The organism is Actinacidiphila cocklensis (assembly GCF_907177275.1).
Lineage (GTDB): Bacteria > Actinomycetota > Actinomycetes > Streptomycetales > Streptomycetaceae > Actinacidiphila > Actinacidiphila cocklensis.
This window is the reverse complement of the sequence record NZ_CAJSLV010000078.1, coordinates 1-51,722: the sequence shown is the minus strand read 5'-3', so window position 1 is coordinate 51,722 and position 51,722 is coordinate 1. Positions and strand designations below refer to the sequence as shown.

General features: G+C 71.3%; 46 protein-coding genes. 31 read left to right on the top strand and 15 right to left on the bottom strand.

Features of this window, described 5'->3' with window-relative positions; all coding sequences use genetic code 11:
• Nucleotides 1–36: 36 nt before the first annotated feature.
• The gene (locus tag NFU81_RS28570; protein ID WP_251495931.1) at nucleotides 37–1,017 is read right to left on the bottom strand and encodes an aldo/keto reductase; all 981 of its coding nucleotides are present in this window, start codon (nucleotides 1,015–1,017) and stop codon (nucleotides 37–39) included.
• A 129-nt stretch (nucleotides 1,018–1,146) separates the two neighbouring features.
• On the opposite strand from NFU81_RS28570, the gene NFU81_RS28565 reads away from it, so the two are divergent.
• Nucleotides 1,147–2,196 (top strand): LLM class F420-dependent oxidoreductase, encoded by a 1,050-nt coding sequence (locus tag NFU81_RS28565; RefSeq protein ID WP_251495929.1) that lies wholly within the window; start codon nucleotides 1,147–1,149, stop codon nucleotides 2,194–2,196.
• An 18-nt stretch (nucleotides 2,197–2,214) separates the two neighbouring features.
• On the opposite strand, the gene NFU81_RS28560 is transcribed toward NFU81_RS28565, so the two are convergent.
• A complete protein-coding gene (locus NFU81_RS28560) occupies nucleotides 2,215–2,826 on the bottom strand; it encodes a hypothetical protein (RefSeq protein WP_251495937.1) in 612 nt (203 codons plus the stop codon).
• A 225-nt stretch (nucleotides 2,827–3,051) separates the two neighbouring features.
• On the opposite strand from NFU81_RS28560, the gene NFU81_RS28555 reads away from it, so the two are divergent.
• The 4 genes from NFU81_RS28555 (at nucleotide 3,052) to mshC (ending at nucleotide 6,561) form a co-directional block, all read left to right on the top strand.
• Nucleotides 3,052–3,753, top strand: a complete 702-nt coding sequence (locus NFU81_RS28555; RefSeq protein ID WP_251495926.1) for a histidine phosphatase family protein — start codon at nucleotides 3,052–3,054, stop codon at nucleotides 3,751–3,753.
• Between the two features lie 109 nt (nucleotides 3,754–3,862).
• Nucleotides 3,863–4,453, top strand: a complete 591-nt coding sequence (locus NFU81_RS28550) for a DUF3090 domain-containing protein (protein ID WP_251495923.1) — start codon at nucleotides 3,863–3,865, stop codon at nucleotides 4,451–4,453.
• Entirely contained in the window at nucleotides 4,417–5,235 is an 819-nt protein-coding gene (locus NFU81_RS28545; RefSeq protein ID WP_251495920.1) for an SCO1664 family protein, read from the top strand. Before NFU81_RS28550 ends, NFU81_RS28545 begins: the two co-directional genes overlap by 37 nt.
• A gap of 96 nt (nucleotides 5,236–5,331) precedes the next feature.
• The gene (gene mshC / locus NFU81_RS28540) at nucleotides 5,332–6,561 is read left to right on the top strand and encodes a cysteine--1-D-myo-inosityl 2-amino-2-deoxy-alpha-D-glucopyranoside ligase (protein WP_251495917.1); all 1,230 of its coding nucleotides are present in this window, start codon (nucleotides 5,332–5,334) and stop codon (nucleotides 6,559–6,561) included.
• Between the two features lie 150 nt (nucleotides 6,562–6,711).
• On the opposite strand, the gene NFU81_RS28535 is transcribed toward mshC, so the two are convergent.
• Nucleotides 6,712–6,972: a helix-turn-helix domain-containing protein gene (locus tag NFU81_RS28535; protein ID WP_251495914.1), complete on the bottom strand. Its 261-nt coding sequence runs from the start codon at nucleotides 6,970–6,972 to the stop codon at nucleotides 6,712–6,714.
• A 333-nt stretch (nucleotides 6,973–7,305) separates the two neighbouring features.
• On the opposite strand from NFU81_RS28535, the gene NFU81_RS28530 reads away from it, so the two are divergent.
• Entirely contained in the window at nucleotides 7,306–8,382 is a 1,077-nt protein-coding gene (locus NFU81_RS28530) for an AraC-like ligand-binding domain-containing protein (RefSeq protein ID WP_251495911.1), read from the top strand.
• On the opposite strand, the gene NFU81_RS28525 is transcribed toward NFU81_RS28530, so the two are convergent.
• Complete coding sequence (locus NFU81_RS28525) at nucleotides 8,379–9,377, bottom strand: PAC2 family protein (protein ID WP_251495908.1); 999 nt, start codon at nucleotides 9,375–9,377, stop codon at nucleotides 8,379–8,381. The two genes, NFU81_RS28530 and NFU81_RS28525, sit on opposite strands and share 4 nt — an antisense overlap.
• Before the next feature lie 81 nt (nucleotides 9,378–9,458).
• Nucleotides 9,459–10,433 carry a glycoside hydrolase family 18 protein gene (locus NFU81_RS28520; RefSeq protein ID WP_308208330.1) on the bottom strand — a complete coding sequence of 325 codons (975 nt, stop codon included), beginning with the start codon at nucleotides 10,431–10,433 and terminating at the stop codon, nucleotides 9,459–9,461.
• Nucleotides 10,434–10,604: 171 nt separating this feature from the next.
• Between NFU81_RS28520 and NFU81_RS28515 the strand changes: the two genes are divergently transcribed.
• From NFU81_RS28515 to NFU81_RS28485, 7 genes are all read left to right on the top strand, one after another.
• Nucleotides 10,605–11,921 (top strand): L-fuconate dehydratase, encoded by a 1,317-nt coding sequence (locus NFU81_RS28515; RefSeq protein WP_251495900.1) that lies wholly within the window; start codon nucleotides 10,605–10,607, stop codon nucleotides 11,919–11,921.
• Nucleotides 11,918–12,712, top strand: coding sequence for an SDR family NAD(P)-dependent oxidoreductase (locus NFU81_RS28510; RefSeq protein ID WP_251495897.1), 795 nt, complete (start codon nucleotides 11,918–11,920; stop codon nucleotides 12,710–12,712). The genes NFU81_RS28515 and NFU81_RS28510 overlap by 4 nt, the downstream gene beginning before the upstream one ends.
• Before the next feature lie 103 nt (nucleotides 12,713–12,815).
• Complete coding sequence (locus NFU81_RS28505) at nucleotides 12,816–13,853, top strand: sugar ABC transporter substrate-binding protein (RefSeq protein WP_251495894.1); 1,038 nt, start codon at nucleotides 12,816–12,818, stop codon at nucleotides 13,851–13,853.
• Nucleotides 13,854–13,859: 6 nt separating this feature from the next.
• A complete protein-coding gene (locus NFU81_RS28500; protein WP_251495891.1) occupies nucleotides 13,860–15,419 on the top strand; it encodes a sugar ABC transporter ATP-binding protein in 1,560 nt (519 codons plus the stop codon).
• Complete coding sequence (locus NFU81_RS28495; protein ID WP_251495888.1) at nucleotides 15,416–16,453, top strand: ABC transporter permease; 1,038 nt, start codon at nucleotides 15,416–15,418, stop codon at nucleotides 16,451–16,453. Before NFU81_RS28500 ends, NFU81_RS28495 begins: the two co-directional genes overlap by 4 nt.
• Before the next feature lie 96 nt (nucleotides 16,454–16,549).
• Nucleotides 16,550–17,539: an aldo/keto reductase gene (locus NFU81_RS28490; RefSeq protein WP_251495885.1), complete on the top strand. Its 990-nt coding sequence runs from the start codon at nucleotides 16,550–16,552 to the stop codon at nucleotides 17,537–17,539.
• 2 nt (nucleotides 17,540–17,541) lie between these two features.
• Nucleotides 17,542–18,372: an amidohydrolase family protein gene (locus tag NFU81_RS28485; protein WP_251495882.1), complete on the top strand. Its 831-nt coding sequence runs from the start codon at nucleotides 17,542–17,544 to the stop codon at nucleotides 18,370–18,372.
• A 391-nt stretch (nucleotides 18,373–18,763) separates the two neighbouring features.
• On the opposite strand, the gene NFU81_RS28480 is transcribed toward NFU81_RS28485, so the two are convergent.
• Entirely contained in the window at nucleotides 18,764–19,435 is a 672-nt protein-coding gene (locus NFU81_RS28480; protein WP_251495879.1) for a FadR/GntR family transcriptional regulator, read from the bottom strand.
• Nucleotides 19,436–19,534: 99 nt separating this feature from the next.
• Nucleotides 19,535–20,332 carry an AraC family transcriptional regulator gene (locus NFU81_RS28475; protein WP_251495877.1) on the bottom strand — a complete coding sequence of 266 codons (798 nt, stop codon included), beginning with the start codon at nucleotides 20,330–20,332 and terminating at the stop codon, nucleotides 19,535–19,537.
• A 67-nt stretch (nucleotides 20,333–20,399) separates the two neighbouring features.
• On the opposite strand from NFU81_RS28475, the gene NFU81_RS28470 reads away from it, so the two are divergent.
• Together NFU81_RS28470 and NFU81_RS28465 are read left to right on the top strand one after the other, a co-directional pair.
• A complete protein-coding gene (locus NFU81_RS28470) occupies nucleotides 20,400–20,963 on the top strand; it encodes a TIGR03086 family metal-binding protein (RefSeq protein WP_251495874.1) in 564 nt (187 codons plus the stop codon).
• Nucleotides 20,960–21,733, top strand: coding sequence for a hypothetical protein (locus NFU81_RS28465; RefSeq protein WP_251495872.1), 774 nt, complete (start codon nucleotides 20,960–20,962; stop codon nucleotides 21,731–21,733). The genes NFU81_RS28470 and NFU81_RS28465 overlap by 4 nt, the downstream gene beginning before the upstream one ends.
• A 6-nt stretch (nucleotides 21,734–21,739) precedes the next feature.
• Here the strand turns inward: NFU81_RS28465 and NFU81_RS28460 are convergent, their stop codons facing one another.
• The 4 genes from NFU81_RS28460 to NFU81_RS28445 all read right to left on the bottom strand — a co-directional run bounded on the left by NFU81_RS28460 (nucleotide 21,740) and on the right by NFU81_RS28445 (nucleotide 26,878).
• A complete protein-coding gene (locus NFU81_RS28460; RefSeq protein ID WP_251495869.1) occupies nucleotides 21,740–23,350 on the bottom strand; it encodes a glycerol-3-phosphate dehydrogenase/oxidase in 1,611 nt (536 codons plus the stop codon).
• 195 nt (nucleotides 23,351–23,545) lie between these two features.
• On the bottom strand, nucleotides 23,546–25,102 hold the full coding sequence (glpK, locus tag NFU81_RS28455; protein WP_251495867.1) for a glycerol kinase GlpK: 1,557 nt from the start codon (nucleotides 25,100–25,102) through the stop codon (nucleotides 23,546–23,548).
• A 62-nt stretch (nucleotides 25,103–25,164) separates the two neighbouring features.
• Nucleotides 25,165–25,953: an MIP/aquaporin family protein gene (locus tag NFU81_RS28450; protein WP_251495864.1), complete on the bottom strand. Its 789-nt coding sequence runs from the start codon at nucleotides 25,951–25,953 to the stop codon at nucleotides 25,165–25,167.
• A 160-nt stretch (nucleotides 25,954–26,113) separates the two neighbouring features.
• Nucleotides 26,114–26,878, bottom strand: coding sequence for an IclR family transcriptional regulator (locus tag NFU81_RS28445; protein WP_251495862.1), 765 nt, complete (start codon nucleotides 26,876–26,878; stop codon nucleotides 26,114–26,116).
• A 239-nt stretch (nucleotides 26,879–27,117) separates the two neighbouring features.
• Here NFU81_RS28445 and metH point away from each other — a divergent pair, with 239 nt between their 5' ends.
• From metH to NFU81_RS28405, 8 genes are all read left to right on the top strand, one after another.
• On the top strand, nucleotides 27,118–30,636 hold the full coding sequence (metH, locus tag NFU81_RS28440; RefSeq protein ID WP_251495859.1) for a methionine synthase: 3,519 nt from the start codon (nucleotides 27,118–27,120) through the stop codon (nucleotides 30,634–30,636).
• 211 nt (nucleotides 30,637–30,847) lie between these two features.
• Complete coding sequence (locus tag NFU81_RS28435) at nucleotides 30,848–31,564, top strand: HAD family hydrolase (RefSeq protein WP_251495856.1); 717 nt, start codon at nucleotides 30,848–30,850, stop codon at nucleotides 31,562–31,564.
• 315 nt (nucleotides 31,565–31,879) lie between these two features.
• Nucleotides 31,880–33,460: an ABC transporter substrate-binding protein gene (locus NFU81_RS28430; RefSeq protein ID WP_251495853.1), complete on the top strand. Its 1,581-nt coding sequence runs from the start codon at nucleotides 31,880–31,882 to the stop codon at nucleotides 33,458–33,460.
• A gap of 120 nt (nucleotides 33,461–33,580) precedes the next feature.
• Nucleotides 33,581–34,600 (top strand): ABC transporter permease, encoded by a 1,020-nt coding sequence (locus NFU81_RS28425; protein ID WP_251495850.1) that lies wholly within the window; start codon nucleotides 33,581–33,583, stop codon nucleotides 34,598–34,600.
• The gene (locus NFU81_RS28420; RefSeq protein ID WP_251495847.1) at nucleotides 34,600–35,643 is read left to right on the top strand and encodes an ABC transporter permease; all 1,044 of its coding nucleotides are present in this window, start codon (nucleotides 34,600–34,602) and stop codon (nucleotides 35,641–35,643) included. Before NFU81_RS28425 ends, NFU81_RS28420 begins: the two co-directional genes overlap by 1 nt.
• A complete protein-coding gene (locus NFU81_RS28415) occupies nucleotides 35,640–36,701 on the top strand; it encodes an ABC transporter ATP-binding protein (protein ID WP_251495844.1) in 1,062 nt (353 codons plus the stop codon). Before NFU81_RS28420 ends, NFU81_RS28415 begins: the two co-directional genes overlap by 4 nt.
• Nucleotides 36,685–38,040, top strand: coding sequence for an oligopeptide/dipeptide ABC transporter ATP-binding protein (locus NFU81_RS28410; protein WP_251495841.1), 1,356 nt, complete (start codon nucleotides 36,685–36,687; stop codon nucleotides 38,038–38,040). Before NFU81_RS28415 ends, NFU81_RS28410 begins: the two co-directional genes overlap by 17 nt.
• A 26-nt stretch (nucleotides 38,041–38,066) precedes the next feature.
• Nucleotides 38,067–39,659, top strand: coding sequence for an ABC transporter substrate-binding protein (locus tag NFU81_RS28405; protein ID WP_251495838.1), 1,593 nt, complete (start codon nucleotides 38,067–38,069; stop codon nucleotides 39,657–39,659).
• A gap of 68 nt (nucleotides 39,660–39,727) precedes the next feature.
• Here NFU81_RS28405 and NFU81_RS28400 read toward each other — a convergent pair whose 3' ends face one another.
• Both NFU81_RS28400 and NFU81_RS28395 read right to left on the bottom strand, forming a co-directional pair.
• Entirely contained in the window at nucleotides 39,728–40,399 is a 672-nt protein-coding gene (locus NFU81_RS28400) for a response regulator (RefSeq protein ID WP_251495835.1), read from the bottom strand.
• A 19-nt stretch (nucleotides 40,400–40,418) separates the two neighbouring features.
• Nucleotides 40,419–41,291 (bottom strand): RecB family exonuclease, encoded by an 873-nt coding sequence (locus NFU81_RS28395; protein ID WP_251495832.1) that lies wholly within the window; start codon nucleotides 41,289–41,291, stop codon nucleotides 40,419–40,421.
• Between the two features lie 126 nt (nucleotides 41,292–41,417).
• Here NFU81_RS28395 and NFU81_RS28390 point away from each other — a divergent pair, with 126 nt between their 5' ends.
• From NFU81_RS28390 to NFU81_RS28380, 3 genes are all read left to right on the top strand, one after another.
• Nucleotides 41,418–42,635 (top strand): site-2 protease family protein, encoded by a 1,218-nt coding sequence (locus NFU81_RS28390; RefSeq protein ID WP_251495829.1) that lies wholly within the window; start codon nucleotides 41,418–41,420, stop codon nucleotides 42,633–42,635.
• 146 nt (nucleotides 42,636–42,781) lie between these two features.
• The gene (locus NFU81_RS28385) at nucleotides 42,782–43,693 is read left to right on the top strand and encodes a tRNA (adenine-N1)-methyltransferase (protein ID WP_251495827.1); all 912 of its coding nucleotides are present in this window, start codon (nucleotides 42,782–42,784) and stop codon (nucleotides 43,691–43,693) included.
• 246 nt (nucleotides 43,694–43,939) lie between these two features.
• Nucleotides 43,940–44,521 carry a hypothetical protein gene (locus NFU81_RS28380; RefSeq protein WP_251495824.1) on the top strand — a complete coding sequence of 194 codons (582 nt, stop codon included), beginning with the start codon at nucleotides 43,940–43,942 and terminating at the stop codon, nucleotides 44,519–44,521.
• Nucleotides 44,522–44,548: 27 nt separating this feature from the next.
• Here the strand turns inward: NFU81_RS28380 and NFU81_RS28375 are convergent, their stop codons facing one another.
• Nucleotides 44,549–44,839, bottom strand: a complete 291-nt coding sequence (locus NFU81_RS28375) for a ferredoxin (protein WP_251495821.1) — start codon at nucleotides 44,837–44,839, stop codon at nucleotides 44,549–44,551.
• 241 nt (nucleotides 44,840–45,080) lie between these two features.
• Here NFU81_RS28375 and arc point away from each other — a divergent pair, with 241 nt between their 5' ends.
• The 5 genes from arc to prcA all read left to right on the top strand — a co-directional run bounded on the left by arc (nucleotide 45,081) and on the right by prcA (nucleotide 50,555).
• Nucleotides 45,081–46,847 carry a proteasome ATPase gene (arc, locus tag NFU81_RS28370; RefSeq protein ID WP_251495818.1) on the top strand — a complete coding sequence of 589 codons (1,767 nt, stop codon included), beginning with the start codon at nucleotides 45,081–45,083 and terminating at the stop codon, nucleotides 46,845–46,847.
• Between the two features lie 93 nt (nucleotides 46,848–46,940).
• Nucleotides 46,941–48,452 (top strand): depupylase/deamidase Dop, encoded by a 1,512-nt coding sequence (gene dop / locus NFU81_RS28365; RefSeq protein ID WP_251495802.1) that lies wholly within the window; start codon nucleotides 46,941–46,943, stop codon nucleotides 48,450–48,452.
• 122 nt (nucleotides 48,453–48,574) lie between these two features.
• Nucleotides 48,575–48,793, top strand: a complete 219-nt coding sequence (locus NFU81_RS28360) for a ubiquitin-like protein Pup (RefSeq protein WP_251495799.1) — start codon at nucleotides 48,575–48,577, stop codon at nucleotides 48,791–48,793.
• A gap of 107 nt (nucleotides 48,794–48,900) precedes the next feature.
• Nucleotides 48,901–49,746 (top strand): proteasome subunit beta, encoded by an 846-nt coding sequence (prcB, locus tag NFU81_RS28355; protein WP_251495796.1) that lies wholly within the window; start codon nucleotides 48,901–48,903, stop codon nucleotides 49,744–49,746.
• Nucleotides 49,747–49,811: 65 nt separating this feature from the next.
• A complete protein-coding gene (gene prcA, locus NFU81_RS28350; protein WP_251495794.1) occupies nucleotides 49,812–50,555 on the top strand; it encodes a proteasome subunit alpha in 744 nt (247 codons plus the stop codon).
• A 125-nt stretch (nucleotides 50,556–50,680) separates the two neighbouring features.
• Here the strand turns inward: prcA and NFU81_RS28345 are convergent.
• A partial coding sequence (locus NFU81_RS28345; protein WP_422665309.1) for a LacI family DNA-binding transcriptional regulator occupies nucleotides 50,681–51,722 on the bottom strand: 1,042 nt, incomplete at its 5' end.

Genomic DNA, 51,722 nt, shown 5'->3' with positions numbered 1-51,722 from the left:
GGTCCTGGCGGCCGGACGCGGGAGGCGGGCTGGCGTTCAGAGCGTGCTCCAGTCGTGGTCCGGGTAGCGGTGCAGTGGCGCCGACACGTCGTCCAGCGCCTGGCAGATCTCATCCGGAAGCGTAAGCGCCTCCACTGACAGCGCCGCCGTGAGCTGCTGCGCGTTGCGCGCGCCGAGCAGCGGTGCGGTCACGCCGGGCCGGTCGCGTACCCAGGCGAGGGCCACGTGCAGCGGGGAGACCGCGAGGCCGTCCGCCGCTATGGTCAGCGCGTCCACGATCAGCGCGGCCGCGTCGTCGAGGTAGGGCGCGACGAAGGGCGCCATGTCCTCGGAGCCGCCCCGGGACTCCTGCGGCGTCCCGCCGCGGTACTTGCCGGTGAGGACGCCGCGGCCCAGCGGCGAGGAGGGCAGCAGCCCCAGCCCGAGGTCCATCGCGGCCGGCAGCACCTCGCGCTCGACGCCGCGCTGGAGCAGCGAGTACTCCATCTGCGTGCTGGCCAGCGCCGTGCGCCCGGCGGCCGCGAGCTGCCAGGTCGCGGCCTTGGCGAGCTGCCAGCCGCAGAAGTTGGACACCCCGACGTAGCGTGCCCGGCCCGAGGCGACGGCGATGTCCAGCGCCTGCAGCGTCTCGTCGAGCGGCGTCCCCGGGTCGAAGGCGTGCACCTGCCACAGGTCGACGTAGTCCGTGCCGAGCCGCTGCAAGGACGCGTCCAGCGCCGCCAGCAGGTGCCCGCGCGAGGTGTCGAACCGCCGGTCGGGGTCGGGCACGCTGCCCGCCTTCGTGGCGATGACCAGGTCGGAGCGCGGCACCAGGTCCTCGATCAGCCGCCCGAGCAGGTACTCGGCGCCGCCGTCCGCGTAGACGTCCGCGGTGTCGACCAGCGAACCCCCCGCGTTCCAGAAGGTCTTGAGCTGGTCGGCGGCGTCGCGTTCGCCGGTGTTGCGGCCCCAGGTGAGCGTGCCGAGCCCGAGCCGGGACACGCGCAACCCGGTGCGGCCGAGGTGCCTATGCTCCATGGGCGCTGAGATTACTGCCCGCACCGGCCGAATGGGCGGCAGTGACGTACCCGACAGGCACCCGTGCCGCCGCCGCGCGCTACAGTCCGGGGGAACACCGACGTTACTGACCAGTACAAGGGGAGCGCGATGAAGCTCGGGATCAACCTCGGCTACTGGGGTGCCGGCATGGACTCGGACAACCTCGCCGTCGCCCAGGAAGCGGACCGGCTCGGCTACTCCGTCTGCTGGGCCGCCGAGGCCTACGGTTCCGACGGCCCCACCGTACTGTCCTGGGTGGCCGCCCAGACCGAGCGGATCGACGTCGGCTCGGCCATCTTCCAGATCCCGGCCCGCACCCCGGCGATGACCGCGATGACCGCCGCGACCCTGGACTCCCTGTCGGGCGGCCGCTTCCGGCTGGGCCTCGGCGTGTCGGGACCGCAGGTCTCCGAGGGCTGGTACGGCGTCAAGTTCGACAAGCCGCTGTCCCGCACCCGCGAGTACGTCGAGATCGTCCGCAAGGCCATGTCCCGCGAGCGGCTGAGCTACGAGGGCGAGCACTGGACGCTGCCGCTGCCCGGCGGCCCCGGCAAGCCGATCAAGCTGACCGTGCACCCGCAGCGCGAGCACATCCCGCTGTACATCGCCGCGATCGGCCCGAAGAACCTGGAGCAGACCGGCGAGATCGCCGACGGCGCCCTGCTGATCTTCCCGTCCGCCGCGCACCTGGAGGACACCGCGCTGCGGCACCTGCGGGCGGGCCGCGAGAAGGCCGGCCTGACCCTCGACGGCTTCGACGTCTGCCCGACCCTGCCGCTCGCGGTCGGCGACGACGTCTCCGCGCTGGCAGACCTCTTCCGCCCGTACACCGCGCTCTACGTCGGCGGCATGGGCAGCCGCAAGCAGAACTTCTACAACCAGCTGGCGCAGCGCATGGGTTACGAGAAGCAGGCCGCCGAGATCCAGGACAAGTACCTGGCGGGCGACAAGGACGGCGCCGCGGCGGCCGTACCGCAGGAACTCATCGACTCCACCTGCCTGCTGGGACCGGTCGCCAGGATCGCCGACCGGATGCGCGCCTACGCGGAGGCCGGTGTCACCACCCTCACCCTCGCCCCGGCCGGCTTCACGCTGGACGAGCGGGTGGCGGGCCTGCGGGCCGGCGTCGAGGCGATGGAACTGGCCGGGCTCGCCTAGTACCCACGAGGGCGCGGGTCAGCTGGGGACGAGCCGGCCCAGCAGTCTGCCGAAGTCGATCAGCCGGGCTATCTGCCCCGCGCCCCCGTCGTCCAGCGACTTGCTGAACCGGAAGGCCTCGGGACGGAACTTCGCCGACGCCACCGGCAGCGGCGAGTCAGGGTCGGCCTGCACCGCGCTCAGCTCGTGCGGCATCGCGGTGGCCAGCACGACGTAGACCCCGCGGTCGATCCGCCGCCCCACCTCGTCGTGCCCGACCAGGGTCCGCATCCCGACGTGCCCGATCGAGTCCAGCGGCAGCACCTGCACGGACGAGTCCAGGACGGTGCCGCCCGGCGCCTTGGCGTCGGCCAGCTCCTCGCTGTGCCACAGGATCAGCCGCCGGCCGTCGCACACCGCGGCCTCCTGCCAGACCGACGCCCCCGCCTCGGTCAGGTCCACCACCCGCTCCAGGGTGAAGCCGCGCACCCGGCGGCGGCCCAGCACTCCCTCGATGGCGTCCAGCGCGACGTCCGAGTGCAGGAAGTACACCTGCGCGGCGTCCTCCAGCCGACCGTACGGAGACCAGTCGGTGCCGGCGGGGCGTGCCCCGCTCGCAGCCGGGCGGCTCCTCGTCGCCTTGCTGAACATCTCCACCCGCTTCGCGATACCGACTACGAAGGCCCCCTCGACCCCTGCTGCACCTTACCCAGGGGGCGGTACGGCGGGACCTATGCCGGGGACAGCGGATCGCAGGAATATCGCGGTGGGCGCCACAGGAATCCAGCGGCCGTGGTGGGGGCTCGGGGGGATCATCCCCGCCACGGCCGTCATCCAGCACAACGGACCCGGCGCGGAAGGGTTACGGTGGCGGACATGCCCACCGCGATCCTTGTCCGGCACGGCCGGTCCACCGCCAACGCCGAGGGAGTGCTGGCCGGCTGGAGCCCCGGCGTCGCCCTCGACGACGCCGGCCGGGCGCAGGCCGCGGCGCTGGCCGCCCGGCTTGCCGCCCTGCCGCTCGCCGCCGTCGTCAGCAGCCCGCTGCAACGCTGCCAGGAGACCGTGCGCCCGCTGCTCGACACGCGCACCGGCCTGCAACTGCACACCGACGACCGGATCGGCGAGTGCCACTACGGCGACTGGACCGGCCGCAAGCTGGCAGAACTGGCCGACGAACCGCTGTGGGCCACCGTGCAGCGGCACCCCTCGGCGGCGGTCTTCCCCGGCGAGGGCGGCGAGTCGCTGCGCGCCATGCAGGCCCGCGCGGTCGACGCGGTCCGCGACTGGAACGCGCGGATCGAGGCCGAGCACGGCGCCGACGCGCTGTACGTGCTGTGCTCGCACGGCGACATCATCAAGTCGCTGGCCGCCGACGCGCTCGGCATGCACCTGGACCTCTTCCAGCGGATCAGCACCGACCCGTGCTCGGTCACCGTCATCCGCTACACCCCGCACCGCCCGTTCCTGCTGCGTCTGGGCGACACCGGCGACCTGTCGGCCCTCGCCCCGCCGCCCGCACCGCCCGAGGGCGCCACCGACGACGCGGTGGTGGGCGGCTCCACGGGCGCCCCGTGATCAGCTTCCGCAGTAGGGTGGTGGCCACACCGCATCGACGGTGACGGCGACACCGCACAGTACGGACACGCGCAGCACAGACACGACAGCCGAGCAAACGGAGCAGGACGTGCCCCGCCAGGTCTTCTTCTACGAGCACCCGGACCGTTTCATTGCCGGGACGGTCGGCCAGCCGGGCCAGCGTACGTTCTTCCTGCAGGCCACCGCGTCCGGCAGGACCACCAGCGTGGCCCTGGAGAAGACCCAGGTGGCCGCGCTGGCCGAGCGGATCGACGAGCTGCTGGACGAGGTGGTCCGGCGCAGCGGCGGCAACGCCCCGGTGCCCGCGGTCGCTCCCACCGAACTGCACGACACCGCACCCCTCGACGTACCGGTCGAGGAGGAGTTCCGGGTCGGCACCATGGCCCTGGCCTGGGACGGCGCCCACGACCGCATGGTCATCGAGGCGCAGGCGCTGGTCGAGCTGTCCGGCGAGGACGAGGACGACCTGGAGGCCGCCGAGGAGGAGATGCTCCAGGACGACGAGAACGGCCCGCCGCTGCTGCGGGTGCTGCTGACCGGCGCCCAGGCCCGCTCCTTCGCCAAGCGCGCCCTCGACGTGGTGTCCGCCGGCCGCCCGCCCTGCCCGCTGTGCAGCCTCCCCCTGGATCCGGAAGGACACGTATGCCCGCGTCAGAACGGGTACCGGAGGTCGGCCTGAGCGCCGCCACGGCGGCGCTGACCGAAGGCGAGCTGACCGTACGCGGCCAGGTGCGCGACGCGTCGAACGCCGTGCTGTACTGCGAGACCGAGCACGACGGCGGCACCCTGGCCTGCGTGTACAAGCCCGTCGCGGGGGAGCGCCCGCTGTGGGACTTCCCCGACGGCACCCTGGCCCAGCGCGAGGTCGCCGCCTACCTGGTCTCGGAGGCCACCGGCTGGGGCCTGGTGCCGCCCACCGTGCTGCGCGACGGGCCGTACGGCGAGGGCATGGTCCAGCTGTGGATCGAGGCCGTGGAGGACGACGGGGCGCTGCTCGCCCTCACCGAGGACGACGAGCCCGCGCCCGGCTGGAAGGCGGTGGTCGAGGCGGAGGTGGCCGAAGGGCGCACCGCGCTGCTGGTGCACGCCGACGACCAGCGGCTGCGCAGGCTCGCGGTGCTGGACGCGGTCATCAACAACGCCGACCGCAAGGGCGGCCACCTGCTGCCCGCCGCCGACGGCCGGATCTACGGCATCGACCACGGGGTGACCTTCCACACGGAGGACAAGCTGCGGACCCTGCTGTGGGGCTGGGCCGGCGAGCCGCTGCCCGCCGAGGCCGTCACCGTGCTGACCGGGCTCGGCGCCGCGCTGGACGGCGAGCTGGGCGAGCGGCTCGGGGCACTGATCACGGCGGCCGAGACCGACGCGGTGCGGGCCAGGGTCGGCCGGCTGCTGGAGACCGGCGTGCACCCGCTGCCCGGCGGGAACTGGCCGTCCATACCGTGGCCGCCGGTCTGACCTCCCACGGCGGCCGCGGGACCGGCGGGAGACCCGCGGGGGCGGACGCGCCGCTCCCGGTCGTTTGACCCGGAGCCACCCGGTTAATCTCATGACATGCATGCCTGGCCAGCTTCCGACGTCCCTGCCCTTCCCGGCACTGGACGCGCACTCCGTCTCCACGACTCCGCGACCGACGGCCTGGTGGCCGTCGAGCCCGGACCGGTCGCCCGCCTCTACGTCTGCGGGATCACTCCCTACGACGCCACCCACCTGGGGCACGCGGCCACCTACAACGCGTTCGACCTCGTCCAGCGCGTGTGGCTCGACACGAAGCACCAGGTCCACTACGTGCAGAACGTGACGGACGTCGACGATCCGCTGCTGGAGCGGGCCGACGCCACCGGCGAGGACTGGACCGCGCTCGCCGAGCGCGAGACCACGCTGTTCCGCGAGGACATGACCGCCCTGCGGATGCTGCCGCCCACCCACTACATCGGCGCCGTCGAGGCCATCCCCGGCATCGTGCCGCTCATCGAACGGCTCAGGGAGGCCGGTGCGGCCTACGAGCTGGACGGCGACACCTACTTCGCCGTCGAGTCCGACCCGAACTTCGGCGGCGTCTCCGGCTACGACACCGCCGCGATGCGGCTGCTGTCCGCCGAGCGCGGCGGCGACCCGGACCGCCCGGGCAAGAAGAACCCGCTCGACCCGATGCTGTGGATGGCGGCCCGCCCCGGCGAGCCGAGCTGGGACGGCGCCTCGCTGGGTGCGGGGCGCCCCGGCTGGCACATCGAGTGCGTCGCCATCGCGCTCGACCACCTCGGCATGGGCTTCGACGTCCAGGGCGGCGGGTCCGACCTGGTCTTCCCGCACCACGAGATGGGCGCCTCGCACGCCCAGGTGCTCACCGGCGAGTTCCCGTACGCCAAGGCGTACGTGCACGCGGGCATGGTGGCGCTGCACGGCGAGAAGATGTCGAAGTCCAAGGGCAACCTGGTCTTCGTCTCCACGCTGCGCCGCGAGGGCGTCGCGCCCGCGGCGATCCGGCTGGCGCTGCTCGCCCACCACTACCGGTCCGACTGGGAGTGGACCGACGGCGTGCTCGACGAGGCGCTGGCCCGGCTGGGCCGCTGGCAGGCCGCGGTGTCGCGCCCCGACGGCCCACCGGCCGAGGCGCTGGTCGAGGAGATCCGCGCCGCCCTCGCCGACGACCTGGACGCCCCGAGCGCCCTGGCGGCGGTGGACCGCTGGGTGGCGGCGCAGCAGGCGGACGGCGGCACCGACACCGGGGCGCCCGGGCTGGTCTCGCGGGCGGTGGACGCCCTGCTCGGCGTGGCGCTCTGAGGCGTCCGGGCACGCCGGAAAGGCGGCCACCGCGAACTCGCGGTGGCCGCCTTTCCGTCCCCCTCCTCGGGTTCGATCCCGGAGGCTAGGTTTCCCCCCCGGCATCCGGAATTCCCCCGCTCCCGAGGAATCTCCCGACCTGCTGGTCGCTCACCTGTGCAGGCCGGTCAGCTCCCTGGCGTGCGCCGTGCCGGCGACGTCCTGGTTGGCCAGTAAATTGAGTTCCGCCACCTTCAGCCCGAGCGCGAATCGCCCGGAAACGCCGAGACTGTCCATCATGTGGCAGATGCGCCGCTGGATCGTCCGATGCCCACGTGACAGCCGTCTTCCAATCGTCGCGTCGGAAAGCCCGTCGCGCATGAGAGCAAGAATTCGGAAATCCACGTCGTCCATGCGTTCGTCGATTGCCATAATCCCCCCCCGGGGAAAACGTTCCAAAGGAATGAACCGTCTTATGGTAACTCGCAGCGGCGGCCGTGCGACAGCGTGAATGGGCGAACGATGTGAAACCCGGGCACGTACGGTCCCGAGTGGGGTGTAATCGTCACATCTGCTCCTTGCTGCCCGAACTGTGGTGCGGAACGACCGCTGCCGGCCGACCCCTTGAGAGTGGCAGGCCTTTGTACAGTGGCTTTGGCACCGAGTGCACAGGAACTTGACGATCCGTGGCGGGAGCGGGAGGACCGGCCGCAGGGGGAGCGCCCGGGACGCCGGGCGACCGGAGCGGACGACCGGAGGCGAAGGTTGATCAGGACGATATTCCGCAGCGACGATCTTCCGCGTGAGGAGCGGCTGGCCCGCTTCGACGAACTCCAGGGCAAGAGCGTCTACCCGATGCGGGTGCGCAGCGACGACGCCATGGAATTCCGGGCCACGGCGCGGGAGCTGGAGCTGCGGTCGGTCAACGTGCTCGAGCTGACCTGCTCGCCCGCCGAGGTGTGGCGCACCTCGAAGCTGATCCGCGCGTCCGACCCCGGCCTGTACTCGGTGGTCTTCTCCAGCGGCGGCGGCATCGGGCTGTCGCAGCTCGGCCGCGAGGCGGTGCTCGGTGAGGGCGACTTCGCCGTCTACGACAGCTCACAGCCCTTCGACCTGCGGATCACCGCGGGCCAGGGAGCCACCACGACGCTGACCCGCATCCATGTGCCGCGCTCCCTGCTGGTGTTGCCGCAGAACAAGGTCGACGAGATCCTCGCCGTCCCGCTGCCGTCCCGGCAGGGGCTCGGGGCGCTGCTCACGCAGTTCTTCACCACGCTGATCGCCGACACCTCGCCCTACGGGCCGTCCGACATCCCGCGGCTGGGCAACGTGGCGGTCGAGCTGCTGACCTCGACGCTGGCCCACCACGTCGACGCCGCGGGCCGGACGGCGCCGGAGTCGCAGGGAGGGCTGCTCCACCTGCGGGTGCAGGCGTTCATCCGGCAGCACCTGCACGACCCGCAGCTGACGCCCGGCGTCATCGCCGCCGCGCACCACATCTCGGTCAGCTATCTGCACCGGCTCTTCCAGGCGCAGGAGACCACCGTCTCGGCGTGGATACGCGGCCAGCGCCTCGAACAGGCCCGCCGCGAGCTGGGCCAGCCCGCGCTGCGGACCGTCCCCGTCCACCGGATAGCGGCGCGCTGGGGCTTCAACGACCACGCCACCTTCACCCGCGCCTTCCGGGCCGCCTACGACATCCCGCCCAAGGACTACCGGCACCACGCACTGGGGCCGAAGCAGCCCCAGGGGCCGGACGGGCACGGGCGCCCCCCAGGGGGCGCCCCAGGCGCGCTCCAGGAGGCGCCGTCGGCCGGACGGGACCTTGCGGACCCGCCCTAGGAGGCGCCGTCGTCAGCGCCGCCGTGCTCGGTGCCGTCCTCGCCGCCCTCCGCGCCGCCGTCGGCGGAGTCCTTCTCCTCGGAGCGCGGCTGCCTGCCGAGGTCGCGGAAGTGCGGTACGCCGTCGCCGCCGCCGCTCGCGTAACCGCCCGCCTGGGGGTCGCGGCGCCGCAGGTAGCGCTCGAACTCCTTCGCGATCGCCTCGCCCGACGCCTCCGGCAGCTCCGCGGTGTCCCGCGCCTCCTCCAGCGTCTGGACGTACTCGGCGACCTCGCTGTCCTCGGCGGCCAGCTGGTCCACGCCGACCTGCCAGGCCCTGGCGTCCTCGGGCAGCTCGCCCTGCGGGATGCGCAGGTCGAGCAGGTCCTCCAGCCGGTTGAGCAGGGCCAGGGTGGCCTTGGGGTTGGGCGGCTGCGACACGTAGTGCGGCACCGCGGCCCACAGGCTGACCGCCGGGATGCCGGCGTGGGTGCAGGCCTCCTGGAGGATGCCGACGATGCCGGTGGGTCCCTCGTAGCGGGACTCGTCCAGGTTGAGGGCGGTGGCCAGGTCCGGGTCCGAGGTGACACCGGTGACCGGGACCGGGCGGGTGTGCGGGGTGTCGCCGAGCAGCGCGCCGAGCACCACCACCATCTCGACGCCCAGTTCGTGCGCGAAGCCCAGGATCTCGTTGCAGAACGACCGCCAGCGCATGCTGGGTTCGATACCGCGGACCAGCACCAGGTCGCGGGGCTTGGGCGTCTGGACCCTGACCACGGACAGCCGCGTGGTGGGCCAGGTGATCTTGCGGACCCCGTCCTCCATCCACACCGTGGGCCGGTTGACCTGGAAGTCGTAGTAGTCCTCCGCGTCGAGCGCGGCGAAGACCTCGCCCTTGAACTCCCGGTCCATGTGCCCGACCGCGGTGGAGGCTGCGTCCCCGGCGTCGTTCCAGCCCTCGAACGCGGCGACCATGACCGGATCGATCAGCTCGGGTACCCCCTCAAGCTCGATCACCCGGCGCCTCCTTCCGGCCGGCGGGGGCGTGCCGTCCCCTGACCGGCTGCTGCTGTGCTGCTTACTGCGTGCGCCACCAGCCTACGTGCCCCAACCGTCACGGAAGGCGGTCCAGTCGCTCTCGGTGGCGTGGAAGTCCACATAGAGCGCCATACCGAAGCTCTGCCGGTTCCGGTCGTGCCGGGCCAGCGAGACCCGCACGCCGCGGATGGCGGCGGCCACCGTCTCCGCGTAGCCGTGGTGGCCCATGTCCTCGGTGTGGTAGCCGGGCAGCCCCATGAGCAGGTCGGTGCCCGCGGGCGTCGCCTCCAGGGCCAGCGCGGTCTGCTGGGCGACGTAGCCGCCGAAGAGGGACGAGGTCGGCATCGAGGTGTCGTACGCCATCACCGCGATCTGGTCGCAGCGCTCGGCGACCTGCGCGAAGTACCCCTGCGACCACCACTTGGGGTGGCTGAAGGGCAGGTGCGACACGGAGTGCAGGCCGGGAAGGGGGTCGATCTGCGGTACGGCGACGGACAGCGGCACACCGCGGACCGCGGTCAGCGTGTGCACCGAGTCCAGCACCGCCAGAAAGCCGCTGTCGCCCTCCGCGACGGGTTCCAGGTCCAGGTGCACGCCCTGGAAGCCGGCGTCCAGTATCCGGTCGGCGGAGGCCCGGACACGGTCGCGCACCGCCGGGTCCGACAGGTGCAGGCCCGGCTTGCCGGCGTGCGCGATGGTGTCGCCGAGCCAGGCCTGCACCCGCACCCCAGGAAGTACCTGGTGCATGGCGGCGATCATCCGCGCGGCGCCCGGGTAGAGGGCCGGGTCGAGGCTGCCGTCGTGCTCCAGCGGGCCGGCGTGCACGTACAGGTCGTGCACGCCGGTGCCGGCCAGGTGCGCCCGCAACTGCTCCAGGTCGGCGGGGGTGCGGCGACCGTCCACCCAGGCGTGGCCGAGCCAGACCGCGTCACGTCCGCGGCTGTGCCCCGCCGCGGCGGGATCGCCCCGGTATTCGAGCCGCAGCGCCGTCGCGGCGGCCAGTACGGCGAGCACCGCCACTACCGCCACAGCCATCGCCGCACGTCGCAGCCATGTCAGCCACCTCAGGCCCGACACGGAAGCGAGCCGTCGAGACATCCGATCTGTTACCAACAACTTCCCGCTTCCCCCTGGACGAGCACCCTCACTCGCCGCTATACATCGGATCATCAAGAAAAGATCCGATGTCTCGCGACGGGAGTGTGCATGAGTCCGACCATTACCGAGGTCGACGTGTACGACATCCGCTTTCCGACCTCGGAGCAGCTCGACGGCTCGGACGCCATGAACCCCGACCCCGACTACTCCGCCGCCTACGTCGTGCTCCGTACCGATTCCCCGGACGGCCTGGCGGGGTACGGTCTGTGCTTCACGATCGGCCGCGGCAACGACGTCGTCGCCGCGGCGATCAGCACCCTGCGACCCTATGTCGTCGGCCGCCCGGTGGACAGTGTCACCGGCGACCTCGGCGCCTTCTACCGGCTGCTCACCCATGACTCCCAACTCCGCTGGCTCGGCCCGGAGAAGGGCGTGATGCACATGGCGGCGGGCGCGGTCGTCAACGCCGCCTGGGACCTCGCTGCCCGAGAGGCCGGCAAGCCCGTGTGGGACCTGCTGGCGTCCATGAGCCCGGACCAGCTCGTCGACCTCGTCGACTTCCGCTACCTCAGCGACGCCCTGACCCGCGACGAGGCGCTGGACATCCTGCGCCGCGCGGAGCCGGGCCGCGCGGCCCGCGCCGAGGAGCTGCGCCGGGACGGCTACCCCGCCTACACCACGGAACCCGGCTGGCTCGGCTACTCCGACGAGAAGCTGACCCGGCTGGCCAAGGAGGCGATCGCCGCCGGTTTCCAGCAGATCAAGCTCAAGGTCGGCGCCGACCTGGGGGACGACATCCGCAGGATGCGGCTGGCCCGCGCCGCGGTCGGCCCCGACATCCGCATCGCGGTGGACGCCAACCAGCGCTGGGACGTGGCCGAGGCCGTGGAGTGGATGCAGGCGCTCGCCCCGTACGACCCGTACTGGATCGAGGAGCCCACCAGCCCCGACGACGTGCTCGCGCACGCCGCGGTCCGCGCCGGGCAGCCGATCAAGGTCGCCACCGGCGAACACGTCGCGAACCGGGTCGTCTTCAAGCAGCTGCTGCAGGCCGGCGCGGTGGACTTCGTGCAGATCGACGCCGCGCGCGTCGCGGGCGTCAACGAGAACATCGCCATCCTGCTGCTGGCCGCCAAGTTCGGCGTCCCGGTCTGCCCGCACGCCGGCGGGGTCGGGCTGTGCGAACTGGTCCAGCACCTGGCGATGTTCGACTACGTCGCCGTCTCCGGCAGCCTCGACGACCGGGTGATCGAGTACGTGCCGCACCTCCACGAGCACTTCACCGACCCGGTCGTCATGGAGAACGGGCGTTACCAGGCCCCCTCCGCCCCCGGATTCTCCGCCCGTATGGTGCCGGAAACACTGGCCGCCTACCGCTTCCCCGACGGCCCGGTATGGCAGGAGCGACAGGAGATGACCCGATGACCGGCTCGACCACCCCCGCACCCCCGCGGGACTTCGCCGGCCTGACCGCCCTGGTCACCGGCGGCGCCTCCGGGATCGGCGCCGCCACCGCGGCCCTGCTCACCGCCCGCGGCGCCCGGGTCGCCGTGCTGGACCGCGACCCCGCGGGCGCCCCCGAGGGCACCTTCCCGGTCGCCGCGGACGTCACCTCGGACAGCCAGGTGCGCGCCGCGGTCGACGAGGCGGTCCGCGAACTCGGCGCGCTGCACATCCTGGTGAGCAACGCCGGTATCGGCTCCATCGGCACCGTCGAGGACAACCCGGACGAGGAGTGGACCAGGGTCCTGGACGTCAACGTCCTGGGCATGGTCCGCGCCGCCCGCGCCGCGCTGCCCCACCTGCGCGCGGCCGCCGCGGAACGGCCCGGCTGCGCCTCGATCACCCACACCTGCTCCATCGCCGCCACCGCAGGGCTGCCACAGCGTGCCCTGTACAGCGCGAGCAAGGGCGCGGTCCTCTCGCTGACCCTGGCGATGGCCGCCGACCACGTGCGCGAGGGCGTACGGGTCAACTGCGTCAATCCCGGGACCGCCGACACCCCGTGGATCGGCCGGCTGCTCGACCAGGCCGAGGACCCGGCCGCCGAGCGCGCGGCACTCGACGCCCGCCAGCCGCTCGGCCGGCTGGTGTCGGCCGACGAGGTCGCGGCCGCCATCGCCTACCTGGCGAGCCCGGCGGCGGCGAGCGTCACCGGCACCGCGCTCGCCGTGGACGGCGGAATGCAGGGCCTGCGCCTGCGTCCGGCCACCTGAACGACACCGCACCACCGGGACTACCCGCAGCACCACCCCGCACCAGCACCGCATCACCCTCGTACCACTCAGAGCCGACACTCTCGAAGGGCAGAACTCGACGATGAGACTGCGCAAGACGACCGTCGCCGCGATCGCGAGCCTCCTCGCGGTCACCGCGCTCGCCGGATGCAACAGAGGCAGCGACGACAAGGCCGGCACCTCCGGCAAGGTGGGTATCGACCTGCCCCGCTCCGACAGCGACTTCTGGAACTCCTACAACAACTACATCGAGAAGGGCGTCAAGGCGGGCGAGGTCTCCGCGCTGCCCCGCACCAACTCGCAGAACGACATCGGCAAGCTGGTCGCCAACGTGCAGACGTTCACCGACCAGGGCGCCAAGGCGATCGTGATGGCACCGCAGGACACCGGCGCCATCGCGTCCACCCTGGACAAGCTGGCCGGCAAGAACATCCCCGTCATCAGCGTCGACACCCGCCCCGACAAGGGCAAGGTCTACATGGTGGTGCGCGCCGACAACAAGGCGTACGGCGCCAACGCCTGCGATTACCTGGGCAAGCAGCTCGGTGGCAAGGGCAAGGTCGTCGAGTTCGAGGGCGCCCTGGACTCCATCAACGGCCGCGACCGCTCCGAGGCGTTCGCGGACTGCATGAAGACCAAGTACCCCGCCATCAAGGTCATCGCGCTGGCCACCGACTGGAAGGGCGACGTGGCCTCCGCCAAGCTGCAGACCACGCTGGCCTCCGACCCGGACATCAACGGCATCTACATGCAGGCCGGCGGCGTCTTCCTGCAGCCGACCCTCGCGCTGCTGGAGCAGAAGCACCTGCTCAAGCCGCCGGGCACCCCGGGCCACATCACGATCATCTCCAACGACGGCATCCCGGACGAGTTCAAGGCGATCAAGGCGGGCCAGATCGACGCCACGATCTCCCAGCCGGCCGACCTCTACGCCAAGTACGCGCTGTACTACGCCAAGGCCGCACTCGCCGGACAGACCTTCAAGCCCGGTCCCACCGACCACAACTCCACGATCGTCAGCATCCCGAACGGCCTGGAGGACCAGCTGCCGGCACCGCTGGTGACCAAGGACAACGTGGACGACCCCACCCTGTGGGCCAACCAGCTCGGAAAGAGCTGAGCGCACATGAGCAACGGTCAGGCCTCAACCCCTCCTCCCGCGGTGCACGCCGAGGGCGTCGTCAAGCGCTTCGGTCCCACCGTCGCGCTGGACCAGGTGGGCATCACCGTGGCGGTCGGCGACTCGCACGCGCTGGTCGGCCGCAACGGCGCGGGCAAGTCCACCCTGGTGTCGGTGCTGACCGGGCTGCACGCACCCGACGCGGGCCGGGTCGCCTTCCTCGGCGAACCCGCGCCCGCTCCGGGTGACACCGCCGCCTGGCAGGCCAGGGTCGCCTGCGTCTACCAGAAGTCCATGGTCGTACCGGAGCTGACGGTCGCGGAGAACCTGTTCCTCAACAGGTTCGAGCGGGGCCGCATCCGCTGGTCCAAGCTGCGGGCCGACGCCCGCGACCTGCTCGCCGAATACGGCGTCGACGTCGACCCCGCCACCAGGGCCGCCGACCTCACCGTGGAGCAGGGCCAGTTCGTGGAGATCGCCAGGGCGCTCTCCTTCGGCGCCCGGTTCATCATCCTGGACGAGCCCACCGCGCAGCTCGACGCGGCCGGCATCGAGCGGCTGTTCACCAAGCTGCGCGAACTGCAGCAGCAGGGCGTCGCGTTCCTGTTCATCTCGCACCACCTGCAGGAGGTCTACGACCTCTGCAGCACCGTCACCGTCTACCGCGACGCCCGCCACATCCTCACCGCGCCCGTCGCGGACCTGGGCAAGGCGGACCTCGTGGCGGCCATGACGGGCGAGGCGGCGCAGACCGCGACGACCTGGCACGCCAAGGCGGCACCCGCGCAGAAGCCGTCGGGCACGCCGGCGGGCGACACCGTGCTGCGGGCCGAGGGGCTCGCCCTGGACGGCGCCTTCCAGCCGATCGACTTCGCGGTGCGCGCCGGCGAGGTCCTCGGCCTCGCGGGCGCCACCGCCAGCGGCAACACCGCGCTCGGCGAGACGCTGGTGGGGCTGCGCAAGGCCACCGGCGGCAGCGCGTCGGTCGACGGGCGGGACGTACGCCCCGGCAGCGTGCCGCACGCGCTGAACGCAGGGATCGGCTACGTCCCCGAGGACCGGCACCGGCAGGGCCTGGTGCTGGGCCGCAGCGTGGCGGAGAACGCCACGCTCACCGTGACCGACCAGCTCGGTCCCTACGGCACCGTGCTGCCGTCGCGGACCCGTACGTTCGCCCAGCGGATGATCGACTCGCTGGACATCAAGACCTCAGGACCCGCCCAGCCGGTCTCCGACCTGTCGGGCGGCAACCAGCAGAAGGTCGTCATCGCGCGGGCGCTGGCCCGCGACCCGCGGGTGCTGGTGGCCATCCGGCCCACCGCGGGCGTCGACGTGAAGTCCAAGGACGCGCTGCTCGGCGTGGTCCGCGGGGTCGCCGACCGGGGCGACGCGGCCGTCATCGTCTCCGACGAACTCGACGACCTGCGGGTCTGCGACCGGGTGATCGCGCTCTTCCACGGACGGGTGATCGCCGAGTTCGGCAGCGGATGGACCGACCGGGACCTGGTCTCGGCGATGGAGGGGCTGCCCGCGGACGCGGGCGGCGGCAAGGGAGCCGAGGAATGAGTGAGACCACCCAGTTGAGCGCCGACCTGGCCGTATCCGGCAAACCGCGAGCCGCGGCACCGCGCTTCCAGCTCGCCCGCTACCGCGACCTGTCGCTGATCCCGGTGATCTTCGTGCTGGGCGTCATCGGCTTCATCGTGTCGCCGGTGTTCCTGACCTCGGACAACCTGATCGGCGTGCTCCAGCAGAGCAGCGAGCTGAGCCTGCTGGTGCTCGCCGAGGCGATGATCCTGATATGCGGCCGGATGGACCTGTCGCTGGAGTCCACCATCGGTGTCGCGCCGGTCATCGCGATGTGGCTGGTGCTGCCCAGCAGCGGCCCCGCCACCTTCCACGGCATCGGCCTGTTCCCGACCTGGTCCTCGATCCCGGTCTGCCTGCTGGTCGGCCTGGTCATCGGCGCGATCAACGGCTTCCTGATCCTCAAGCTGCGCGTCAACGGCTTCATCGCGACGCTGGGCATGCTGACCATGCTGCGCGGCCTGCAGGACGGTGTCGCGCAGGGCAAGTCGATCGTCGCGGTCCCGGCGTCCTTCTCCTACCTGGGCAAGACCGAGTGGATGGGGGCGCCCGCCGCGGTGTGGATCTGCCTGCTGCTCTTCGCCGCCGGCGGCCTGGCCCTGGGCTACCTGCGGCACGGGCGGGCGCTGTACGCGATCGGCGGCAACACCGAGGCGGCCAGGGCGGCCGGCATCAGGGTGGACCGGATCACCTGGATCGTGCTGGCGCTCGGCGGCCTGATCGCCGCCTTCGCCGGTGTCCTCTACGCCGGCCACTACGGCGCCATCTCCGCCACCCAGGGCGACGGCTGGATCTTCCAGGTCTTCGCCGCCACCGTCATCGGCGGGGTCAGCCTCAACGGCGGCCGCGGTACCCTCTTCGGCGCCCTGACCGGTGTCGTCAGCCTCCAACTGGTCGTCAACGTCACGACGCTGGGCGGTGTGCCGCCGCTGTGGGACAAGTTCCTCTACGGTGCCATCATCATCGTCGCCCTGATCATCTCCCGCTTCGCCAGCGGCGAGAAGCAGGACTGACCGAGCCCCGACCCGTATCCACCCCCGATCCCCGTCCGACCCGATCCGGTCCGACCGCAGGCGCAGCCGGCCCAGCGAAGCAGGAAGACACCCCGTATGCCCGTACCTGCACTGCCCCGGCTCGGCCTCGGCTGCGCGCCGCTGGCCAATCTCTACCGCGCCATCACCGAGGAGGAGGCGGAGGCCACCGTGGCCGCCGCCTTCGACGCGGGGCGGCCCGTCACGTACCTCGACACCGCCCCGCACTACGGCCTGGGCCGCTCGGAGGAGCGGCTCGGCCGGGCGCTGGCCGGCCGGGACCGCGCGTCCTACGTGCTGTCCACCAAGGTCGGGCGCAGGCTGCGCGACCTGGAGCCGGGGGAGACGCCGGACGGCCAGGGCTTCACCGACGTCCCCGACCGGGCCAGGGTCTGGGACTTCACCGCCGACGGCATCCGCGCCACGCTGGAGGGCTCGCTGACGCGGCTCGGCGTGGACGCCGTCGACATCGTCTACCTGCACGACGTCGAGGACCACCTGCCCGAGGTGTACGCCACCGGCTTCCCCGCGCTCGCCGAGCTGCGCGACCAGGGGATGGTCAAGGCGATCGGCTTCGGCATGAACCACAGCGACGTCCTGGCCCGGCTCGTCGCCGACCTCGACGTCGACGTGGTGCTGTGCGCGGGCCGCTGGACCCTGCTGGAACGCACCGCCTACGACGACCTGCTGCCGGTGTGCGAGCGCCGCGGCACCAAGGTCGTCGTCGGCGGCGTCTACAACTCCGGGCTGCTGGCCGACCCCAGGCCCGGCGCGCACTACGACTACGCCGCGGCGCCGCAGGAACTGCTCGACCGGGCGCTCGACATGGCCGCGGTCTGCGGCGAGTTCGGCGTCCCGCTGCGGGCCGCGGCCCTGCGCTACCCCTTCGCGCACCCCAGCGTCGTCTCCGCCCTCGTCGGCGCGGCGAGCGCCGCGGAAGTGCGGGACAACACCGCGATGTTCGACCACGACATCCCCGACGCGATGTGGCACGCGCTGGTCGAGCGCGGCCTGCTCGACCCGGACGTGCCGCTGCCGCTCGCGGCGAGCCTCGCGGCGGGGGAATAGCGATGCGGATCGACGCGCACCACCATCTGTGGGACCTCACACGGCGGCCGCAGCCCTGGCTGACCGGCCCCGAACTCGACCCGATCGCCCGCAGTTTCGCACTGGCGGAACTCGAACCGCTGCTCGCGGAGCACGGCATCGACGCGACCGTCGTCGTGCAGTCCAGCTCGTCGCTGGACGAGACCCGCGAACTGCTCGCCCTCGCGGCCGAGTCCGGCGGCCGGATTGCCGGCGTCGTCGGCTGGGCCGACCTCACCGACCCCGCGCTCGCGGACGTCCTCGCCTCGCTGACCGGCCCGCTGGTCGGGATACGCCACCAGGTCCAGGACGAGCCCGACCCGTGGTGGCTGGCCCGCGCGGCCGTCCGCCGCGGCCTGGCCACGGTCGCCGCGGCAGGCCTCACCTACGACCTGCTGGTCACCCCGCGCGAGCTGCCCGCGGCGCTGGAGACGGCGGCGGCGCTGCCGGACCTGCGCTTCGTGCTCGACCACGCGGCCAAGCCGCACATCGCCTCCGGCGGGTGGGAGCCGTGGGCCGCGCAGATCGCCGCGCTGGCCGCGCTGCCCAACGTCACCTGCAAGCTGTCGGGGCTCGTGACCGAGGCGACGTGGTCCGGCTGGGAGCCGGCCGACCTTCTGCCGTATGCACGGCACGTGCTGGACGTCTTCGGACCCTCCCGGGTCCTCTTCGGCTCCGACTGGCCCGTCTGCACGCTTGCCGCCTCCTACGGCGAGGTGCTCGCCCTCGCGGAGGCCGCCTCCGCGGACCTCTCCCCCTCCGACCGCTCGTCCCTCTTCGGCGAAACCGCATCCCGCGTCTACGTCCTGCCGTAGCCGGCGGCCTTCCGGGCGGGTGCCCCTTGCGGTGGCGTCCCTTCTCTCCCGCCGTCGTGGCTGGTCGCGCAGTTCCCCGCGCCCCTTCAGGCCCTGCCCCCCTGCGGGGGGCGGTCGGCATTCCCGCCGTCGTGGCTGGTCGCGCAGTTCCGCCCCCAGAGCTTTCGCCTGGGGGCGGAACTGCGCGCGCAACCACGACGCACCGAAGGATGCGAGCCCGCCGCGAGGGGCAATCACCCAGGGGCGCGGGGAACTGCGCGACCAGCCGAAGAGGCGGGAAAGTTGCGACGCCACAGCAAGTGGCAACCACCCGGGGGCGCGGGGAACTGCGCGAACAGCCCACCACCGGGGGAAGGTCCCGCGGAGACGGGGTGCGCCCCGGGACGGGGGGCTACAGGGTCGAGCGGAGCCATTGCTCCACGCTGGCCACGTGGACGGTGGCCCACGACCGCGCAGCCTCGGCATCGCGATCCCTGAGCGCGCTCAGGATCGCCCGGTGCTCATGCAGCGTCCGCGACACCGCGTCCTCCTGCGTGAGCCCGCGCCAGACCCGCGCGCGGGTCGTCGGCCCGGACAGGCCGTCGAGCAGCGAGCACAGCACGGAATTGCCCGAGCCCGCCACGATCCCGCGGTGGAACTCCAGGTCGGAGGCGACCAGTTCCTCCACCGACGGCTGCGACCCCAGCGCGTCGAGCCTGCCCTCCAGGACGTCCAGCTCCTCCGCGGGGATGCGGAGCGCGGCCATCGCGGTGGCGGCCGGCTCCAGGATGCGGCGCACCCCGAGGAACTCCAGCACCGTGTCGTCGCGGTGGAAGTCCACCACGAAGCTCAGCGCCTCCAGCAGCAGTTGCGGGTCCAGGCTGGTGACGTACGTGCCGTCGCCCTGCCGTACGTCGAGGATGCGGATCAGGGACAGCGCCCGTACGGCCTCGCGCAGCGAGTTGCGCGACAGGCCCAGCTCGGCCGCCAGCTCGCTCTCCTTGGGGAGCCGGTCGCCGGGCCGGAGCGCCCCGGAGACGATCATCTCCTTGATCTTCTCGATGGCCTCGTCGGTGACCGCCATCTGGGCCTCCCCTTGTTCCGGTCCCGCAGCGCCGCCAGACCTCCGATGTATAGCCTCATTATGTGCCCGGGAGGCCCGATCACCTAACGAAACGGCAATTCAGCGACCCGCGTATCTGCCGGGCGGTGCGCCCACCGCGGCGGTGAAGTCCCGTGTCAGGTGCGCCTGGTCGGCGTAGCCGAGGTCCGCGGCGAGCGCCGCCCAGTCGATGCCGGCGCCCTCGTCGGCCCGGGCGGCGGCCTCGTGCAGCCGCGCCCTGCGCAGCACCCACTTGGGCGAGGCGCCGACGTAGTCCGCAAAGAGCCGCTGCAGCCGGCGTACCGGCATGTCCAGCTCGCGGGCCAGCTCGTCCACCCGGAAGAGCTGCGGGCTCGCGGTGATCGTCTCGACCAGCGCGGCGACCTCGGCGACCTGCGGGTCGAGCGGCAGCGCGGGCAGCAGGCCGAGCAGGAAGCGGTCGGCGTGCCCGGCCATCTCCGCCAGACCGTCCAGCGCCAGGACGCGCCGGCCCACCTCGGCCACCGCGTCCCCCAGGATGCCGGCGGCGGGCACGGCGCGGTCGGCGAGGCCGGCCACCGGGCCACCCGCGAAGGGCCGGAAGGCCCCCGGCCTGAACTTCACCCCGAGCACCTGCCCCGCGCCTTCGAGACGCCGTACGAACACCCCGCGCTGCACCCCGTAGACCAGCGGCCCCGCCGGCTCGAAGACCAGGTGCACGTTCGGGTGCGCGAGCACCTTCTGCTCGTACGGATCGCGCCCGCGCAGATCCCAGCGGGGGTTCCAGTAGAAGTCGACCAGCGCGGCGAGAGCGGGGTCCGGCGCCTGCTGCCGTACCTCGAGGAAGCCGGCTGCCGCGTCGGGGCGCAGCACACCGCGGCCCAGGCCGTGCCTGCTCATGGCCCCAGCCTATGCGGTGTCGTGTTTGTTCAAGACCGGAGGCGGGACGCTGCGTAGCGTCACCTGCATGAACTTCCACGCACAGATCGCCGACAGCGCGCAGGAGGCGGCCCGTATCGCCGCCGGGACCGGCCAGGACATGCTCGCGCGGCCCACCCCCTGCCCCGACTACGACACCCGCGCCCTGGCCAACCACCTGGTCGCCTACACCGGGATCGGCATGGAGCTGCGCGCCAGGCGCGAGCCGCACCCCGAGGACCTCGCCGCCCGGGACTTCACCGCGGACCCCCAGTGGGCGCGGCAGTACGCCGAGCAGCTGGACCGGTCGGTGGCCGCCTGGGCGGACCCGGCGGTGTGGGAGGGGGAGATCGCCGACATGCCGGCCGAGGGCATGGCGGCCATGCTCTTCCTCGAACTGTGCCTGCACGGCTGGGACCTGGCCAGGGCCACCGGGCAGGACTACCGCGTCGCCGACGCCACCGCGGCCAGACTGCTGGCCACGGTGCAGGAGTACGCGCAGATGTACCGCGACTACAAGGGCTTCGGCGAGCCCGTGGAGGTCCCCGCGGGCGCGGGCGACCTGGAAACCGCTGTCGCGCTGTCCGGCCGCGACCCATACTGGGCCGGATGATCCAACACGACCTCATAGCCCGGGTACGGCAGCTCTGCCAGGCGGACCAGGGCGTCCGGGCGGCCCTGACGTACGGCTCGTTCGCGGCCGGGCAGGGCGACGAGCACAGCGACGTCGAGTTCTGGCTGTTCTTCGACCCCGCCGCCCTTGCCGCGCTCGACCCGGCCGCCTGGTGCGCCCTGGTCGCCCCGGTGAACCTGGTGGTGCGCAACGAGTTCGGCACCCATGTCGCGTTCTTCCCCGGGCCGGTGCGCGGGGAGTTCCACTTCGCCACGACCGCCGACATCGCGTCGGTGGGGGAGTGGCCGGCCCGCGGCGCCGCGGTGGACGCGATGGTGGTGGTCGACCGGGACGGCCTGCTCACCCCGGTGCTCGCCGCGCTGCCCGACCGGCCGGCGATCCCCGCCGAGCCGGCGGAGATCGCCGACCTGTGCGGCAGGTTCGCCAACTGGCTGGTGCTCGCCGCGCACGTGACGGCCCGCGGTGAGCTGCTGCGGGCGCAGGACGCGCTCGGGCACGCCGCCCGCCACCTGCTGTGGATGGCCCGGCTCGCCGAGCGCAGTACGGAGCACTGGCTGACCCCCTCCCGGGGCGCCGAGGCCGAGCTGCCCGCCCGTACGGTCGCGGCCGTCGCCGCCGCGACGCCGGCGGCCCTGTGGCGCGAGGGCCGGGAGCGCTGGCTGACCCTGCTGGCGGCGACCGGCGGCGAACCGCCGGCCGCGCTCTTCGCGGAGCTCGACCGGCTGGCCGCGGCCGCCGGCGGGGCGTGAGGCCCGTCAGCGGCCCTCGGCCAGCAGCCGCTCGACCTCGGCCCTGATCTGCGGGGTGTCCAGGCCGCGGATCGTCAGGGTGGTACGCCGCCGCAGCACGTCGTCCACGCGCTGCGCCCATTCGTGGTCCCTGGCGTAGACGACCTGCGCCCAGATCTCCGGCGCGTCGGGGTGGATGCGGCGGGCCAGCGCCGGGTCCTCGGCGGCCAGCCGGGCGATCTCGAAGGCCAGCGAGCCATAGTGGCCCGCCAGGTGCCTGGCGGTGTCGGGCGCCATCCGCGGCCCCGGCAGGCCCCCGTCGGCCTGCAGCCGGTGGGCGACGGCACCTTGGCTGGCGAAGCCGGGCAGCGGCGCCCGGCGCGGCAGCGACGACATCGGCTCCATGTCGTCGGCGAGCGGCCGCCCGGGCAGTTCTGCCAGCTTGTTCATCACCGTACGGCCGATGTGCCGGAAGGTCGTCCACTTGCCTCCGGCGACCGACAGCATCCCGCCGCGGCCCTCGGTGACCACCGTCTCCCGCTTGGCCTTCGCGGTGTCGCCGGGACCGCCGGGCAGCACCCGCAGCCCGGCGAAGGAGTACGTGATCAGGTCGGGGGACAGCTGCTGGTCGCGGACGGAGAAGGCGGCCTCCTCCAGTATCTGGGCGGTGTCCGCCTCGGTGACCCGCACATCGGCCGGGTCGCCGTCGTAGACCTCGTCCGTGGTGCCCAGCAGCAGCATGTCCTCCCACGGCAGCGCGAAGGTGATGCGGTACTTGTCGATCGGGGTCGCCAGCGCGGCCCGCCAGGGCGCGGTGCGGCGCAGCACCAGGTGGGCGCCCTTGGACAGCCGGATCGACGGGTCGGCCGCCGCGTCCTCCATCCGGCGCAGCCGGTCCACCCAGGGGCCGGTGGCGTTGAGCACCAGCCGGGCGTCCACGCCGAAGTCCGTGCCGTCGAGCCGGTCCCGCAGGTCGGCGCCCGTGACCCGGCCGCGGGTGAAGCGCAGCCCGGTGACCTCGGCGTGGTTGAGCACGGTCGCGCCCGCGTCGACCGCGGCCCGCACCGTCATCAGGGCCATCCGGGCGTCGTTCATCTGCCCGTCCTCGTAGACCGCGACGGCCCGCAGGTTGTCCGTCCGCAGCTCGGGCACGTCGCGGGCGGCCTTCGCCGGGCTGATCACGTGGCCGACGCCGTCCCTGAAGGCGGACAGCGCCGAGTACGCGAAGACGCCCGCGCCGAGCTTTGCGGCGCCGTGCGGGCCGCCCTTGTAGACCGGCAGGTAGAACGTCAGGGGGTTGGACAGGTGCGGCGCGACGTCCCGGGAGACCGCGCGCCGCTCCAGGTGGTTCTCGGCGACCAGCCGCACCGCGCCGGTCTGCAGGTAGCGCAGCCCGCCGTGCAGCAGCTTGGAGGACGCCGAGGAGGTGGCGCCGGCGAAGTCGCCGGCGTCCACCATCGCCACCCGCAGACCCGACTGAGCGGCGTGCCAGGCGGTGGTGATGCCCAGGATGCCGCCGCCGATCACCAGCAGGTCGTACGTGGCCCTGCCGAGCAGGTCCCTGGTCTCGGCCCTGCCGGGGTTTGCGCCGGCAGTCGGTCGCGTCCCCGGTACGGGGGCGCTCTGCGGGGTGGTCATCGTTGCCTCAGCTCTCCTCTACCTCGGTCGGGCTTCCTCCTCGCGCCCTTCGCGGACGGCCTCGTTCCTCGGCCGGCCACTGCGGACGCTCGCTCGTCAGCCCTCCACTTCCTCGGTCGGGCTTCCTCCTCGCGCCCTGCGCGGACGGCCTCGTTCCTCGGCCGGCCACTGCGGACGCTCGCTCGTCAGCCCTGTTCAGCCTTCTTCGTCTTCGAGCCAGCCCATGGTCGCCTGAACGGCCTTGAGCCACTGCTTGTACTCCTTGTCGCGCTCGCCGGCGTCCATCTGCGGGGTCCACTCCGCAGCCCGCTTCCAGTTGGCCCGCAGCGCCTCGGTGTCCGGCCAGAAGCCGATCGCGAGGCCGGCCGCGTAGGCCGCGCCCAGACAGGTGGTCTCGGCGACCATCGGGCGCACCACGGGCACGTCGAGGAAGTCGGCGAGGGTCTGCATGAGCAGGTTGTTGGACGTCATGCCGCCGTCCACCTTGAGGGTGGTGACCTCGGTGCTGGAGTCCTTGAACATCGCGTCGGCGATCTCCCTGGTCTGCCAGGCGGTCGCCTCCAGCACGGCCCGGGCGATGTGCGCCTTGGTCACGTACCGGGTCAGGCCGGCGATCACCCCGCGCGCGTCGGAGCGCCAGTAGGGGGCGAACAGGCCGGAGAAGGCCGGTACGAAGTAGGCGCCGCCGTTGTCCTCCACCGAGGAGGCCAGCGTCTCGATCTCGGGCGCGCTGCTGATCAGGCCCATCTGGTCGCGCATCCACTGCACCAGCGCGCCGGTGACCGCGATGGAGCCCTCGAGGGCGTAGACCGGCTTGGCGTCGCCGATCCGGTAGCCGACGGTGGTGATCAGGCCGGCGTAGGAGTTCACCGGGGTCTCACCGGTGTTCATCAGCATGAACGTGCCGGTGCCGTACGTGGACTTCGCCTCGCCGACCGCGAAGCAGGTCTGGCCGAACAGCGCGGCCTGCTGGTCGCCGAGCGCGGAGGCCACCGGGACCGCGTCCAGGCCGCCGATGTCGGTGGTGCCGTAGACCTCGGAGGAGGACCTGATCTCCGGCAGGACGGCCATCGGGACGCCGATGGACTCGCAGATCTTCGCGTCCCACTGGAGCGTCTTGAGGTCCATCAGCAGGGTCCTGGAGGCGTTGGTGACGTCGGTGACGTGCTTGCCGCCGTTGACGCCGCCGGTGAGGTTCCAGATCACCCAGGAGTCCATGGTGCCGAAGAGGATGTCGCCGCGCTCGGCGCGCTCCCGCAGCCCGTCGACGTTGTCGAGCAGCCAGCGGACCTTCGGCCCGGCGAAGTACGACGCGAGCGGCAGGCCGGTCTGCCGCCGGAAGCGGTCCTGGCCGACGTTGCGGCCCAGCTCCCGGCACAGCGCGTCGGTGCGGGTGTCCTGCCAGACCAGCGCGTTGTGCACCGGCTGCCCGGTGTTCTTGTCCCACAGCATGGTGGTCTCGCGCTGGTTGGTGATGCCGATGGCCTTGACGTCACTGGGGGTGAAGCCGGCGATGTCCTGGCCGGCCTTGGTGATGGCGCTGGCGACCACCTCCTGGACGTTCGTCCAGATCTCGGACGCGTCGTGCTCGACCCAGCCCGGCTTGGGGAAGATCTGCTCGTGCTCCTTCTGGTCGACCGCGACGATCCGGCCGTCGCGGTCGAAGATGATGCAGCGGCTCGATGTGGTGCCCTGGTCGATCGCGGCGATGAAGGGTCCTGTGCCGTGGCTGCTGGTGGGAGTGTCGGTCATGGTGTGCTCCTCGTCGGGTCTGCGCTCGGTGGTCCGGGTGGCGAAGTGGGTCCCGTACGGCTCTATGTGAACGCGAGCCGGTACAGTCCGCCCGCTATAGCGGCGCCGGCCAGCGGGCCGACCACCGGGATCCATGCGTAGCCCCAGTCGGAGCCGCCCTTGTTCGGCAGCGGCAGCAGGCTGTGCACGATCCGCGGGCCGAGATCCCGGAACGGATTGATCGCGTAGCCGGTGGGTCCTCCGAGTGACAGACCGAGTCCGACGACGATCAGCGCGGTGAGCAGGATGCCCATTCCATTCTCCGCCAGACCGTCGGTCATGCCCTGCGTAAGGATGAAGAGCACCAGGACCGCGGTGGCGATGGCCTCGGTGAGCAGGTTCTGCACCGGGTTGCGGATCTCGGGTCCGGTGGAGAAGACCCCGAGCACCGGGCCGCCGGGCTGGGCCTTGTTGCCGGTCGCGGGGCCGGCGGGGTCGGCCTCCAGGCCCGCGACGACCTCCGGGTCGGTCAGATGGGCCTGGAACTGCCCCAGGTAGGCCACCCAGACCAGAAAGGCGCCGATGAGTGCGCCGATCAGCTGACCGATCAGGTAGTACGGCACCTTCGACCACTCACCGGTCTTGATCGCTATGCCCAGCGTGACCGCGGGGTTGAGATGCCCGCCGGAGTAGCCGTTGGCGATGTAGGCGCCGCCCAGAACGCCGAATCCCCAGCCGAAGGTGATCGCCAGCCAACCGGCGTCCCTGGCCTTGGACCGTTTGAGTGTCACGGCGGCGCAGACACCGCCGCCGAGCAGGATGAGCACGGCGGTACCGAAGATCTCGCCGATGACGATATGGCCGTTGGACACAGCGACTCCCTTGTCACAATCCGTCCGGTGTTCGACATTGTCGATCGCAGGACGAGAGTGTTCTCCCCTTGGGTTGCGCAGGTCAAGAGGGATGTGACCCAGACCTCGGAAGGGTCACCGGAGGCGGGAGGTGCAGAAGGGGTCGGCGGGGCCTGCGGGACTAGAAGCGCCCGGCACCCAGATCGCGGGAGACCGCACGGGCACAGTCGCGGACCGCCGCGACCAGGCGGGACTGGATGCCGTCCGGGTCGCAGACCCGCTCCACCGCACCGGTCACGCCCACCGCGCCCACCGGCATCCGCCGCCGGTCGTAGACGGGCGCGGCCACCGAGGCCACGCCGACCCAGGTCTCCTCCAGGTCCGAGCCCCAGCCGCGGGACCTGGTCAGGTCGAGCACCGACTCGAACTCGGCGGTGCCGGTCACCGTACGGTCGGTCAGCGCCGCCAGCTCACCCTCGGCGACCTCGTTGTGGGCCACCGGGTCGAAGGCCGAGAGCACCTTGCCGAGCGCGGTGCTGTGCAGCGGCTGCATCGCGCCGACCTCCAGCACCTGCCGCCCGTCGTCGGGCCGGAAGACGTGGTGCACGATGAGCACCCCGTGCTGGTGCAGCACGCCCAGATACGCCGCCTCGCCGCTGGACCTGGCCAGGTCGTCGGTCCACACCAGGGCGCGCGCCCGCAGCTCGTGCACGTCCAGGTAGCTGTTGCCCAGCCGCAGCAGCTCCGCGCCCAGCTGGTACTTCCCCGACACCGGCTCCTGCTCGACGAAGCCCTCCTGCTGCAGCGTGCGCAGGATGCCGTGCGCGGTGCCCTTGGCCAGCCCCAGCGAGGAGGCCACGTCCGACAGGCCCAGTCGCCGCTCGCCCCCGGCCAGCAGTCGCAGAACCGCGGCCGCGCGCTCCAGCGACTGGATCGAACCGGGCATCGCATGCACTCCAGGGGGCAGAAATATGGCCGGACTCTCCCCCACTCGCGGGGAAACGGGTGATGGTCGGCATTGTCGACCTTCATCATCGCAGAGATGAGTGTGGCACCACCCGTCCGCCCTTCGGAATGGCTTCGAGGCCGGGTGGCCCTGGCGGCTACTCTGGCCTGGTGCGCCTTCCGCCCTCCGTGGACGGACAACGCATAGCCGACAGCCGTCGCACCCCAGGGAGCAGTTCCATGGCCTCGCCGTCCCCTTCGTCCGCCGCACCTGCCGCCGCGAGCAACGCCCGCGCCGCCGCCCTGCGCCAGGCCCTCGCCACCCGCGTCGTCGTCGCCGACGGCGCCATGGGCACCATGCTCCAGGCGCAGGAACCCACGCTCGACGACTTCCAGCAGCTCGAAGGCTGCAACGAGATCCTCAACGTCACCCGTCCGGACGTCGTCCGGTCGGTCCACGAGGCGTACTTCTCGGCCGGCGTGGACACCGTCGAGACCAACACCTTCGGGGCCAACCACTCCGCGCTGGGCGAGTACGACATCCCCGAGCGGATCCACGAGCTGTCCGAGGCGGGCGCCCGCCTCGCCCGCGAGGTCGCCGACGGCTTCGCCGCCGACGGCCGCCCCCGCTGGGTGCTCGGCTCGATGGGCCCCGGCACCAAGCTGCCGACGCTCGGCCACATCCCGTACGCCGTGCTCCGCGACGGCTACGAGGCGAACGCCGCGGGCCTGATCGCCGGCGGCGCCGACGCGCTGCTGGTGGAGACCACCCAGGACCTGCTCCAGACCAAGGCGGCGGTGATCGCGGCCCACCGCGCGATGCGGTCGGCCGGGGTGAGCCTGCCGCTGATCTGCTCGGTGACCGTGGAGACCACGGGCACCATGCTGCTCGGCTCGGAGATCGGTGCCGCGCTCACCGCGCTGGAGCCGCTCGGCATCGACATGATCGGCCTCAACTGCGCCACCGGCCCCTCCGAGATGAGCGAGCACCTGCGCTATCTCGCCCACCACTCCCGTGTCCCGCTGTCCTGTATGCCCAACGCGGGCCTGCCGGTGCTCACCAAGGACGGCGCCCACTACCCGCTCACGCCCTCCGAACTGGCCGACGCCCACGAGGTGTTCGCCCGCGAGTACGGCCTCTCGCTGGTCGGCGGCTGCTGCGGCACCACGCCGGAGCACCTGCGGCAGCTGGTGGAGCGGGTCGGCGGCCAGGACCTGCACCCGCGCACCGCGCGCCCCGAGCCTGGCGCCGCCTCGCTCTACCAGACCGTCCCCTTCCGGCAGGACACGTCCTACCTGGCGATCGGCGAGCGGACCAACGCCAACGGGTCGAAGAAGTTCCGCGACGCGATGCTCGAAGGCCGCTGGGACGACTGCGTGGAGATGGCCCGCGACCAGATCCGCGAGGGCGCCCACCTGCTCGACCTGTGCGTGGACTACGTCGGCCGGGACGGCGCCGCCGACATGGCCGAGATCGCCGGACGCTTCGCCACCGCCTCCACGCTGCCGATCGTGCTGGACTCCACCGAGGTCCCGGTGCTGCAGGCGGGCCTGGAGAAGCTCGGCGGCCGCGCGGTGCTGAACTCGGTCAACTACGAGGACGGCGACGGCCCCGAGTCCCGGTTCGCCAAGGTGACCGCGCTGGCCCGCGAGCACGGCGCCGCGCTGATCGCGCTCACCATCGACGAGGAGGGCCAGGCCCGTACCGTCGAGAAGAAGGTCGCCATCGCCGAGCGGCTGATCGACGACCTCACCGGCAACCACGGCATCCACGAGTCGGACATCCTCATCGACTGCCTGACCTTCACCATCTGCACCGGCCAGGAGGAGTCCCGGGGCGACGGTGTGGCCACCATCGAGGCGATCCGCGAGCTGAAGCGCCGCCACCCCGAGGTGCAGACCACCCTCGGTCTGTCCAACATCTCCTTCGGCCTCAACCCGGCCGCCCGGGTCGTCCTCAACTCGGTCTTCCTGGACGAGTGCGTGAAGGCCGGCCTGGACTCGGCGATCGTGCACGCCAGCAAGATCCTGCCGATCGCCCGGCTGGACGAGGAGCAGGTCAAGACCGCACTCGACCTGGTCCACGACCGGCGTGCCGAGGGGTACGACCCGCTCCAGCGCCTGATGGAGCTGTTCGAGGGCGTCGACAACAAGTCGCTGAAGGAGGGCCGCGCCGAGGAGCTCCGCGCGCTGCCGCTGGAGGAGCGGTTGCAGCGCCGGATCATCGACGGCGAGAAGAACGGCCTGGAGGCGGACCTGGACGAGGCGCTGACCGGGCGCCCGGCCCTGGAGATCGTCAACGACACGCTACTGGCCGGCATGAAGGTGGTCGGCGAGCTGTTCGGCTCGGGGCAGATGCAGCTGCCGTTCGTGCTCCAGTCCGCCGAGGTCATGAAGATCGCGGTGGCCTACCTGGAACCGCACATGGAGAAGTCGGACGACGAGGGCAAGGGCACCATCGTGCTGGCCACCGTCCGCGGCGACGTCCACGACATCGGCAAGAACCTCGTGGACATCATCCTGTCCAACAACGGCTACACCGTCGTCAACCTCGGCATCAAGCAGCCGGTGTCGGCGATCCTGGAGGCGGCGCAGGAGCACCGGGCCGACGTCATCGGCATGTCGGGGCTGCTGGTGAAGTCCACGGTGATCATGAAGGAGAACCTGGAGGAGCTGAACCAGCGCGGCCTGTCCGCCGACTTCCCGGTGATCCTCGGCGGCGCCGCCCTGACCCGCGCCTACGTGGAGCAGGACCTGCACGAGATCTACGAGGGCGAGGTCCGCTACGCCCGCGACGCGTTCGAGGGCCTGCGGCTGATGGACGCTCTGATCGGCGTCAAGCGCGGCGTGGCCGGCGCGGCGCTGCCGGAGCTGAAGCAGCGCCGGGTGGCCAAGCGCGAGCGGCCCGAGCCGGAGGAGGAGGTCAACCTCGGCCAGGTCCGGTCCGACGTCGCCACCGACAACCCGGTGCCCACCCCGCCGTTCTGGGGCAGCCGGGTCGTCAAGGGCATCCAGCTCGCCGACTATTCCGCCTGGCTGGACGAGGGAGCCCTCTTCAAGGGCCAGTGGGGGCTGAAGCAGGCCCGCTCCACCGGGCCGACGTACGAGGAGCTGGTGGAGTCCGAGGGCCGGCCGCGGCTGCGCGGGCTGCTGACCCGGCTGCAGTCCGAGAGCCTGCTGGAGGCCGCGGTCACCTACGGCTACTTCCCGTGCGTGTCCAAGGGCGACGACCTGGTCGTGCTGCACGAGGACGGCACCGAGCGCACCCGCTTCACCTTCCCCCGGCAGCGCAGGGGGCGGCGGCTGTGCCTGGCGGACTTCTTCCGCTCCGAGGACTCGGGCCAGACCGACGTGGTGGGCTTCCAGGTGGTCACCGTCGGCAGCCGCATCTCGGACGCGGCCGCCGAGCTGTTCGCCGCGGACTCCTACCGGGACTACCTGGAGCTGCACGGCCTGTCGGTGCAGCTCGCCGAGGCGCTGGCCGAGTACTGGCACGCCAGGGTGCGCTCCGAGCTGGGCTACGCGGGCGAGGACCCGGCCGACGTGGAGGACATGTTCGCGCTGAAGTACCGCGGTGCGCGCTTCTCGCTGGGCTACGGGGCCTGCCCCGACCTGGAGGACCGGGCCAAGATCGCCGCGCTGCTGGAGCCGGAGCGGATCGGCGTGAAGCTGTCGGAGGAGTTCCAGCTGCACCCGGAGCAGTCCACCGACGCGATCGTCATCCACCACCCCGAGGCGAAGTACTTCAACGCCCGCTGACCGGGGCGGACGCCCGGTTCACCGGCCTGTCACCGGGCCGTCGCGCGCCCGTCGGGCGTGCCCCTGCGGGGCGACGTAAACTAGACGGTCCGGCAGAGGCCGGTCGCCTTCCCCCACCGGGGAAGCGGCGACCGGCCTTTGTGTCCCCCAGAAAAGGGCACGTCGGCACCACTGCGGCGCCCGGTCAGCACCTCGGCCGAGGAGTGAGCCTATGACCAGCAGCATCCCCGTCGTCGACACCCGTCCGGCGGACGGCCGTGGCCTGCAGGCGGTACTGCTGGACATGGACGGCACCCTGGTGGACACCGAGGGCATCTGGTGGGCGGCGGAGACGGGGGTCTTCGCCGATCTCGGCCATGTCCTCGACGAGGTCCACAAGGAGGTCGTGGTGGGCGGGCCGATGGCCCGCAGCGTCGGCCACCTGATGGAGGTGACCGGCACGACGGCGACGCTGGCGGAGCTGATGGTGGCGATCGACACCCGCTTCGAGGAGCTGATCTCCCGCGGTGCCCCGCTGATGCCCGGCGCCAGGCGGCTGCTGACCGAGCTGGCGGCGCACGGGGTGCCCACGGCCCTGGTGTCCGCCTCGCACCGGCGCACGATCGACGCGATGCTGCACACCCTCGGCGCCGAGAACTTCGCCTTCACCCTCGCGGGTGACGAGATCGCCCGCACCAAGCCGCACCCGGACCCGTATCTGGCCGCCGCGGCCCGGCTCGGCGCGCATCCGGCCGCCTGCGTGGTGGTCGAGGACACGCGCACCGGGGTCGCGTCCGCCGAGGCGGCCGGCTGCCAGGTGGTCGCGGTGCCGTCGCTGGTGCCCATCGAGCCGGCCCCGGGGCGTACCGTCGTCACAACGCTCGACCAGGTGAATGTCCCTTTTCTGCGGTCGCTGGTCGAGCGCTCTGTGAATGTGGATCTTCACTGAGTGTGATCTCTGAATAAAATCTCACTAAGTGGAATCCGGCGGGTGTGATGATTGTCACACGACGGCCCATCGACAGCGGGTGCCCGGACTGGATGAGATTTCACTTACCGCATCTTTACTCGGGCGAAGTGTCCGTTTTGACGTACCGAGGATCGATAGCCCACACGTCCGCATATCGGAGGTGAACGTCCTGTTACCGGTATGTAATGTCCCCTCAATCACTCCGTGTCCCAGTGAGCCATGGCCGTCCCGCTAATGTCCTCGACGGTCGATGCCGACTCAACCGACCGGCATGTGAGCAAGGGGAATCACTGGATGTCACGAAACAAGCGTGTCGTCGCCGCAGCCGCCGTGGCCTTCCTGGCCATCGGCGCCTCCGCGTGCGGCGGCAAGAAGGATAATTCGTCGAGCAATGGCGACAGTGGCGGTGGCGGGGCCAAGGGCGGCGCCGTGATCGTCGGGACCACCGACTCGGTGTCCTCGCTGGACCCCGCGGGCGCGTACGACTACGGCTCGTGGGAGATCGTCGACAGCGTCTACCAGAAGGTGATGCACTTCGAGACCGGCGCCACCACGCCGACCCCGGACGCGGCCAAGAGCTGCAGCTTCACCGACCCCAAGACCTACTCCTGCGACCTGCAGCCCGGTCTGACCTTCTCCAACGGCGACCCGCTGACCGCGACGTCGGTGAAGTTCACCTTCGACCGGATGCTCAAGATCGCCGCCCCGAACGGCCCGTCGAGCCTGCTGGCCAACCTGGACAGCACCACCGTCTCCGGGGCCGGCACGGTTGTCTTCCACATCAAGAACCCCGACTCGACCTTCCCCTCGGTGCTCGCCACCGACGCCGGCGCCATCGTCGACGAGAAGGTCTTCCCGGCCGACAAGCTCCTCGACGGCTCGGGCATCATCGGCTCCGGCCCGTACACGCTGGACAAGTACACGGCCAAGCAGCAGGCCTCGCTGAAGGCGAACTCGAAGTACAAGGGCACCGCCAAGCTGAACAACAGCCAGGTCGTCCTGCAGTACTTCTCCGAGCCCTCCGCGCTCAAGCAGGCCGTCAAGGACGGCACCGTGACCGCGGCCTTCCGCAGCCTGTCGCCCACCGACATCCAGGACCTGAAGAAGACCAGCGGCATCCAGGTCCTCGACGGCACCGGCACCCAGAAGCGCTACATGGTCTTCGACGCCAAGGTGAAGCCGTCCGACCAGAAGGCCGTGCGGCAGGCCGTCGCCCAGGTCATCGACCGGGAAGGCATCGCCAAGGAGGCCTACGACAACACCGTGGCCCCGCTCTACTCGATGGTCGGCAACGGCATCGAGGGCCACACCGAGGCCTTCAAGGACAAGTACGGCGCCCCCGACACCGCCAAGGCCAAGGCGCTGCTCACCGCGGCCGGCATCACCACCCCGGTGCAGCTCGCCTACGCCTGGACGCCCAGCCACTACGGTGCGGAGTCCGCCGACGAGGCCACCACGATCAAGCGGCAGCTGGAGGCCACCGGCCTGTTCAAGGTCACCCTCAGCTCCACCGAGTGGCAGCAGTACCAGAAGGACGAGAAGTCCGACACGTACGCCTCGTACATGATCGGCTGGTTCCCCGACCTGCCCGACCCCGACAACGACGTCGCGCCGTTCCTGACCAAGGAGCCCTTCCTGGGCACCGGCTACGTCAACCCGCAGATCCTCACCCTGCTCAGCAAGGAGCAGGGCACGACCGACAAGGCCGTGCGCGACCAGGCCTTCGCGGACATCCAGAAGATCGTGGCGGAGGACGTCCCGATCATCCCGCTGTGGCAGGGCAAGCAGACCGTCGTGGTCCGCGACGGGGTCACCGGCGCCGACAAGGCCCTCGACCCGACGATGTTCCGGTTCTACGAACTCGGCACCAAGTGACCGACGGCCGGCCCGCGGGGGAGTGATCCCCCGCGGGCCGGCCCCGGCACGCGGCACCTTGCCGCGCACCCCGTCGTCCACGGTCCGGGCCAGACCGGACAGCCACCGGAAAGTCACCGCATGAGCAACACGAGCAAGCAGTCGGGCTCGCTGCGGCGCTACATCCTCACCCGGATCGCGCTCGCCGTGCCCATGGTCCTGATCCTGCTGATCCTGGTCTTCGTCATGATGCGGGTGGCACCGGGAGATCCGATCTCGGCGTCGCAGGGCGGCAAGCTGAACGCGGCCGAACTCGCCGCGAGACGCAAGGCGGCGGGCTTCGACGCCCCGCTCCTCCAGCAGTTCTGGGACTACCTGAAATCGGTGGTCACCTTGAACTTCGGCACCACCTTCTCCGATCGCCGCAGCGTGCGCGAGATCATTATCGAGAACGGCGGCGCCACCCTGACCCTGACCGCCGGGGCACTGGTCTTCGCCACGGTCATCGGCATCCCGGTCGGCCTGCTGGCGGGCCGCTACCGCGACCGCCCGGTCGACGTGGTCAGCCGGCTGGCGAGCACCGTCAGCTACGCGGCCCCGGTGTTCGTCACCGCACCGCTGCTCATGCTCGCCTTCGGCTCGACGTCCGGGCAGGCCTCCCCGCTGATCCAGCTCAACGTGCCCACCCAGACCCACATCCTGATCGTGGACGCGGCTCTGGACGGCGACTGGGACGCGGTCACCGACATCCTCCAGCACCTGCTGCTGCCGTCCGTCGCGCTCGGCCTGCTGATCGTCGGCGTCTTCATCAGGATGATCAGGATCAACCTCATCCAGTCGCTGCAGGGCGACTACATCGAGGCGGCCCGCGCCCGCGGCGTCAGAGAGCGCCACGTCGTCGCCCGGCACGGCTTCCGCAACGCCCTGGTCCCGGTGGTCACCGTGCTCGGGCTGCAGGTCGCCATGCTGCTCGGCGGTGCGGTGCTGACCGAGAAGATCTTCAACTGGCCCGGCATCGGCCGCCAGTTGATCGACTACATCAACCAGCGCGACTATGTCGCCGTCCAGGGCATCGTCACCGTCTTCGCCCTGGTCGTCGTCGTGATCAGCCTGCTGATCGACTTCGTCAACGCGCTGATCGACCCGAGGGTGCGCTACTGATGGCCACGACGACTCTCCCCACCGGGCCGATCGAGCCCACCGTGTCCGCCGCGGCCTCCCGCTTCGGCGGCCTGCGCCGGATCGTCTCGGCGATCCGCGAAGCCCGCGGCGTACCGAAGTTCATGCTGTGGACCGGCGCGGCCATCTCCGCGCTGTTCGTGATCACCGCGGTCTTCGCGCCGCTCATCGCGCCCTACAGCTTCGACACCTACAGGTCCGGCGGCCACAACTTCCCCAAGCAGGGATCGCCCGACGGAACCCACTGGTTCGGCACCACCGTGCAGAGCCTCGACGTGCTCTCCCGCACCATCTACGGCGCCCGCACCGCCCTTGAGGTGATGGTGCTCGCGGTGATCTTCTCGCTGATCCTCGGAGTGCTGCTCGGCCTGCTCGCCGGCTACTTCGGCGGCTGGCTCGACCGCATCCTGGTGCTGGTGATGGACGCGCTGTTCGCGTTCCCCTACCTGCTGCTCGCCATCGTCGCCGGCTTCGTCTTCTCCGGGATCTCCGGCGGCGGCGTGGTCACCGCGGCGCTGTCCATCACGGTGGTCTACATCCCGCAGTACTTCCGGGTCGTCCGCGCCTCCGCGCTGTCCGCCAGGGAGGCCACCTTCGTGGAGGCCGCCAGGGCGATGGGCGCCAAGCCGTCGGTGGTCATCCGCAAGTACCTGTTCGGCAACGTCATCCAGTCGGTGCCGGTCATCACCACCATGAACGCCGCCGACGCCATCGGTACCCTGGCCGGCCTGGGCTTCCTGGGCCTGGGCATCCAGCCCACCGAGGCCGCGGAGTGGGGCTACGACCTCGACCGCGCCATCGACGACGTCAACGCCGGCATGTGGTGGACCTGCCTCTACCCGGGACTGGCCATGGTCATCGCCATCCTCGGCTTCACCCTGCTCGGCGAGGGCCTCAACGACGTCCTCAACCCGACCATGCGGCGGCGCCGCATCAGCAAGGTGCTGCTGCCCGCCCACACCCGGCGCCGTACCGTCACGGCGCCCGCTCTGCCCGACGTTCCCGAAGGTGAGGCCGCCAAGTGACCGAACCCGTCCTGTCCGTCCGCGATCTGCGGGTCTGGTACGGCACTGACCGCGGCCCGGTACGAGCCGTGGACGGCGTCACCTTCGACGTCCGGCCCGGCGAGACCCTCGGCCTGGTCGGCGAGTCCGGCTGCGGCAAGTCCACCCTCGGCCGCGGGGTGCTCGGCCTGACGCCGGCCGCGGCCGCCGTCGACGGCGAGGTCGTGCTGCGCAGCCCCGGCGGCGCCGGACGCAACCTCGTCGGGCTGCCCGCCAAGGAGATCCAGCGCCTCCGCGGCCCCGAACTCGGTCTGATCTTCCAGGAGCCGATGACCCGGCTCAACCCGCTCATGCGGATATCGCAGCACTTCGAGGAGGCGCTGCGCGCCCACGAGAAGGGCCTGTCCAAGCAGGAGATCAGGACCCGCGCGCTGGACGCCCTGCGCGGCATGGGCATCCCGGAGAGCCGCTACCGCAGCTACCCGCACGAGTTCTCCGGCGGCATGCGGCAGCGCATCATGATCGCGCTCGCCCTGGTGCTGCGGCCGGCGTTCATCGTCGCCGACGAGCCCACCACCGCGCTCGACGTGCTGGTCGAGGCGCAGATCATCAAGATCCTCGCCGACCTGCGGAAGAACTTCGACACCTCGCTGGTGCTCATCACCCACAACCTCGGTATCGTCGCCGAGGCATGCGACCGGGTCGCGGTGATGTACGCCGGCCACATCGTCGAACAGGGCGACGCCCGCGAGGTGTTCGCCAACCCGCAGCACCCGTACACCAGGGAACTGCTCCGCTCCACCATCTCGCTGTCCACCACGGGGCTGCACTTCATCCCCGGCAGCCCGCCCGACCTGGTGGAACCGCCGCAGGGCTGCCGCTTCCACCCGCGCTGCCCGGTCGCGATGCGCGGCTGCGCCACGGTGGAGCCGCCCGAGGTGGTCCTGCCGACCGGAGTGGTCAGCGCCTGCTGGCAGCAGGCGATCGAGGTGGAGCCCTCGCTGGTGGACGAGCTGGGACCGGACGGGCGCGAGCCGCTCGCCGCTGTGAAGGAGATCAGCGTTGCTGACGAAGCCTGACATCGAACCGTCCGGCGAGGGAGCCGCCGCCGAGGTCGGCGAGCCGCTGGTCGAGGCCACCGGCCTCGAAGTGCACTTCGGCCTGCGCGGCGGCCTGCTCGGCCGCTTCTCCGGCAAGGCGGCCGGCGCGGTCCGCGCCGTCGACGGCATCGACCTGACCCTGCGCAAGGGCGAGGTCCTCGGCCTGGTCGGCGAGTCCGGCTCGGGCAAGACCACGCTGGGCCGCACCCTGATCGGCCTGACCAAGGCCACCGCGGGCAGCATCAGCTACCGGGGCCAGGACATCACCGAGTTGGGCGAGCGCGGGCTGCGGCCGCTGCGCCGCCGGCTGCAGATGGTCTTCCAGGACCCGCACGCCTCGCTCAACCCGGCGATGGACATCCGCACCGCCGTCGGCCACCCGCTGCGCATCCACAACCTGGTCGCCGACGACCAGGAGTACGAGGCCAGGGTCGTCGACGCGCTGGAGCGGGTCGGCCTGACCCCGCCGGAGCGCTACCTCGGCAAGTTCCCCGGCGACCTGTCCGGCGGCCAGAAGCAGCGTGCCGTGCTGGCCCGGGCGATCATCGCCGAGCCCGAACTGCTGGTCGCCGACGAGCCGATCTCCATGCTGGACATGAGCGTCCGCGCCAAGATCCTGCAGCTCATGCTGGACCTCAAGCGCGACCTGGACCTCACCTACGTCTACGTCACGCACGACCTGGCCAGCGCGAAGTTCTTCTGCGACTCCATCGCGATCATGTACCTCGGCCGCATCGTCGAGTACGGCCCCACCGCGCAGGTCTTCGCCAACCCCCAGCACCCGTACACCGAGGCGCTGCTCGCCGCGATCCCCGAGCCCGACCCGGAGCGCGCGCTGCCCCGCGAACTGCCGCGCGGCGAGATCCCCGACGCCGCCAGGCCGCCGATGGGCTGCGCCTTCCACCCGCGCTGCCCGGTCGCCGTCGCCGCGTGCGGATGGGAGGCCCGCGACCTGCGGACTCTGCTGGAGAACCGCTGGCTCGAACTGGCCCCCGAGGCCGCGGCGCGGGAGAAATCCCTCTTCGCCGACGTCGAGTCGCTGGCCGCCGAGAGCCTGAGCACCGTCGCAATCGCACCCGGCCGAGGCCACACGCCCGAAGATGTGTTGGAATACCTCCGGCATCTGCGCGAGGAAGCATCGGAAGCCGAACCGCGTGAACCCTTCTGGCGCGGCGTGGTGACGATGCATGCCGAAAACGGCCGGGCCGTGGTGGAGTTCGCGCCACCGCGTGACCCGCGCCTCAGCCTGATCCAGGCCACCGGCGTGCAGGTGGCCTGCCATCTGCGTGAACCCGTCGCGAGCACCACCGGTACATGAGCAGGAACAAGAGGAGAACGACGACGATGAACCGCAAGCTTCTGGTGCTGCCCGCCCTGCTGGGCGTGATGACACCCCTGCTCACCGGGTGCGGCGGTTCCGGCGGGGGGAGCGGTGGCGGCAAGGCCATCGTCGTCGGCACCACCGACAGCATCGAGCTGACCAAGGACAACCCGGCGCCGCTCGACCCCGCCACCTCGTACGACAGCGCCACCTGGAACATCTTCTACAACACGTTCCAGATGCTGCTGACCTACCAGCGCGGCAGCACCACCCCGAGCCCGGACGCGGCCAAGGACTGCCACTACACCGACGTCAGCGTGCTGACGTACCAGTGCACGATGCGGGAGGACCAGAAGTTCTCCAACGGCGACCCGCTGACCGCGCAGGACGTGAAGTTCTCCATCGACCGGATGCAGAAGATCAACTGGGCGGCGGGTCCCGCCTCGCTGATATCCGGCGTCAAGTCGGTGGACGCCCCGGACGACAAGACGGTGGTCTTCCACCTCAAGGCGCCCGACGCGACCTTCCCCGCCAAGCTCGCCACCCCGGCCGCGGCGATCGTCGACAAGAAGGTCTACGCCGCGGACAAGCCCTACAACGGCTTCCACCTGATCGGCTCGGGCCCGTACACGCTCAACTCCTTCGTCCAGGGCAAGCAGGGACAGTTCTCCAAGAACTCGAACTACAGCGGCACCCTGAAGGTCAACAACAGCGCCATCGAGCTGAAGCTGTTCGCCGACTCCAACAAGATGGAGTCCGCGCTGCGGTCCGGCGGCATCGACGTGATGGCGCGCACCCTGAGCCCGGACCAGATCGGCCACCTGCTCAGCAGCACCGACCCGAACGTGAAGCTCACCGAGTCGCCCGGCGGCGAGGCGCGCTACCTGTTCCTCAACACCGAGGCGCCGTCGCTGAAGAACGTCGCCGTGCGCAGGGCGATGGCCCAGCTCATCGACCGGCAGGCGATCACCCGCGACGTCTACAAGCGCACCGCGGACCCGCTGTACTCGGTGATCCCGCAGGGCATCACCACCCACACCAACTCGTTCTTCAACAAATACAAGGACCCCTCGGTCCCGCTGGCCAAGGCGGAACTGCGCGACGCGGGCATCACCGACAAGGTCTCGCTGACCATCAACTACCGCCGTGACAACGGTGGCACGATGAACAAGGCCGAGGCCCAGGCGATCGCCGCCCAGCTCAACGCGAGCGGGCTGTTCACCGTCACGACCAAGGACGAGCAGTGGAACACCTTCCTCAAGAAGGCGACCCAGCGCGAGTACGACGTCTTCGCCCTCAGCTGGCTGCCGGACTTCCCGGACCCGGACAACTACATCGCGCCGTTCTTCGACAAGGACAACTTCCTCAACCTGGCCTACGCCAACAAGACGATCGAGAACCAGCTGCTGCCGGCCACCCGCAAGCAGGCCGAGCGCGGGGCGACCACCACGGACTTCACCAAGGTCCAGAACATGATCGCCAACGACGTCCCGATGCTGCCGCTGTGGCAGGGCAAGCAGTACATCGCCGCCCGCAGTGACATCACCGGCGTCGAGTGGGCGCTGAACTCGTCCACCACCACCCAGTTCTGGGAGCTGGGCCGCGGCCACGGCTGACGCCGCCGCCCGCACACACCGCTGCCCGCCGGACACGCGTCCGGCGGGCAGCGGTCGTTCGGCCGGGCTCAGTTCGCGCCGGGGCGCACCAGGCCGCTCTCGTACGCGTAGACCGCGGCCTGCACCCGGTCGCGCAGGCCCAGTTTGGTCAGCACGTGCCCGACGTGGGTCTTGACGGTGGTCTCCGAGACGAACAGCTCGGCGGCGATCTCCGCGTTCGACAGCCCGCGGGCCACCAGCCTGAGCACCTCGACCTCGCGCTCGGTCAGGGTGTGCAGCGGCTGCGGCACCGACTCGTCACCGGACGGCAGCCGGCCCGCGTACTTGTCCAGCAGCCGCCGGGTGATGCTCGGCGCGAGCATCGCCTCGCCCGCGGCCACCACCCTGATCGCCTGCACCAGTTCGGCCGCGGGGGCGTCCTTGAGCAGGAAGCCGCTGGCGCCGGCCCGCAGCGCCTCGATCACGTACTCGTCGAGGTCGAAGGTGGTCAGCACCAGCACCTTGGCCGGCCCCGAGCGGTCGGGGCCGGTGATCTGCCGGGTGGCCTCCACCCCGTCCATCCGGGGCATCCTGATGTCCATCAGCACCACATCGGGCTGCAGCGCCCGCACCTGGTCCAGCGCCTGCTGGCCGTCCCCGGCCTCACCGACCACCATCAGGTCGGGCTCGGCCTCCAGGATCATCCGGAAACCGGTACGCAGCAGGGGCTGATCGTCCACCAGCAGGATGCGGATCGCCACGGGTACTCCTCCGTCTTCGCTAGACCGCATCATTCTCGCCCACCAGCGGCGGCGCACCGGCTATTGCGGGCAGCGGATAGGGCGGGGGAGTCCCACCGAATTCGGGACACAACGCCTGGTGGTCGCACCAGCCGCACAGCGGGGTGCGGCGCGGCTGCCAGTCGCCGGTCTCGGTCGCCGCCCGGATCGCCTCCCACAGGGCGAGCAGCTTGCGCTCCGTACGCAGCAGGTCCGCCTCCGACGGGTCGTACGTCAGCACGTCGCCACTGCCGAGGTAGACCAGCTGCAGCCGCCGCGGCACGACACCGCGCAGCCGCCACAGCACCAGGGCGTAGAAGGACATCTGGAACATCGGCTCGTCGGCATACTCCGGGCGCGGGGCCTTGCCGGTCTTGTAGTCCACCACCCGCAGGTCGCCGGTGGCCGGCGCGACGTCCAGCCGGTCGACGTAACCGCGCAGCGTCAGCCCCGACTCCAGCACCGTCTCCACGTACAGCTCGCGCTCCGCGGGTTCCAGCCGGGTGGGGTCCTCCAGGGTGAACCAGCGGTCCACCAGCGCGCGGGCGCTGTCCAGCCAGGCGGCGAGCGCGGCCGGGTCGGCCGCGTCGAACAGCACGGACAGCTCGGGCCTGGCGGCCAGCAGCCGCTGCCACTCGCCCGGCACCAGGTCCCTGGCCCGTGCGGCGGTCCTGTCGGCCGCCGGGGCGTCGAAGAGCCGCTCCAGCACCGCGTGGACCACGGTGCCGCGCGTCGCGGCCTGGGTCGGCTTCTGCGGCAGCCGGTCGATCACCCGCAGCCGGTACAGCAGCGGGCAGCGCATGAAGTCGGCCGCACGCGACGGCGACAGCGACGTCGGCGGTCGCGGCGGAATGCTCTCGATGCTGGTCCCCATGGGGCACGACCCTACGGCCTGCCACTGACAAGCCGGTGCCCGCCGGGCGTAACGGCGCAATAGCATGGCAACAAGACCTCGATCCGCGCGAGCGGTGCGAGGTCCGTATCCGAACGAGGGGAAGCAGTGAGCGAGAGCGGTCGGCCGCCGTCCAAGAGCGACGCCCCTGGCCAGAACGGCGACTCCGGCAGCTCTGCGCGAGAGCCCGGCGGCGGAATCCTCATGGGCCGCTTCTTCGGCGTGCCCATCTACGTGGCGCCCAGCTGGTTCCTGGTCGCGGCGCTGATCACCTGGGTCTTCGGCGACCAGCTCGACACGGTGCTGCCCGAGCTGGGGCGGGTCCGCTACCTGGTGTCGCTGTTCTTCGCGGTGGCCTTCTACGGGTCCGTGCTGGTCCACGAGCTGGCGCACACGGTGGCGGCGCTGCGGTTCAAGCTCCCCGTGCGGCGTATCCAGCTGCAGTTCTTCGGCGGCGTCTCGGAGATCGAGAAGGAGTCCGACACACCGGGCAGGGAATTCGTGCTGGCCTTCGTCGGGCCGCTGCTCTCGCTGGTGCTCGCCGGGGTGTTCTTCGGCGGCATGCAGCTGGTCGAGTCCGGGACGGTGCCGGGAGTACTGCTCGCCGGGCTGATGATCAGCAACCTGATCGTTGCGATCTTCAACTTCCTGCCCGGCCTGCCGCTGGACGGCGGCCGGATGCTGCGGGCGGTGGTCTGGAAGATCAGCGGCAAGGCGATGACCGGCACGGTGGCGGCGGCCTGGGTGGGCCGCGGGCTCGCGCTTGCGGTGCTCGTCGGCCTGCCGATGCTGTCCTACGCCCGCAGCGGCAGCGACGGCAGCACCGGCTTCGAGTCGCTCACCGACGCGCTGCTCGCGGCGATCCTGGCGGCCATCATCTGGACCGGTGCGGGCAACAGCCTGCGGATGGCCAGGCTGCGCGAGCGGCTGCCCGAACTGCAGGCCCGCACCCTGACCCGCAGGGCCGTGCCGGTCGCCTCCGACACACCCCTGTCCGAGGCGCTGCGCCGAGCCCACGAGGCCGGCGCCAGGGCGCTGGTCGTGGTCGACGGCCGCGGCGCCCCCACGGCCCTGGTGCGCGAGTCCGCGATCGTCACCATCCCCGAGCACCGCCGCCCCTGGGTCGCGGTCAGCGGCCTGGCCCAGGACCTCACCCCCGGCATGCGCGTCTCCGCGGAACTCGCCGGCGAGGCCCTGCTCGACACCCTCAGGGCCACCCCGTCCACCGAGTACCTGGTGATCGAGCCGGGCGGCGAGATCTTCGGCGTCCTGGCCACCTCCGACGTCGAGAAGGCCTTCATCGCCGCGATGTCGCGGTCTTCCTAGGCGGCTCTGTTCGCCTCCGGGGCGCGCAGCGCGGCGCCGGCAGGGGAGTGCCGCCCGCAGGCAGGTCCGGCCCGTACGGCAGGCCCGGCCGCCGAGGCCGGGCTCCACGGTCGGGCGGGGCTTCAAAGCCGGATAGGCTGATCCCCATGTCCGAACCGACCGGTGCCGCCCGCCGACGTGGGCCATTCAGAGTCGGGGACCAGGTCCAGCTCACCGACCCCAAGGGACGCCACTACACCTTCACGCTCGAAGCCGGGAAGCAGTTCCACACCCACAAGGGTGCCTTCCCGCACGACGAGCTGATCGGTGCTCCCGAGGGCAGCGTGGTCCGTACCACGGGAAACGTCGCCTACCTCGCGCTGCGCCCGCTGCTCCCCGACTACGTCCTGTCCATGCCCCGCGGGGCCGCCGTGGTCTACCCCAAGGACGCGGGGCAGATCCTGGCGATGGCCGACATCTTCGCCGGCGCCCGCGTGGTCGAGGCCGGGGTGGGGTCCGGGTCGCTGAGCAGCTTCCTGCTGCGGGCGATCGGCGACCACGGGATGCTGCACAGCTACGAGCGCCGCGCGGACTTCGCCGAGATCGCCACCCAGAACGTGGAGCGCTACTTCGGCGGCCCGCACCCGGCCTGGCAGCTCACCGTCGGCGACCTCCAGGACAACCTGTCGGACACCGACGTGGACCGCGTGATCCTGGACATGCTGGCGCCCTGGGAGTGCCTGGAGCCCGTCGCCAAGGCCCTGGTGCCCGGCGGCATCCTGTGCGCCTACGTGGCCACCACGACGCAGCTGGCGCGTACCGTCGAGGCGATCAGGGAGCACGGCAGCTTCAACGAGCCGGCCGCCTGGGAGACCATGGTCCGCACCTGGCACGTCGAGGGCCTCGCGGTCCGGCCCGACCACCGGATGATCGGCCACACCGGCTTCCTGCTCACCGCCCGCCGGCTCGCCGACGGCGTCGAGCCGCCACTGCGGCGCCGCCGCCCCGCCAAGGGCGCCTACGGCGAGGACTACACGGGACCCGGCAGCGGCAGCGGCGGGGCCGGGGCCGACCGCTAGACCCTGATCGACGCCGAGCAGACCCCGATTCGACCGGGTGGTTTCGGCCAACTTCACCATGCCGCCGCCGGTTTGTCCGTTCCCGACAAACCGGCGGCGGCTTCTTCGCGCCCCGCGGCCGCGGCAGCGCCCGAGCCGGGTCCGGGGCCGCGGTGGCCGCGCGTATCCGCCCCCGGCGTTCCGGCGGGATGTGACGTGTGGCACCATGCTGGCCACCCCCGCCGTTCGACCCCAGGAGCCAGGCGAGTGCAGCCGTCCGCAGGCCAGGACCTTCCGCACACCCGCACCCGCGGTGTCCACTGGATCAGTACGGCCGCCGCACTGGGCGCCGTGGTCGCCGCGGTGGCCCTGGTGCAGCCCGCCGACGCCTCGCAGGACAAGCCGGCCGCCACCGCGACCACCCCTGCGGCCCCGGTCGCGCCCCCCGACCCGGCTGCCGTCACCTACCCGCTGGCCTGCGGGGACGGTGTGAAGACCGACGTGATCAGCAAGGTCTCGGGCGACCTCGACGGCGACGGCCGCCCGGAGACCGCCGTGGTGGTGCGCTGCCACACCGACACCGGCACCCCGCCGAGCGGCGTCTACGTCCTGTCCGCGCCCGCGAAGGCGGGCGGCCCGCCGCGGATAGCGGTGACCCTGGTCAAGCCCGAGGACAACCGGCAGATCAGCCACTTCCGGCTGGAGGGCCGCACGCTCATGGCCACCGTGCTGGGCTTCTCCTCCGACGCCGTCCCGCAGTGCTGCCCCGACCTGAGCCGCGGCTACTCCTGGGAGTGGCGCGACGGCCGCTACGTGGCCCTTCCCGGGCCTGCCGGCACCTCGGTCTGACGCCGGCCGGGCGCCGTCACCGGGCCGTCACTCCGCGTCGGGGCCGTAGACCTCGACGCGGTCCGCCGCCCGCCGCACATGGATGCAGTCGCCGGGGCACTCCTTGGCCGAATCCACCACATCCCGCAGCAAAGCCACCGGTACGGGTACGGTGGCACCAGGGGTCTGCCGGAGTTCGTCGTCCTCACCCTTGACATAGGCGAGGCCGTCGATGTCCAGCTCGAACACCTCCGGTGCGTACTGCACGCAGATGCCGTCGCCGGTGCACAGGTCCTGGTCGATCCAGACCTCAAGCGCTTCGGCCGTCTCGTTGCTCACGGAAACTCATCCCTGCCGTTAGTCGTTCGGGAAGCAACCGCCCTGTCCGGCTGTTGACCGAATCGACGATACAACCGGCGGCTTTCCGGGCGTGCTCGGTGGGTATCTCAGTGGCGGAGGGACGTACGCAAGGGTGAAGATCGGACACACCGCGATCGTCTTTGTGATCTAGGGGTTTCAACCCCCACCAGCCCAGGTAGGGTCTGGAAACGTCCAGCTCCCCTTGGAGGAGGTGAGGACCGTGGCGGCCCACGACGACGACATCAACCGTGGCGGCCGACCCGCTCGTGGTTCGGAAGACCCCATGAGCCAGGTCGCCTTTCTTGAGCAGGAGATCGCCGTCCTGCGACGCAAGCTCGCCGACTCTCCGCGGCACACGAGGATTCTCGAAGAGCGGATCGTCGAGCTGCAGACCAATCTGTCCGGCGTGTCCACGCAGAACGAACGGCTGGCGAGCACCCTTCGCGAGGCCCGCGACCAGATCGTGGCCCTCAAGGAGGAGGTGGACCGGCTCGCGCAGCCACCGGCGGGCTTCGGCGTTTTCCTGCAGTCCAACGACGACGGCACGGCGGACATCTTCACCGGCGGGCGCAAGCTCCGGGTGAACGTGAGCCCGTCGGTCGAGCTCGACGACCTCAGGCGCGGACAGGAGCTGATGCTCAACGAAGCGCTCAACGTGGTCGAGGCGATGGAGTTCGAGCGGGTCGGCGACATCGTCACCCTCAAGGAGATCCTGGAGGACGGCGAGCGCGCCCTGGTGATCGGGCACACCGACGAGGAGCGGGTGGTCCGGCTCGCCGAACCGCTGCTCGACGGCACCCTGCGCACCGGCGACGCCCTGCTGCTCGAACCCCGCTCCGGATACGTCTACGAACGCGTGCCCAAGAGCGAGGTCGAGGAGCTGGTCCTCGAAGAGGTCCCCGACATCGACTACCGCCAGATCGGCGGCCTCGGCAACCAGATCGAGCAGATCCGCGACGCGGTGGAACTGCCCTATCTGCACGCCGACCTGTTCAAGGAGTACGAACTGCGCCCGCCCAAGGGCGTGCTGCTCTACGGCCCGCCCGGGTGCGGCAAGACGCTCATCGCCAAGGCGGTCGCCAACTCGCTGGCCAAGAAGGTCGCCGAGGTCACCGGGCAGCCGCAGGGCAAGAGCTACTTCCTGAACATCAAGGGCCCGGAGCTGCTGAACAAGTACGTCGGCGAGACCGAGCGGCAGATCCGCCTGGTCTTCCAGCGTGCCCGGGAGAAGGCGAGCGAGGGCACTCCGGTCATCGTCTTCTTCGACGAGATGGAATCGCTCTTCCGCACCCGCGGCAGCGGCGTCAGCTCGGACGTGGAGAACACCATCGTCCCGCAGCTGCTCGCCGAGATCGACGGCGTGGAGGGCCTGGAGAACGTCATCGTGATCGGCGCCTCCAACCGCGAGGACATGATCGACCCGGCGATCCTCCGCCCGGGCCGGCTGGACGTGAAGATCAAGATCGAGCGTCCTGACGCCGAGGCGGCCAAGGACATCTTCTCGAAGTACCTGGTCGACACCCTGCCGCTGCACGGCGAGGACCTGGCGGAGCACGGCGGGTCCACGGCGGCCACCGTGGACGCCATGATCCAGTCCGTGGTCGAGCGGATGTACTCCGAGACCGAGGAGAACCGCTTCCTGGAGGTCACCTACGCCAACGGTGACAAGGAGGTCCTGTACTTCAAGGACTTCAACTCGGGCGCGATGATCCAGAACATCGTGGACCGGGCCAAGAAGATGGCGATCAAGGCCTTCCTCGACCACGACCAGCGCGGCATGCGCGTCTCCCACCTGCTCGCGGCCTGCGTGGACGAGTTCAAGGAGAACGAGGACCTGCCGAACACCACCAACCCCGACGACTGGGCGCGGATCTCCGGTAAGAAGGGCGAGCGGATCGTGTTCATCCGCACCCTGGTGACCGGAAAGCAGGGTGCCGACACGGGTCGCTCCATCGACACCGTGGCGAACACCGGACAGTATCTGTAAGCACTACCCTCCGGCTGCGGGTCCCGACAGCGGGTACCCGCAGCCGGTGTGTTTTCCGGCCCGCACGGGCCGGAGCCGGGCAAGGAGGGCCGCATGACCGTACGGCGAGTAATGGGCATCGAGACGGAGTACGGGATCTCCGTCCCCGGCCACCCGAACGCCAATGCCATGCTCACCTCGTCCCAGATCGTCAACGCCTACGCGGCGGCGATGCACCGAGCGCGACGCGCCCGCTGGGACTTCGAGGAGGAGAACCCGCTGCGGGACGCCCGCGGCTTCGATCTCGCACGGGACTCGGCGGACTCCACCCAGCTCACCGACGAGGACATCGGCCTGGCCAACGTGATCCTCACCAACGGTGCCCGGCTCTACGTGGACCACGCGCACCCCGAGTACTCGTCGCCCGAGATCACCAACCCGCGGGACGCGGTGCTGTGGGACAAGGCCGGCGAGCGGATCATGGCCGAGGCCGCGCTGCGCGCCGCCCAGCTCCCCGGTGCCCAGCCGATCCACCTGTACAAGAACAACACCGACAACAAGGGCGCCTCCTACGGCACCCACGAGAACTACCTGATGAAGCGCGAGACGCCGTTCTCCGACATCGTCAGGCACCTCACGCCGTTCTTCGTCTCCCGGCAGGTGGTGACCGGCGCGGGCCGGGTCGGCATCGGCCAGGACGGCCGCGAGCACGGCTTCCAGCTGAGCCAGCGCGCGGACTACTTCGAGGTCGAGGTCGGCCTGGAGACGACGCTCAAGCGCCCCATCATCAACACCCGCGACGAACCGCACTCCGACGCGGAGAAGTACCGCCGGCTGCACGTGATCATCGGCGACGCCAACCTCTCGGAGATCTCCACCTACCTCAAGCTCGGCACCACCGCCCTGGTGCTGTCGATGATCGAGGACGGCTTCATCAAGGTGGACCTGGCCGTGGACCAGCCGGTCCGCACCCTGCACGACGTCTCGCACGACCCCGGTCTGCAACGGCTGATCACCCTGCGCAACGGCCGCACGCTGACCGCCGTGCAGCTCCAGATGGAGTACTACGAGCTGGCCCGCAAGTACACCGAGGAGCGCTACGGCTCGGACGCCGACCCGCAGACCAAGGACGTGCTGGCCCGCTGGGAGGACGTGCTCAACCGGCTGGAGAGCAATCCGATGAGCCTGTCGGGCGAGCTGGACTGGGTCGCGAAGCTGGAGGTCCTGGAGGGATACCGGCGCCGCGACAACCTGGGCTGGGACGCGGCCCGGCTGCAGCTGGTGGACCTGCAGTACGCCGACGTGCGCCCCGACAAGGGCCTCTACAACCGCCTGGTGGCCCGCGGCCGCATCAAGCGGCTGCTGGACGAGCAGGAGACCGTCAGGGCCGCCACCAAGCCCCCTGAGGACACCAGGGCGTACTTCCGCGGCCGCTGTCTCGAACAGTACGCGGACGACGTCGCCGCCGCCTCCTGGGACTCGGTCATCTTCGACCTGCCCGGCCGTGACTCACTGCAACGGGTGCCCACCCTGGAACCGCTGCGCGGCACCCGCAACCACGTGAAAGAACTGCTGGACCGCTGCCGCACGGCCGAAGACCTGGTTCGCATCCTCTCCGGCGGCTGAAACGGGCCAGAACCGGGAATCAACGGGGTAGCACTCGGACGTTGACGTATTCGAGAGCCGGGGACGGGCCCTGCTTGTAGGGTCTGATCTTGTAGGACATGCAACCGAGCGGGGTGAGGGACATGGCAACCAAGGACACCGACGGCGGACAGCAGAAGGCAACGCGTTCCACGGACGAGGTCGAGGAGGTCCAGCAGGACGCCCAGGCCGCCGACGACCTCAAGGAACGCCACGAGAAGCTCTCGGACGACGTGGACTCCGTCCTCGACGAGATCGACGACGTCCTGGAGGAGAACGCCGAGGACTTCGTCAGGTCCTTCGTCCAGAAGGGCGGGCAGTAGCCGCTCTCACCCCGCCCCGCGGCCGGTATCCGGTCCGCGGGGCGGATGGATTTCCGGACCGGCGGGTAGGGTCCGTACCGACCTCAAGATCGTGTGGAAGGAATCGCGTGGAAGCCAACTCTCGCAGCACCGGGCGTCTGCCGGCCGCCTTCCTGACGCCCGGCTCGTCGTCGTTCCTCGACTTCCTCGGCGTGCACTCGCCCGAGCTGCTGCCGGGCAACCGGACCCTGCCGCCGCTCAAGGGCGCGGTCGAGCTGCCGCACGGCACCACGATCGTGTCCGCGACCTTCGACGGCGGCGTCATCCTGGCCGGCGACCGACGCGCCACGATGGGCAACGTCATCGCACAGCGCGACATGGAAAAGGTCTTCCCCGCCGACGAGTACTCGGCGGTCGGCATCGCGGGCACCGCGGGCCTTGCCGTCGAGATGGTCAAGCTCTTCCAGCTGGAGCTGGAGCACTACGAGAAGATCGAGGGCGCCACCCTGTCCCTGGAGGGCAAGGCCAACCGGCTGTCCACGATGATCAGGGGCAACCTGAGCATGGCCCTGCAGGGCCTGGCCGTCGTCCCGGTCTTCGCCGGCTACGACACCGACCGCGGAAGGGGACGGATCTTCTCCTACGACGTCACCGGCGGCCGCAGCGAGGAGACCGGCTTCGCCGCCACCGGCTCCGGCTCGGTCTACGCCCGCGGCGCCCTCAAGAAGCTCTACCGCAAGGACCTGACGGAGCGCGAGATGACCACCGCGGTCATCCAGGCCCTCTACGACGCGGCCGACGAGGACTCCGCCACCGGCGGTCCCGACATCGCCCGCCGGGTCTTCCCGCTCATCACCGTGATGACCGAGGAGGGCTACCGCCGGCTGCCGGACGCCGACGTGGCCGCGCTCGCCCGCGAGGTGATCGACGCCCGGCTCGAACGTCCCGACGGGCCGCAGGCCCAGGTGCTGTGACCGCAGGTCAGCCGACCCCCCTCCGCACTGTCCCAGCGCCGACTGCAGAAAGGCACGGTTAGCCGGTGTCCACGCCCTTTTATGTCTCACCCCAGCAGGCCATGGCGGACCGCGCCGAATACGCCCGCAAGGGCATCGCGCGTGGCCGCAGCGTCGTCGTGCTGCAGTACACCGACGGCATCGTCTTCGTCGCCGAGAACCCGTCCCGCGCGCTGCACAAGGTCAGCGAGATCTACGACCGGATCGCCTTCGCGGCGGTCGGCAAGTACAACGAGTTCGAGAACCTGCGGATCGGCGGGGTGCGCTACGCCGACCTGCGCGGATACACCTACGACCGGGACGATGTGACGGCCCGTGGGCTCGCCAACGTCTACGCCCAGACGCTCGGCACGATCTTCTCCAGCGTCGGCGAGAAGCCGTACGAGGTGGAGCTGATCGTCGCGGAGGTGGGCGCCGCGCCCGAGGACGACCAGATCTACCGGCTGCCGCACGACGGCTCCATCGTCGACGAGCACGGGGCGGTCGCGGTCGGCGGCAACTCCGACCAGATCGGCAGCTACCTCGACCAGCGGCACCGCGACGGGATGACGCTCGCGGAGGCGCTGGCGCTGGCGGTGGAGTCGCTCAGCCGGGACACCAACGGCAGCGACCGCCAGCTGACGGCGGAGCAGCTGGAGGTCGCGGTCCTGGACCGGACGCGGCCGCAGGCCAGGAAGTTCAAGCGCATCCTCGGGCGCCAGCTCACCCGCCTCCTGGAGGCGGAGAGCGCCGCCACCACCACGACGGACGACCCCTCCGACGAGGAGTAGTTCCCCGGGCGCCCCTGAAAACGGTCCCCCTCTCGCGCAGAGGGCACGCCATCAGGGGCGCGGGAACTGCGCGACAGGCCACGGCGCAGCCGCAGGCAAGCGGCGCCGCGCCGAGCGGCACCTCCTCACGTGCGCGACGCAGTCGAGGCGCGGGGGAGGAGCGTGAGGGGGAGCTCGACCGGGGGTGCGGGGCGGCCCGCGAGGAGGGCCAGCAGGGCCGACATACCGTGCTCGCCGATGGATTCCGCGGGCAGCCGGACCGTCGTGAGCTCGGGATCGAGCGCCGTCGCCAGTGCGAGGTCGTCGAAGCCCGACACGGACACGTCGTCCGGCACCCGCAGGCCCAGCGCCCGAGCGGCCTTGCAGGCGCCCGCCGCGAGGATGTCGTCGTCGCACAGCAGCGCGGTGGGCCGCGGCCCCGGCGCGCTCAGGGCGCGCACCGCCGCGTCCCTGGCCGCGGCCACGTTCAGCGCGGACGTCTGCCGCGCGGCCGCCGGCACCCCGGCGGCGGCCAGTTCGGCCGTCACGGCCTCGGTGCGGACCCGGAAGGTCCAGGTGTCCACGTCCGCCGCGATGTGCGCGATCCGCCGGTGGCCGAGGTCCAGCAGGTGCCGGGTGACCTGGCGCATGCCGTCCGCGACGGCGAGGTTGACCGTCGGCGGGCCGCCGGGGATGTCAGGGTCGCTGTCCAGCATCACCAGCGGCAGCCCGCCGTCGCCGATGCCGGCCAGCGCGTCCGCGGCCATGGACGAGGCGATGACCCCGTCGATCGCGGCCCTGGCCGAGCCGAACGGGTCGCGGGCCGGGCCGATGCCGGCGGGGGAGGGGTAGAGCACGACCCCGAAGCCGTGCTCGTCGGCCACCTTGGCGGCGCCGGCGTAGACCCGCGCGAAGTACTCGTGGGTGAGCGCGGGGACGACGAGCAGCGCCGTCCTGGTCGCCCCGAGCCGCAGGCTCCGCGCCGCGAGGTTCGGCCGGTACCCCAGCTCCCCGGCCGCGGCCCGCACCGCCCGCACGGTCCGCTCCGAGACCCGCCCGCGCCACTTCTCCCCGAGTACCAGCGACACCGTCGCCTGCGACACCCCGGCGACCCGCGCCACGTCCCGCGACGTCGGCCGCGCCCCCGCGGCGGGACGCCGCCCGCCGGACGGCGGGCCGCCGTGCGCC

Coding starts and splice junctions, on each gene's coding strand:
- NFU81_RS28385 (WP_251495827.1), top strand. CDS start 42,782: ATGTCCGAACCGACCGGTGCCGCCCGCCGACGTGGGCCATTCAGAGTC.
- NFU81_RS28420 (WP_251495847.1), top strand. CDS start 34,600: ATGGCCACGACGACTCTCCCCACCGGGCCGATCGAGCCCACCGTGTCC.
- NFU81_RS28515 (WP_251495900.1), top strand. CDS start 10,605: ATGAGTCCGACCATTACCGAGGTCGACGTGTACGACATCCGCTTTCCG.
- NFU81_RS28500 (WP_251495891.1), top strand. CDS start 13,860: ATGAGCAACGGTCAGGCCTCAACCCCTCCTCCCGCGGTGCACGCCGAG.
- NFU81_RS28510 (WP_251495897.1), top strand. CDS start 11,918: ATGACCGGCTCGACCACCCCCGCACCCCCGCGGGACTTCGCCGGCCTG.
- NFU81_RS28405 (WP_251495838.1), top strand. CDS start 38,067: ATGAACCGCAAGCTTCTGGTGCTGCCCGCCCTGCTGGGCGTGATGACA.
- NFU81_RS28495 (WP_251495888.1), top strand. CDS start 15,416: ATGAGTGAGACCACCCAGTTGAGCGCCGACCTGGCCGTATCCGGCAAA.
- NFU81_RS28545 (WP_251495920.1), top strand. CDS start 4,417: ATGCCCGCGTCAGAACGGGTACCGGAGGTCGGCCTGAGCGCCGCCACG.
- NFU81_RS28560 (WP_251495937.1), bottom strand. CDS start 2,826: ATGTTCAGCAAGGCGACGAGGAGCCGCCCGGCTGCGAGCGGGGCACGC.
- NFU81_RS28535 (WP_251495914.1), bottom strand. CDS start 6,972: ATGGCAATCGACGAACGCATGGACGACGTGGATTTCCGAATTCTTGCT.
- NFU81_RS28480 (WP_251495879.1), bottom strand. CDS start 19,435: ATGGCGGTCACCGACGAGGCCATCGAGAAGATCAAGGAGATGATCGTC.
- glpK (WP_251495867.1), bottom strand. CDS start 25,102: ATGACCGACACTCCCACCAGCAGCCACGGCACAGGACCCTTCATCGCC.
- NFU81_RS28490 (WP_251495885.1), top strand. CDS start 16,550: ATGCCCGTACCTGCACTGCCCCGGCTCGGCCTCGGCTGCGCGCCGCTG.
- NFU81_RS28485 (WP_251495882.1), top strand. CDS start 17,542: ATGCGGATCGACGCGCACCACCATCTGTGGGACCTCACACGGCGGCCG.
- dop (WP_251495802.1), top strand. CDS start 46,941: ATGACCGTACGGCGAGTAATGGGCATCGAGACGGAGTACGGGATCTCC.
- metH (WP_251495859.1), top strand. CDS start 27,118: ATGGCCTCGCCGTCCCCTTCGTCCGCCGCACCTGCCGCCGCGAGCAAC.
- NFU81_RS28470 (WP_251495874.1), top strand. CDS start 20,400: ATGAACTTCCACGCACAGATCGCCGACAGCGCGCAGGAGGCGGCCCGT.
- NFU81_RS28445 (WP_251495862.1), bottom strand. CDS start 26,878: ATGCCCGGTTCGATCCAGTCGCTGGAGCGCGCGGCCGCGGTTCTGCGA.
- NFU81_RS28435 (WP_251495856.1), top strand. CDS start 30,848: ATGACCAGCAGCATCCCCGTCGTCGACACCCGTCCGGCGGACGGCCGT.
- NFU81_RS28555 (WP_251495926.1), top strand. CDS start 3,052: ATGCCCACCGCGATCCTTGTCCGGCACGGCCGGTCCACCGCCAACGCC.
- NFU81_RS28465 (WP_251495872.1), top strand. CDS start 20,960: ATGATCCAACACGACCTCATAGCCCGGGTACGGCAGCTCTGCCAGGCG.
- NFU81_RS28565 (WP_251495929.1), top strand. CDS start 1,147: ATGAAGCTCGGGATCAACCTCGGCTACTGGGGTGCCGGCATGGACTCG.
- NFU81_RS28570 (WP_251495931.1), bottom strand. CDS start 1,017: ATGGAGCATAGGCACCTCGGCCGCACCGGGTTGCGCGTGTCCCGGCTC.
- NFU81_RS28505 (WP_251495894.1), top strand. CDS start 12,816: ATGAGACTGCGCAAGACGACCGTCGCCGCGATCGCGAGCCTCCTCGCG.
- NFU81_RS28430 (WP_251495853.1), top strand. CDS start 31,880: ATGTCACGAAACAAGCGTGTCGTCGCCGCAGCCGCCGTGGCCTTCCTG.
- NFU81_RS28395 (WP_251495832.1), bottom strand. CDS start 41,291: ATGGGGACCAGCATCGAGAGCATTCCGCCGCGACCGCCGACGTCGCTG.
- NFU81_RS28460 (WP_251495869.1), bottom strand. CDS start 23,350: ATGACCACCCCGCAGAGCGCCCCCGTACCGGGGACGCGACCGACTGCC.
- mshC (WP_251495917.1), top strand. CDS start 5,332: ATGCATGCCTGGCCAGCTTCCGACGTCCCTGCCCTTCCCGGCACTGGA.
- NFU81_RS28520 (WP_308208330.1), bottom strand. CDS start 10,433: ATGGCTGTGGCGGTAGTGGCGGTGCTCGCCGTACTGGCCGCCGCGACG.
- NFU81_RS28360 (WP_251495799.1), top strand. CDS start 48,575: ATGGCAACCAAGGACACCGACGGCGGACAGCAGAAGGCAACGCGTTCC.
- NFU81_RS28425 (WP_251495850.1), top strand. CDS start 33,581: ATGAGCAACACGAGCAAGCAGTCGGGCTCGCTGCGGCGCTACATCCTC.
- NFU81_RS28475 (WP_251495877.1), bottom strand. CDS start 20,332: ATGAGCAGGCACGGCCTGGGCCGCGGTGTGCTGCGCCCCGACGCGGCA.